General features: G+C 48.8%; 52 protein-coding genes (2 of these 52 only partly in view). 16 read left to right on the top strand and 36 right to left on the bottom strand.

Annotated elements, in window-relative coordinates; genetic code table 11:
- The 4 genes in view from XMM383_RS05295 to XMM383_RS05280 are tightly spaced (at most 10 nt apart) and all read right to left on the bottom strand, a layout consistent with a single transcriptional unit that may run on beyond the window.
- Positions 1-638, bottom strand: partial view of an NnrS family protein gene (locus tag XMM383_RS05295; protein ID WP_217363591.1) — the 5' portion only. The gene continues 571 nt to the left of window position 1, outside the view; only the first 638 of its 1,209 coding nucleotides appear in the window; it begins with the start codon at positions 636-638; its stop codon lies beyond the left edge, outside the window.
- 10 nt (positions 639-648) lie between these two features.
- A complete protein-coding gene (locus tag XMM383_RS05290) occupies positions 649-3,735 on the bottom strand; it encodes an efflux RND transporter permease subunit (RefSeq protein WP_173494637.1) in 3,087 nt (1,028 codons plus the stop codon).
- Positions 3,732-5,036 carry an efflux RND transporter periplasmic adaptor subunit gene (locus XMM383_RS05285; protein ID WP_173484098.1) on the bottom strand — a complete coding sequence of 435 codons (1,305 nt, stop codon included), beginning with the start codon at positions 5,034-5,036 and terminating at the stop codon, positions 3,732-3,734. Before XMM383_RS05285 ends, XMM383_RS05290 begins: the two co-directional genes overlap by 4 nt.
- Positions 5,037-5,040: 4 nt before the next feature.
- Positions 5,041-5,523, bottom strand: coding sequence for a cytochrome b (locus tag XMM383_RS05280; protein WP_173494636.1), 483 nt, complete (start codon positions 5,521-5,523; stop codon positions 5,041-5,043).
- Positions 5,524-5,611: 88 nt separating this feature from the next.
- Between XMM383_RS05280 and XMM383_RS05275 the strand changes: the two genes are divergently transcribed.
- The gene (locus XMM383_RS05275; protein WP_173481759.1) at positions 5,612-6,196 is read left to right on the top strand and encodes a TetR/AcrR family transcriptional regulator; all 585 of its coding nucleotides are present in this window, start codon (positions 5,612-5,614) and stop codon (positions 6,194-6,196) included.
- A gap of 68 nt (positions 6,197-6,264) precedes the next feature.
- On the opposite strand, the gene XMM383_RS05270 is transcribed toward XMM383_RS05275, so the two are convergent.
- Positions 6,265-6,681, bottom strand: coding sequence for a MarR family winged helix-turn-helix transcriptional regulator (locus XMM383_RS05270; RefSeq protein ID WP_254442855.1), 417 nt, complete (start codon positions 6,679-6,681; stop codon positions 6,265-6,267).
- A gap of 180 nt (positions 6,682-6,861) precedes the next feature.
- Between XMM383_RS05270 and XMM383_RS05265 the strand changes: the two genes are divergently transcribed.
- Both XMM383_RS05265 and XMM383_RS05260 read left to right on the top strand, forming a co-directional pair.
- Complete coding sequence (locus XMM383_RS05265) at positions 6,862-8,781, top strand: FAD-dependent monooxygenase (protein ID WP_173481758.1); 1,920 nt, start codon at positions 6,862-6,864, stop codon at positions 8,779-8,781.
- Positions 8,782-8,930: 149 nt separating this feature from the next.
- Positions 8,931-10,871, top strand: coding sequence for an acetoacetate--CoA ligase (locus tag XMM383_RS05260; RefSeq protein ID WP_173494635.1), 1,941 nt, complete (start codon positions 8,931-8,933; stop codon positions 10,869-10,871).
- A gap of 22 nt (positions 10,872-10,893) precedes the next feature.
- Here the strand turns inward: XMM383_RS05260 and ybaK are convergent, their stop codons facing one another.
- From ybaK to trxA, 5 genes are all read right to left on the bottom strand, one after another.
- Positions 10,894-11,373 (bottom strand): Cys-tRNA(Pro) deacylase, encoded by a 480-nt coding sequence (gene ybaK, locus XMM383_RS05255; RefSeq protein WP_173481756.1) that lies wholly within the window; start codon positions 11,371-11,373, stop codon positions 10,894-10,896.
- Between the two features lie 15 nt (positions 11,374-11,388).
- The gene (locus XMM383_RS05250; protein ID WP_371731531.1) at positions 11,389-12,123 is read right to left on the bottom strand and encodes an NAD(P)H-flavin reductase; all 735 of its coding nucleotides are present in this window, start codon (positions 12,121-12,123) and stop codon (positions 11,389-11,391) included.
- A gap of 77 nt (positions 12,124-12,200) precedes the next feature.
- Positions 12,201-13,679: a 4-hydroxy-3-polyprenylbenzoate decarboxylase gene (gene ubiD / locus XMM383_RS05245; RefSeq protein WP_173494634.1), complete on the bottom strand. Its 1,479-nt coding sequence runs from the start codon at positions 13,677-13,679 to the stop codon at positions 12,201-12,203.
- Between the two features lie 83 nt (positions 13,680-13,762).
- Positions 13,763-15,022: a transcription termination factor Rho gene (rho, locus tag XMM383_RS05240; protein WP_173481811.1), complete on the bottom strand. Its 1,260-nt coding sequence runs from the start codon at positions 15,020-15,022 to the stop codon at positions 13,763-13,765.
- A 180-nt stretch (positions 15,023-15,202) separates the two neighbouring features.
- Complete coding sequence (trxA, locus tag XMM383_RS05235) at positions 15,203-15,529, bottom strand: thioredoxin TrxA (protein WP_173481753.1); 327 nt, start codon at positions 15,527-15,529, stop codon at positions 15,203-15,205.
- A 137-nt stretch (positions 15,530-15,666) separates the two neighbouring features.
- Here trxA and XMM383_RS05230 point away from each other — a divergent pair, with 137 nt between their 5' ends.
- On the top strand, positions 15,667-16,623 hold the full coding sequence (locus XMM383_RS05230; protein ID WP_254443081.1) for a hypothetical protein: 957 nt from the start codon (positions 15,667-15,669) through the stop codon (positions 16,621-16,623).
- A gap of 39 nt (positions 16,624-16,662) precedes the next feature.
- On the opposite strand, the gene zapE is transcribed toward XMM383_RS05230, so the two are convergent.
- From zapE to yrfG, 7 genes are all read right to left on the bottom strand, one after another.
- On the bottom strand, positions 16,663-18,057 hold the full coding sequence (zapE, locus tag XMM383_RS05225; protein ID WP_217362096.1) for a cell division protein ZapE: 1,395 nt from the start codon (positions 18,055-18,057) through the stop codon (positions 16,663-16,665).
- Positions 18,058-18,257: 200 nt separating this feature from the next.
- Positions 18,258-18,740 carry an Ivy family c-type lysozyme inhibitor gene (locus XMM383_RS05220; RefSeq protein WP_173481750.1) on the bottom strand — a complete coding sequence of 161 codons (483 nt, stop codon included), beginning with the start codon at positions 18,738-18,740 and terminating at the stop codon, positions 18,258-18,260.
- A 34-nt stretch (positions 18,741-18,774) separates the two neighbouring features.
- Positions 18,775-19,056 (bottom strand): hypothetical protein, encoded by a 282-nt coding sequence (locus XMM383_RS05215; protein WP_173481749.1) that lies wholly within the window; start codon positions 19,054-19,056, stop codon positions 18,775-18,777.
- A gap of 175 nt (positions 19,057-19,231) precedes the next feature.
- Complete coding sequence (locus XMM383_RS05210) at positions 19,232-20,779, bottom strand: phosphoenolpyruvate carboxykinase (protein ID WP_173481748.1); 1,548 nt, start codon at positions 20,777-20,779, stop codon at positions 19,232-19,234.
- A gap of 186 nt (positions 20,780-20,965) precedes the next feature.
- Entirely contained in the window at positions 20,966-21,844 is an 879-nt protein-coding gene (gene hslO / locus XMM383_RS05205; protein ID WP_173481747.1) for an Hsp33 family molecular chaperone HslO, read from the bottom strand.
- Between the two features lie 67 nt (positions 21,845-21,911).
- The gene (hslR, locus tag XMM383_RS05200; protein ID WP_173481746.1) at positions 21,912-22,292 is read right to left on the bottom strand and encodes a ribosome-associated heat shock protein Hsp15; all 381 of its coding nucleotides are present in this window, start codon (positions 22,290-22,292) and stop codon (positions 21,912-21,914) included.
- Positions 22,289-22,951: a GMP/IMP nucleotidase gene (gene yrfG / locus XMM383_RS05195; protein WP_173482561.1), complete on the bottom strand. Its 663-nt coding sequence runs from the start codon at positions 22,949-22,951 to the stop codon at positions 22,289-22,291. Before yrfG ends, hslR begins: the two co-directional genes overlap by 4 nt.
- A gap of 40 nt (positions 22,952-22,991) precedes the next feature.
- Between yrfG and nudE the strand changes: the two genes are divergently transcribed.
- The gene (gene nudE, locus XMM383_RS05190; protein WP_173481744.1) at positions 22,992-23,537 is read left to right on the top strand and encodes an ADP compounds hydrolase NudE; all 546 of its coding nucleotides are present in this window, start codon (positions 22,992-22,994) and stop codon (positions 23,535-23,537) included.
- Here the strand turns inward: nudE and XMM383_RS05185 are convergent, their stop codons facing one another.
- Positions 23,538-23,822: a hypothetical protein gene (locus XMM383_RS05185; RefSeq protein WP_173481743.1), complete on the bottom strand. Its 285-nt coding sequence runs from the start codon at positions 23,820-23,822 to the stop codon at positions 23,538-23,540.
- Between the two features lie 214 nt (positions 23,823-24,036).
- Between XMM383_RS05185 and XMM383_RS05180 the strand changes: the two genes are divergently transcribed.
- Positions 24,037-24,621: a superoxide dismutase gene (locus XMM383_RS05180; RefSeq protein ID WP_173481742.1), complete on the top strand. Its 585-nt coding sequence runs from the start codon at positions 24,037-24,039 to the stop codon at positions 24,619-24,621.
- A gap of 48 nt (positions 24,622-24,669) precedes the next feature.
- Here XMM383_RS05180 and XMM383_RS05175 read toward each other — a convergent pair whose 3' ends face one another.
- Entirely contained in the window at positions 24,670-25,278 is a 609-nt protein-coding gene (locus tag XMM383_RS05175) for an arylesterase (RefSeq protein WP_254443080.1), read from the bottom strand.
- Between the two features lie 94 nt (positions 25,279-25,372).
- On the opposite strand from XMM383_RS05175, the gene XMM383_RS05170 reads away from it, so the two are divergent.
- The 3 genes from XMM383_RS05170 (at position 25,373) to XMM383_RS11780 (ending at position 28,758) form a co-directional block, all read left to right on the top strand.
- The gene (locus XMM383_RS05170; protein WP_173484107.1) at positions 25,373-26,056 is read left to right on the top strand and encodes an ABC transporter ATP-binding protein; all 684 of its coding nucleotides are present in this window, start codon (positions 25,373-25,375) and stop codon (positions 26,054-26,056) included.
- Positions 26,053-28,530, top strand: coding sequence for an ABC transporter permease (locus tag XMM383_RS05165; protein ID WP_173494633.1), 2,478 nt, complete (start codon positions 26,053-26,055; stop codon positions 28,528-28,530). Before XMM383_RS05170 ends, XMM383_RS05165 begins: the two co-directional genes overlap by 4 nt.
- Before the next feature lie 105 nt (positions 28,531-28,635).
- Positions 28,636-28,758 (top strand): hypothetical protein, encoded by a 123-nt coding sequence (locus tag XMM383_RS11780; protein WP_256368141.1) that lies wholly within the window; start codon positions 28,636-28,638, stop codon positions 28,756-28,758.
- A 60-nt stretch (positions 28,759-28,818) separates the two neighbouring features.
- On the opposite strand, the gene rpiA is transcribed toward XMM383_RS11780, so the two are convergent.
- Complete coding sequence (gene rpiA / locus XMM383_RS05160; protein ID WP_173482564.1) at positions 28,819-29,490, bottom strand: ribose-5-phosphate isomerase RpiA; 672 nt, start codon at positions 29,488-29,490, stop codon at positions 28,819-28,821.
- 127 nt (positions 29,491-29,617) lie between these two features.
- On the opposite strand from rpiA, the gene ilvA reads away from it, so the two are divergent.
- On the top strand, positions 29,618-31,132 hold the full coding sequence (gene ilvA, locus XMM383_RS05155; protein ID WP_173481738.1) for a threonine ammonia-lyase, biosynthetic: 1,515 nt from the start codon (positions 29,618-29,620) through the stop codon (positions 31,130-31,132).
- A 10-nt stretch (positions 31,133-31,142) separates the two neighbouring features.
- Here the strand turns inward: ilvA and XMM383_RS05150 are convergent, their stop codons facing one another.
- The 3 genes from XMM383_RS05150 to XMM383_RS05140 all read right to left on the bottom strand — a co-directional run bounded on the left by XMM383_RS05150 (position 31,143) and on the right by XMM383_RS05140 (position 35,350).
- A complete protein-coding gene (locus tag XMM383_RS05150) occupies positions 31,143-31,652 on the bottom strand; it encodes a hypothetical protein (protein WP_173481737.1) in 510 nt (169 codons plus the stop codon).
- Between the two features lie 69 nt (positions 31,653-31,721).
- Positions 31,722-33,083, bottom strand: a complete 1,362-nt coding sequence (locus tag XMM383_RS05145; protein WP_173481736.1) for a sigma-54 dependent transcriptional regulator — start codon at positions 33,081-33,083, stop codon at positions 31,722-31,724.
- Complete coding sequence (locus XMM383_RS05140) at positions 33,080-35,350, bottom strand: ATP-binding protein (protein WP_173481735.1); 2,271 nt, start codon at positions 35,348-35,350, stop codon at positions 33,080-33,082. The genes XMM383_RS05145 and XMM383_RS05140 overlap by 4 nt, the downstream gene beginning before the upstream one ends.
- Before the next feature lie 165 nt (positions 35,351-35,515).
- Between XMM383_RS05140 and gshA the strand changes: the two genes are divergently transcribed.
- The gene (gshA, locus tag XMM383_RS05135) at positions 35,516-37,081 is read left to right on the top strand and encodes a glutamate--cysteine ligase (RefSeq protein WP_173481734.1); all 1,566 of its coding nucleotides are present in this window, start codon (positions 35,516-35,518) and stop codon (positions 37,079-37,081) included.
- 72 nt (positions 37,082-37,153) lie between these two features.
- Complete coding sequence (rsd, locus tag XMM383_RS05130; protein WP_173481733.1) at positions 37,154-37,621, top strand: sigma D regulator; 468 nt, start codon at positions 37,154-37,156, stop codon at positions 37,619-37,621.
- A gap of 63 nt (positions 37,622-37,684) precedes the next feature.
- On the opposite strand, the gene XMM383_RS05125 is transcribed toward rsd, so the two are convergent.
- Together XMM383_RS05125 and XMM383_RS05120 are read right to left on the bottom strand one after the other, a co-directional pair.
- Positions 37,685-38,377: an FKBP-type peptidyl-prolyl cis-trans isomerase gene (locus XMM383_RS05125; RefSeq protein ID WP_173482565.1), complete on the bottom strand. Its 693-nt coding sequence runs from the start codon at positions 38,375-38,377 to the stop codon at positions 37,685-37,687.
- Between the two features lie 93 nt (positions 38,378-38,470).
- Entirely contained in the window at positions 38,471-38,938 is a 468-nt protein-coding gene (locus tag XMM383_RS05120; protein WP_173481731.1) for a TIGR02444 family protein, read from the bottom strand.
- Between the two features lie 67 nt (positions 38,939-39,005).
- On the opposite strand from XMM383_RS05120, the gene XMM383_RS05115 reads away from it, so the two are divergent.
- Entirely contained in the window at positions 39,006-40,913 is a 1,908-nt protein-coding gene (locus XMM383_RS05115; protein WP_173494632.1) for an ATP-binding cassette domain-containing protein, read from the top strand.
- 1 nt (position 40,914) lies between these two features.
- Here XMM383_RS05115 and XMM383_RS05110 read toward each other — a convergent pair whose 3' ends face one another.
- The 9 genes from XMM383_RS05110 to XMM383_RS05070 all read right to left on the bottom strand — a co-directional run bounded on the left by XMM383_RS05110 (position 40,915) and on the right by XMM383_RS05070 (position 50,588).
- A complete protein-coding gene (locus tag XMM383_RS05110) occupies positions 40,915-43,041 on the bottom strand; it encodes a bifunctional (p)ppGpp synthetase/guanosine-3',5'-bis(diphosphate) 3'-pyrophosphohydrolase (protein WP_173494631.1) in 2,127 nt (708 codons plus the stop codon).
- Between the two features lie 63 nt (positions 43,042-43,104).
- Entirely contained in the window at positions 43,105-43,317 is a 213-nt protein-coding gene (gene rpoZ / locus XMM383_RS05105; RefSeq protein WP_173481728.1) for a DNA-directed RNA polymerase subunit omega, read from the bottom strand.
- Positions 43,318-43,382: 65 nt separating this feature from the next.
- Positions 43,383-44,000, bottom strand: a complete 618-nt coding sequence (gene gmk / locus XMM383_RS05100; RefSeq protein WP_173494630.1) for a guanylate kinase — start codon at positions 43,998-44,000, stop codon at positions 43,383-43,385.
- 65 nt (positions 44,001-44,065) lie between these two features.
- Positions 44,066-44,989: an AraC family transcriptional regulator gene (locus XMM383_RS05095; protein WP_173482567.1), complete on the bottom strand. Its 924-nt coding sequence runs from the start codon at positions 44,987-44,989 to the stop codon at positions 44,066-44,068.
- 33 nt (positions 44,990-45,022) lie between these two features.
- Positions 45,023-46,414, bottom strand: coding sequence for a D-arabinitol 4-dehydrogenase (gene dalD, locus XMM383_RS05090; protein ID WP_173482568.1), 1,392 nt, complete (start codon positions 46,412-46,414; stop codon positions 45,023-45,025).
- Positions 46,415-46,423: 9 nt separating this feature from the next.
- Positions 46,424-47,437 carry an ABC transporter ATP-binding protein gene (locus XMM383_RS05085; RefSeq protein WP_173482569.1) on the bottom strand — a complete coding sequence of 338 codons (1,014 nt, stop codon included), beginning with the start codon at positions 47,435-47,437 and terminating at the stop codon, positions 46,424-46,426.
- Between the two features lie 19 nt (positions 47,438-47,456).
- A complete protein-coding gene (locus XMM383_RS05080) occupies positions 47,457-48,290 on the bottom strand; it encodes a carbohydrate ABC transporter permease (protein WP_173482570.1) in 834 nt (277 codons plus the stop codon).
- A 1-nt stretch (position 48,291) separates the two neighbouring features.
- Entirely contained in the window at positions 48,292-49,170 is an 879-nt protein-coding gene (locus XMM383_RS05075) for a carbohydrate ABC transporter permease (protein ID WP_173482571.1), read from the bottom strand.
- Positions 49,171-49,271: 101 nt separating this feature from the next.
- Complete coding sequence (locus XMM383_RS05070; protein WP_173482572.1) at positions 49,272-50,588, bottom strand: sugar ABC transporter substrate-binding protein; 1,317 nt, start codon at positions 50,586-50,588, stop codon at positions 49,272-49,274.
- A gap of 272 nt (positions 50,589-50,860) precedes the next feature.
- Here XMM383_RS05070 and xylB point away from each other — a divergent pair, with 272 nt between their 5' ends.
- The 3 genes from xylB (at position 50,861) to XMM383_RS05055 (ending at position 54,205) form a co-directional block, all read left to right on the top strand.
- Entirely contained in the window at positions 50,861-52,315 is a 1,455-nt protein-coding gene (gene xylB / locus XMM383_RS05065; RefSeq protein ID WP_173482573.1) for a xylulokinase, read from the top strand.
- Between the two features lie 66 nt (positions 52,316-52,381).
- Positions 52,382-53,434, top strand: a complete 1,053-nt coding sequence (locus XMM383_RS05060; protein WP_173482574.1) for an aldo/keto reductase — start codon at positions 52,382-52,384, stop codon at positions 53,432-53,434.
- Positions 53,435-53,476: 42 nt separating this feature from the next.
- Positions 53,477-54,205 (top strand): SDR family oxidoreductase, encoded by a 729-nt coding sequence (locus XMM383_RS05055; RefSeq protein ID WP_173481725.1) that lies wholly within the window; start codon positions 53,477-53,479, stop codon positions 54,203-54,205.
- Between the two features lie 80 nt (positions 54,206-54,285).
- Here the strand turns inward: XMM383_RS05055 and XMM383_RS05050 are convergent, their stop codons facing one another.
- Positions 54,286-57,366, bottom strand: a complete 3,081-nt coding sequence (locus tag XMM383_RS05050; RefSeq protein ID WP_173494629.1) for an efflux RND transporter permease subunit — start codon at positions 57,364-57,366, stop codon at positions 54,286-54,288.
- A 1-nt stretch (position 57,367) separates the two neighbouring features.
- Positions 57,368-57,671, bottom strand: the final stretch of a protein-coding gene (locus XMM383_RS05045; protein ID WP_173494628.1) for an efflux RND transporter periplasmic adaptor subunit. Its footprint extends 695 nt past the window's final position; 304 of the gene's 999 nt are visible here — the last part of the coding sequence; its start codon lies off the right edge, out of view — the gene reads right to left on this strand; its stop codon occupies positions 57,368-57,370.

Genomic DNA, 57,671 nt, shown 5'->3' with positions numbered 1-57,671 from the left:
GTTCCGTTGGCTGTGAACATGGGAAAGACTCGCCCCCCCATTATGCTCATTACTAGCGCTGCAAGGATGACCATGGCGTGCGAAATAGTGGTGATATCAACGATAGAGTCACTCGACAATGAAAAATGAAAGACAGTATTCATCATCGCCATCACAAGTAGGATAGGTACAAAAAAGAGATTCCTCCACATCTTGGCTTGCAGGATCGGGCGCGCTAAAAAGACCGCGCAGGCTGGCAAGAAGAGAAGATCTATGACGATAGTGTAATCACGAAAAAAGACGGGTTGAAAGGCAAGTGTTATACGACCTAGAAGCCATGTCAGTACAAGGGCAGCTAACCACCATCCTTCAATGCATTTACGTTTTGTCCAGGTTTGAACTGCTGTTAGAAGAAACCCAACCATGATTGCTGGAAAAAAACCGAATAGCATTTCATGTAGGTGCCACGCATAGGCACCGCCATAGAATTTAAACTCAATTAAGCCCAGAAAACTGAGTGCCCAAGCAGGTATGCTTAAGGCAGCAAACGCAGCTCCAAGCAAAAAGAATGGCCTGAATGCTGCATTTAGAAAAGCTGGGTGATGCTTTTTCGTGTTGTTTTCTTCAGTAATGGATCCATCAATTTGTAATAGCGCCACAAATAGCCTCTTAGTTTGTCGATGACTTAGATTTTAGGTCATTAACAATTGCATACAGTGAAGGAACAACAATCATGACCAATACTGTCGAAGCAAGTAAACCGAACACAACAGAAATCACCAATGGTTTAAGGGTTTGTGCTTGAGTCGATGTTTCCGTGAGTAATGGCGCCATTCCCATTATGGTAGTTGAAACTGAAACAAAAATAGGGCGAAATCTAGAGCGAACAGCTTCACTAGCGGCATCTATTACCGTCTTGGTATCAGATGCTCTCTCCTTTATGACGCCGATTAACAATATAGCGTTGTTTACAACGATACCCGAGAGCGATGCAGCACCAACAAGGGATGGCATGGATATGTTGTAACCCATCAAATAGTGACCCCATACGACGCCAAGAAATGCCATCGGGATAGTTAGAAGCACTATTAAGGGTTCAACATAGCTTCTAAATTGGAATGAAAGAATGAGATATACCCCTACTATTCCAATCAAGAAGCCACGAAGAATAGAGGCAACAGTTTCAGCCGAATTCGCTGCTTGTCCAGCAATCTCAAAAGTAATACCCGAGTAATTTGATTGGATATTTGGAAGCAAGGTTTTCTTTACGTCAGCTGTAATGGCATCTGCATTGGCTATGCGGCCATCCACATCTGCTTGAATTGTTACAGATCTTTTGCCATTTCGTTGCGTAACTGAACTCCACTCTCTAGTTTCATAAAGCTTTACAACATTAGGTAAGAGAACAGTTGAACCATCATTCAATAGTAGTTCAAACGCCAACAGATCGTCGATGTCTTGTGTGCTGTTATCTGCAAACTTCACTTCAATCGCGTATTGGAGTTCACCAACGCGAATATCATCAAGGGTTTCGCCAAGAAACGCTCCGCGCAACTGATTAGCAATAGCTAATGGCGTTAATCCTAATGCTTGTCCGTCAGAGGTTATCTGCATACCAAGTTGAGGCTTGCCAACATTTAAATCATGTTTGGCGTTTAATACACCATTGTACTTCTCTACTTCACTTAATAGCTCTTGCGAAGCCTTCGAAAGCAAATTCAAATCCTCATGGAAAAGTCTTAGCTCTACGGCTATACCCTGCGGACCAATACCAGGCTCTGTAATAATTAGGGATGTGATGCCTGGTAATACCCCAATTTCACGTTTCCATATTTCAATGAGTTCATCGAGCGTTGTAGCTCGAATCTCTGCAGATAATAGATCCGCTGAAACCGTAGCCACATGACTTCCGCTCTCTCCAACAGATAAATTTCTTCCGAATCGAGTTATCACACGTTTCACAAGGTCCTGTTGTTGCGGTTGTTTAGACTTTAGCTCGATATTCACACGCGCAAGGGCTTCTTCCACCTGGCGGACAGCTTCCTCAGTTCTACCGAGCGATACCCCCATGGGTAGTAAAATTCGTGCTTCAATTACATCACCATCAATTTCAGGCATTGCTTCCCGCTTCACTACGCCTGAACCTAGGGCTCCAATAGTAAGGATCAATAATCCAACAGCGACTCCAACAACTAGCCAGCGATGATCAATAGCCCAGTCTGCTAGCCTGCCAACGCCCCGCTCTTTAAATGAATTAAAGATCTCTTCGAAGCGGACTTTGAATTTGTTGGGCGAATAATTCGATTTAGTTAGGCTTTGTTTTAGGTGGTGAGGAAGTATGAAAAAAGCCTCAACTAGGCTTGCTGTTAACGCAGCTAAAAGAACGACTGGAAGTACCTCAAGTACAGCGCCAAGCTCACCTGCTAAAAATGATAACGGCAAAAATACAGAAACAGTTGTAAGGAATGAAGAGACTACACCTGGAGCAACCGCTACAACGCCCTGAACTACTGAATTCAAAGTCACGTTACCATGAGAATGCACTGCTATGGAGTCGGATAATACAATCGAATCATCCATAACAATCCCTATAGCCATAAGTAACGCAACTACGGTGATCATATTTAAACTTTCACCAGTCAATGACATCCATGCAAAGGCGCCTAGAAACGCTACAGGCAATCCCATTGCTGCCCATGCTGCATAAGCTGGTCGGAAGAATAGGCTCATTACGAGTACAACAAGGACTAGACCAACGACGCCGTTTTGAACCAGCATTGTTAATCGATCTCGTATAATTGAAGTTACATCCTGAACGACTTCAAGGTGAATCGAGCCAATACCTCTGCTTTGCTCGGCTTTCACCGTATTTGTTAGGTCGTCGAGAGATCTTAAAGCGTCAGCATCCAGGGGTTTGTGTACTTCAAGTAGGATGACAGGAACGCCATCTAAATAGGCTGCGTTACTCGCTGGCTCATAATGCTCCTCTACGCTAGCGATATCACTCAGATTGATCACAGCACCATTGGTTAAGGTGATAATGGGTAGGTTGAATAGGGCATTCTTAGATAGCGCTTCGGAGTCAAATCTGATGTTGTATTCACCGCTTTCTCCTTCAAGCGTACCAGCTGGAAGATTGATGCTTTGTTGCTTAAGTGCATTAGCAATAGAGGAAGTTGTTAAACCGTACTCTTTTAAAACACGAGGATCAGCCTGTATTGACCAGGTTCTTTCCCCAACACCAGAACGAATAACTTTCGCTACAGTATCGAGTGAAGCTAACTTGTCTTGTAGAATCTTTGAGTAGTGATCAAGTTGTTCCAGTGGTAGCTCACCAGATACAGCGACAGAAGCCACAAGATCTGTGCGATGAAGTTCACGAATAATGGGAGCTTCCGCTAATAATGGAAATGAATCAATTGCCGAGATTTCAGTTCTTAGATTGCTGACAAATCTAACGGCATCCCCACTTGGCTGCATTGTCGCTACAGCGTGGGCTAAATTGTTTTGTGCTGTACAGACAAATTCACTCAGTGATTCAACCGATTGAACGGCATCCCATAGGGGTTCACATATTTTCTTTTCAACATCGGAAGGTGTTGCGCCACGATAAACAACAGATACTTCCGCTTCGACAGGGCGAAAGTCTGGAAATGTCTCTCGTAGAAGTGTCGGTGCTGAAAACGATCCAACGGCTATAAACACTAAAAGAAGTAAGTTGGCTGCAGTGGGATGGGATGTAAACCATCGAATCATTTCGCTACCTCAATCCCAGTAAACTTTTGTCCTGGTATCGCAGTTATCAGAGAGTCGAGTATCAATTTGTCACCCGAATTGAGCCCGCTCATAATTTTCACTTGGTTCTCTTGCATGAGACCAAGCTGGACTTCTCGAAACTCAATTTCATTCTCTTCATTTAGCAATAGAACTTGATCTTGGTGGATCGCAGATAATGGAATCGTAATTACACTTGAGGGCTGAATCGTTCTAAATACCAACTCAATGGGTTGATTTGGTAACAGCGGGAAGTTCTGAGCTGCTGAATGGCTCGAATATGGATCATCTACCCTTACTACGATTTGAAGTGTTCTTGCTCGGTTATCTAACTCAGAGCGAACAGATATCACCTCTGCCTTCCAAGATTCGCTTATGCTTCCAACTGTTCGCACTTCAGCAGAAACCAGTTTGTTTAATGTATCTGTTACAAATTCATTATTAAGTGTGGAAGGTGGCGTATTTATACCGATTAAATCTCTGAACTTATCAATGTTTACTTGTGCAGTAACATCGGCTGATTTAATGCCTATCCCTTCAATTAAAGGCTGTCCAACATTAACAGCTTGATAGTCTTCAACAAGTAGTTTAGAGATCCTAAGTGGGTAAGGCGCAATAATATCTGTTCTAGCTAAATCTCTATGTGCACGGTCTAGTGAGATACTTAACGCCTGCTTTTGAGCTAACAGCTTCTGCTTCTTAGGTTCTACAAGTAACAAGCCATTTTTAATATCTGTAACTATCTTCTCCGAAGTCAGAGTGGCCCTTTGGACATCATCCAATTGCTTACGTGTTGCGGATCCGCTGGCATATAGTTTTTGGATTCGATCTAGATCTGCTTTTGCATAGGTAAGCTGTCGCTGTTCTAAATCTAAGATCCGCTGAGTGTTTTCTGACTCGGCATTCAGAAGTGAAAGCTCATACTCAATTCCAGACAACTCTGCACTAATTTGAGAAATAGCAAGCTCATAGTCCAAAGGATCTATCTTGAGAATGACATCACCAGCGTCAACCCAAAGCCCTTCAACGATTGAGTCATTTGATCGGTAAATTTCCCCTTTAACCTGTGCAACAGCCGACCATTTGTCGCTTGCCTCAATTGTTCCCGAAATCGACATCTCTGAGAATGCTTCCTCGGGCTGAACAACTAGGTATTTAACCGCTTTGAGTTCTATTAACGATGCACTCTTTTCTGGTGGTTTGACACCGTTGAGTAGTAATGCAGTTCCAGCAATTCCCACAACAATAGGAATTCCAAACTTTAAGTAACGAGTCCACTGCATCTTGTTACTTCCTTGCAAGAAACATTCGATTCAATAAACCATCTTTCATTATGAAATGATGGTAAAGGGCAGCTAAAACATGCCCAAGAACTGTTATTAAAAGTAATACTTTGAAAAGGTTATGTGCATAGGCCGCAGCTTCAATATTGAAGAACCATGCCACTCCGCCGCTAAGTACCATCATGAGTAAAATTGCATAGAGAAGCTTATGCGCTATGTTCGATAATCTGTTGCCCAGTAAGTCTTTTGTTTCATGGGTGTTTATTGACCTCAAACGCAATCGTATGAGTACAATCACTGCTATAAAAATACCGCCAGCTACGTGTGATAGCACCAGCGGATCAAATGAAACAGACTTGCCTGATTGGATGAATTCCCAAGCGTTTACAATAGAGTCATGAAGCACGTATTGAGCTATAACTAGGGCTACTGTAATCCAATGGAGTACGATTTGAGTTTTGCTATACCAGCGTAATTGATTGGACATTGTTTGGGTCCTTTAACTATTAATTAGATAGTTCTAATGTTATGTTAGTATTTAATTACTTACAAGAGAAAACGTTTTGCTAAAAAGAATGTCCGCAACAAAGCGCAAAGATGAACTTATCAATGCGCTTCTAGAGTTGGCTTATGAAATCGGTCCAGACCGCCTTACTACCAGTGATATCGCAGCGCGAATTGGAGTCACGCAGGGAACGGTTTTCCGCCATTTCAAAAATAAAGATGAGTTGTGGGTAGCAGCAATTCGCAAAGTTACTGATGGTCTGAAGAGCGCATGGACTGAAAACTTACTCCTGTCCAAAGAGGTGGATGCTAAACAGCGAGTTGCTCGATTAGTCCGTTGCCAGCTTGAACTTATTCAGAATACACCCGCATTGCCCTTGATCCTCTTTTCACGTGAGTTAAACACTGAGAATGAAGAGCTGCGAACGATTATCAGAGAAACACTGTTTGTGTTTGATAGCCATCTCACATCCTTGATTGAAGAGGCACTCATTGGTCGTGACCAATCGGAAATTACAGTGCCTGATATAGCCAAATATTTAACATCGTTAATACAGGGGCAGGCGGTACGATGGGGATTGAGTGATAAAAGCTTCGATTTAGTAACTAGTGGCAATCAATTATCCCTCAAATTGATTGATGTCTTACTGAGCTAGCCCATCAAATGTGAGCGGCGGCTATGTGCCGTTATCGGACCCTCATTAATAGGCTCGAACCGTCAATACTAAGAGACAACCTTTTGCGCCAACTTAATAAAAAGCTCCCGTTCATCGTCGCTTAAATTGGCTACCACTTGATCCTGCAACGCCTTAACCACTGGGGTGATCTCCTCCAGAGCCTTACGCCCTTCTTTGGTTAGCGTCACCAATTTAGCGCGTCGATCTTTGGGGTTTGATTTACGCTCTACCCAACCACGTTTTTCGAGTCGATCAATCACGCCTCCAATCGTCGCTTTGTCGTAGTGAATCGACTGCGCGATCTGTGACTGCTCCATCTCGCCATGCAACTCTATTGCCTGCATTGAGGCAAATTGCACCGACGTGACATCGGCACCGATACGCTTCATCTCATCTTGAAACACCTGATTCGACTGCTGACTTAAGCGACGTATCAGGTGACCAGGCATCTCGTAGTAGGACAACTCGTTCTCCAACACTTTTTACTGTTTGTTCCATCCTATTTGAAAAGAACTAGTTTGTATACTTACTAGTTTACAACCACATAAAACTTTGGTTACACTATGAGCACAAATAGTAAGCATACTTACTAACAAGGTTCTCTGAGCCGCACTAAGAGACAGAAGATAATAAGGAGTCTAGTGATGCAATATTACGAAGATGGTTTCCGTGGTGGTAACCCAGATCGCAAAAATGCTGCACCTAACCGTCGCGAATTCGCACCTAATGCCATTCTTCCTGAAAAAGTCGATGTACTGATTGCAGGTACAGGCCCTGCAGGCCTCTGTCTGGCGGCTCAGCTCTCTCAGTTCCCCGAGATCAGCACGATGATCGTTGAACCAAGCCCAATGAATATCCAAAAAGGTAAAGCCGATGGTATCAACACGCGTACCATGGAGATGTTCCAAGCCTTTGGTTTTGCCGATGCCGTTAAGCGTGAAGCTTACTGGGTAAACCAGACCAACTTCTGGATGCCAGACCCAGAAAATCCAAAGAATATCCAACGCATTGGCCGTGTACAGGATGTTGCTGATGACTCATCTGAAATGCCTCACATCATTGTTAACCAGTCACGCATCCACCAGTGGTTCCTTGAGGTGATGGATAACTCACCGACGCGTATGCAACCAGATTACAACTGGTCGGTAGAGACGTTGGAAGTAAACCCATCTCTTGATGAATACCCAGTGACAGTGACTCTGGTGAACACCGGTGTAAACAAAGGCCAGAAGAAGATTGTTCGCGCTAACTACGTGGTCGGCTGTGACGGTGCACGATCTAACGTTCGTACCGCCATTGGTGGCGAGCTGCACGGCGATGCTGCTCACCAGGCTTGGGGTGTAATGGACATCCTAGCTAACACAGATTTCCCTGATGTTCGCCAGAAATGTTTGATCACCTCTGCCACTGAGGGCAACGTACTGATCCTTCCTCGTGAAGGTGGTTACATGTTCCGTATGTACGTGGAGCTGGATAAACTAAAAGAAGATGAGCGCGTTGCCAACCGCAAGTTCACATCGGATGACACGATCGCAGCGGCTAACCGCATCATGCACCCATACAGCATCGATGTGAAAGAGGTTGTTTGGTGGTCTGTTTACGAGATTGGTCACCGCATGACGGACCGTTTCGATGATGTGACTGATGAAGAGCGTGCAACTCGCAACCCTCGCGTATTCACTGCGGGCGATGCCTGTCACACGCACAGCCCGAAAGCGGGTCAGGGTATGAACGTATCAATGCAAGATACCTTCAACCTAGGCTGGAAGTTAGTCCACGTACTGACTGGTCAATCAGACGCATCTCTACTACACACTTACTCTAAAGAGCGTTGGACAGAAGCGAAACGTCTTGTTGAGACCGACCACGAGTGGGCGCGCATCATGTCGGCACCTCCTGGTACGTCTGAACTGGATAAAGGCGATGAGCCTCGTTTCGTTCGTGCCTTCAAAGAGAATCTGGAGTTCACCGGCGGTCTGGCCGTTAAATATGATGAATCAATTCTAACCGGTGCACAAACTTACCAAGCACTAGCAACAGGAGAAGAGATTGGACGTCGTTTCCACTCAGCGCCGGTTCTACGCCTATCAGATGCTAAGCACATGCAACTTGGTCACGCAGCTCAGGCCGATGCTCGTTGGAGAATCTACGCATTTGCAGGCAAAAACGACACCAGCTCAAGCTCTGCCATTCATACGCTAGCGGACTGGTTAGAGAACGACAGCAACTCACCGGTTGTTAAGTACACCAAGTCAGGTGCTGACATCGATTCAGTCATTGATGTTCGCGCTGTATTCCAGCAGACATTCTACGACTTGGATTACGATAAAATGCCTTCTCTACTGATTCCTAAGAAGGGCAAGCTGGGTATCCAGGATCATGAGAAAGTCTTCTGTGTTGATCATAAAGGTAATGGCGACATCTTCGATATGCGCGGTATCGATCGTGAGCAAGGCTGTATGATCGTCGTTCGTCCAGACCAGTACATCGCACACGTACTGCCACTATCGGCAACCGACGAATTGGCCGACTTCTTCTCCAACATCTTTGTTGAGCAGAACTAAGTTCAGATCCAAGGATCAAAGGCACCTCAGGGTGCCTTTTTTATTGCGCACATCAACGGTTTCGCGAAGTGAATTCCGCTGTTTTTCCGCTTGAGTGAATGAACGCCTTAACTTAAGGTTCTTATAGTGTCTTAACCCTAGGTAACCTCATGTCTAAACTGCTATGGCAGCCAAGTAATCAACGCATTGCAGCTGCACGCTTAACCGAATTCCAAAACCGCGTGAACGACCATTGCTCACTGGCACTGTCGACTTATGATGATCTGTGGCAGTGGAGTATCGATCAGCCCGATCAGTTTTGGGGCTCGGTGTGCCAGTTTCTCGATATTGAGTTCAGTCAGCCAGCACAAGAGGTTCTACAAACCGGGATTGGAATTCGTGACGCCCGTTGGTTTGAAGGGGCCAAGCTCAACTTTGCCAAGCATCTATTAAAACGTCGCGATGACAGCATTGCGATCATTTTTCGGGGTGAGAATGGCAAACGCAGAACGCTGACCTATGCAGAGCTCTTTCAGCAGGTTGCATCGGTACAGGGCTACCTGAAAAAGATGAATATCGGCGCCGGCGATCGTGTTGCAGGTTACCTACCCAATGCGCCAGAGGCGATCATTGCGATGTTGGCCACCACAGCACTGGGAGCGGTTTGGACCTCCTGCTCACCTGACTTTGGTGTCAATGGCATCGTCGACCGGTTTGGGCAAGTTGAACCGAAACTGATCTTTACGGTAGATGGCTACCACTACGCAGGCAAACAGATTAACAACCTCGACAAACTACCGGAGATCGTTGATCGCATTCCCAGTGTAGAAGGGGTCGTGGTCTACCCGTTTCTGAATGATTCACCCGATCTAACGGGGATCAAGGGAGCACAGCCTTGGTCAGAGGCACTGGACGACCAAGCCGGCGACATCGATTTTGTTGAACTCCCTTTTGATCACCCGCTCTACATCCTCTACTCATCGGGCACGACAGGAGTTCCTAAATGCATCGTGCATGGCGCTGGCGGAACACTGCTCCAGCACATGAAAGAGCTAGCCCTACATACAGACTTAGGCCCTGACAGCCGGTTAATGTACTTCACAACCTGCGGTTGGATGATGTGGAACTGGATGGCATCTGGTTTAGCAGTTGGTGCTTCACTCGTTCTGTTTGATGGCTCCCCTTTCCACCCGACTGCCTCGGCACTGTGGGACATCGTGGAGCAAGAGGAGATCACTGCCTTCGGCACCAGCGCCAAGTACATAGCCGCGATTCAGAATGCCGGTTACTTACCCAATCAGCACCACAGCTTTGCTCAGCTTAGATCGATACTCTCGACCGGATCGCCACTCTCACCGGAAAGTTTCGAGTTTATCTATGACTCAGTTAAACAAGACCTTCATCTGGCCTCTATCTCAGGCGGAACCGACATCGTCTCATGCTTTGCGTTGGGTGTGCCGACCCTCCCCGTCTACTCAGGCGAGTTACAGGCCAGAGGCTTAGGTATGGCCGTTGATATTTATGACGATGAAGGCAACTCTTTGCTCGAGGAGAAGGGTGAATTGGTGTGTACAGCCCCCTTCCCTAGCCGCCCCATCGGTTTTTGGAATGATCCGCAGGGTGAACGTTACAAAGCAGCCTACTTTGAACGCTTCGATAACATCTGGGCGCACGGTGATTACGCTGAACTGACAAAACGAAAGGGCGTGATCATCCACGGTCGCTCTGACGCGGTATTGAATCCAGGCGGTGTCCGAATCGGTACAGCCGAGATCTACCGTCAAGTCGAAAAGGTCGCGGGAATCACCGATAGCATCTGCGTCGGGTTACCCAAAGAGGATGATGTCGTGGTAGCGCTCTATGTCGTGCTCGCAGACGGCCTGGAACTCACCGACGACCTAGTGGCCGAGATAAAACGCACCATCCGCAACAACACCACGCCGAGACATGTACCCGGTATCATCAAAGCGGTTACGGACATCCCGAGAACCAAAAGCGGAAAAATCGTTGAGATAGCAGTACGCAACGTGCTGGTTGGCGAGCCGGTTAAAAATAGAGAGTCACTGGCTAATCCAGAGGCGTTAGAGCTGTTTGAAGGGTTAGGAGTTTAGGAATTAAAACGACCCAAACTAATTAATTTTTAAACTTAGCAATCGCTGCAAACTGACCTTGTGTGACTCTCAACAGGTCAGTTGGTGCCAACTCAATCTCAAGTCCACGTCTGCCAGCGCTGACATACAAAGTCTTCAAAGACTCGGCACTCTGATCAATTAAGGTAGCAAAAACTCGCTTCTGCCCCAGTGGACTGATCCCTCCAACCAAGTAGCCGGTTAAGCGCTGAGCAACCTGAGGATCCGCCATCGATACTTTTTTCTGTTTTAGCGCTTTGGCTGCGGCTTTGAGATCCAACGTTGCTGCTACTGGTATGACTGCGACCGCTAGCGCATTTGGGCCTCGGTCAGTCTCAAGCATCAAAGTTTTAAAAACCTGACCTGGGTCGAGGGCTAACTTATCTGCAGCTTCGAGGCCGTAAGCGGCCCCGGGTGCATGTTCATACTGATGCGTATTGAAGGATATTTTTGCCTTTTTGGCAGCATCAATAGCAGGGGTCATAGGTGAATTTAATGATTAAGGACGCGGAGCGTAGGCAAACACGTCAGATTTCATCTGACTCTGAGTAAAGCCCTGCTCTTCTAAAGCATCCAACAGTGCATACACCATTGCCGGCGATCCGCATGCGAACACCTCTGCTTTTGTCAGGTCGTCAACATCTTCCACAATGGCCGCTGGTAGTAAGCCCGTACGTCCACTCCAACCCGGGCTCTTATCTGGTTCACTAACGACAGGAATAAAGTGAATGTTGGCGTGGTGCTCTGCCCAGCTCTTCGGCAACGCTTCGAGGTACATATCCTCTTCAACCCGGGCACCCCAATAGACATGGATCGGATTTTTGCGCGCTCTGGCGATCAGGTGCTCAACAATGCTTTTCACCTGTGAAAAACCGGTACTTGCGGCAGCAAAGATGATGGGCTGATCGTCATTGAGCTCATCTAGATTGATGGTGCAGTCGCCCATCGCCAACTCCACTTCAACGCTCGGTTGATGCAGCAGATGTTGGACAATCGAATCGTTAAACTCACTGTCAGGCATATGGCGAATGTGAAGTTCTAATTCACGACCTGCCTCGGGTGCCGAGGCAATAGAGAATGAAGCTTTTTTCCCGTCTGGCAGGCAGATATCTAGATACTGTCCCGCTTTAAATTCAGCGCCCGCTTGCTCAGACTCAGGAAGCAAAAGGCGGATACGGTAAACATCCCTATTTAACAGATCAGCCGATAAAATCGTCGTAACTTTCCTTGCCACGTTCACTCTCCAAATAACAGTCCACGCGATGCGTGAATTAACAATTTACTCTAGTCAGGTAACTAAATAGTGGGGACTTAGTCGTCGATTCCAAGATCAGCCCAGATATCATCTACTCGACGTTTCACCGACTCATCCATGGTAATGGGCTCTCCCCATTCACGATCCGTTTCGCCCTGCCACTTATTGGTCGCATCCAATCCCATTTTGGAACCCAACCCAGACACAGGGGATGCAAAGTCCAAATAGTCGATCGGGGTATTCTCAATCATCACCGTATCCCGAGCCGGATCCATACGCGTAGTAATGGCCCAGATGACATCCTGCCAGTCACGAGTGTTCACGTCTTCATCCACAACGACAACAAATTTGGTGTACATGAATTGACGCAAGAAGGACCATACACCCAGCATCACACGCTTAGCATGACCCGGGTACTGCTTCTTCATACTGACGACCGCCATGCGGTAAGAGCATCCTTCTGGTGGCAAGTAAAAATCGACAATTTCTGGGAACTGCTTCTGCAGAATCGGTACAAACACCTCGTTCAATGCAACGCCCAGAACAGCCGGTTCATCCGGTGGACGGCCCGTGTAAGTACTGTGATAGATCGCATCAGCACGTTTCGTGATGCGTTCCACCGTAAAGACGGGAAAACTGTCGACCTCGTTGTAGTAGCCGGTGTGGTCACCAAACGGACCTTCGTCCGCCATTTCGTCAGGGTAGATGTAACCCTCTAATACGATTTCTGCACTAGCAGGCACTTGCAGGTCGCTACCAATACAGGACGTCACTTCCGTTTTCCCACCCCGTAACAGTCCAGCAAAAGCGTACTCGGACAGAGTATCGGGAACCGGTGTCACAGCGCCCAGAATGGTCGCCGGATCCGCACCCAAAGCCACCGCAACCGGGAACGGCTCGCCTGGATGCTGTTGCTTCCACTCAAGAAAATCCAACGCACCACCGCGATGCGACAGCCAGCGCATGATCAGTTTGTTCTTAGCAATTTTCTGCTGACGGTAGATACCTAGGTTTTGACGCTTTTTGTTTGGGCCGCGAGTAATGACCAATGGCCAGGTCACCAAAGGACCAGCATCACCTGGCCAGCAGGTTTGAATCGGAATCAGATCCAAATCGACAGCATCACCCTCAAGTACCACTTCCTGACAGGGCGCCTTTTTGACTACCTTAGGCCCCATATTCAGCACTTGTTTGTAGAGCGGTATTTTGTCCAGTGCATCTTTAAAGCCCTTGGGTGGTTCAGGCTCTTTAAGTTGCGCCAGCAATTTACCGACATCGCGCAGTGCCGAAACGGACTCTTCCCCCATGCCCAGTGCAACGCGATCAGGTGTACCAAACAGGTTGCCTAATACCGGCATGTCATAACCAACCGGGTTTTCAAACAGCAGTGCTGGACCACCGGCTTTTAACGTGCGGTCACAGATTTCTGTCATCTCTAAATTGGGGTCGACAGGATGCGTTATTCGCTTAAGCTCACCACGAGCTTCCAGCTGGCTAATAAAATCACGCAGATCTCTGTACTTAGGTGTCGCCATACAATCCTCGGCAAAAACAAAAAAGGGCGAGTGGTAAATGCTCGCCCTGTTTCAATACTAAGCCAAATAAACGCTCAGATTGATTACTTACGCTTCATCGAAAGGAAGAACTCTTCGTTGGTCTTGAAGTCCTTCAGTTTATCGATGACAAATTCAGTTGCGGCCGCATCTTCCATTGGATCCAACAGCTTACGCAGAATCCACATACGTTGGAGCTCTTCTTCTGTTGTAAGAAGATCTTCACGACGCGTACCTGAACGACGAATGTTGATCGCAGGGAAGACACGCTTCTCAGCAACGCGACGATCCAGGTGAACTTCGGCGTTACCAGTACCTTTGAACTCCTCAAAGATGACTTCATCCATCTTAGAGCCCGTATCAACCAGAGCCGTAGCAATGATCGTCAAGCTACCACCCTCTTCGATGTTACGTGCCGCACCAAAGAAACGCTTAGGACGCTCAAGTGCATGCGCATCGACACCACCGGTCAGTACTTTACCCGAAGAAGGCACAACCGTGTTGTAGGCACGGGCTAGACGGGTAATCGAATCAAGTAGAATGACAACGTCTTTCTTGTGCTCGGTTAGACGCTTCGCTTTCTCTAGCACCATTTCAGCCACTTGTACGTGGCGTGATGGCGGCTCATCAAACGTTGAAGCTACCACTTCACCACGCACCGTACGCTGCATGTCGGTTACCTCTTCCGGACGTTCATCAATCAGAAGAACAATCAGGTAACACTCTGGGTTGTTACGTGTGATGCTATTAGCAATGTTCTGTAGCATCAGTGTCTTACCGGCTTTAGGTGGAGAAACCACCAATGCACGCTGACCTTTACCAACCGGAGTCACTAGGTCTAAGACACGAGCGGTAATATCTTCTGTACTACCGTTACCGATCTCCATACGCAGACGCTTTTGAGCGAAGAGTGGCGTAAGGTTCTCAAACAGAATTTTGTTCTTGGCATTTTCAGGCTTGTCGTAGTTGATCTCAGCCACTTTAAGCAGTGCGAAGTAACGCTCACTGTCTTTCGGTGGGCGGATCTTTCCGGCAATGGTGTCACCCGTGCGCAGATTGAAACGACGAATCTGGCTTGGCGATACATAAATATCATCAGGTCCAGCTAGGTAAGAGGAGTCCGCTGAACGAAGGAAGCCGAAGCCATCCTGTAGGATTTCAAGAACACCGTCACCGTAAATATCTTCACCACTGCGGGCGTGCTTCTTAAGGATCGAGAAGATGACATCTTGTTTACGAGAACGAGCAAGGTTATCTAGGCCCATTTCTGCTGCGATATCGAGCAGTTCAGGCATGCTTTTTAGTTTGAGTTCGGTAAGGTTCATTTTTTCGTTATGAATAGTGTCGTGCACGACGAGAGCCGCGAGACAGGAATGATTGAAATTAGAAGAAGATTATTTGGGTTGGTCAGAAATCAACCAACGGAGTTAATATATAACCAGTTGGTGGTGCTGTCTAGCCAATAGACAAAGAAAAGGCGGGATATCCCGCCTTTTACCTAATATTTAGATGTTTGCGTCAACAAACGCCGTTAGCTGCGACTTAGACAGTGCGCCAACTTTGGTTGCTTCAACGTTGCCGCCTTTGAAGATCATCAGTGTTGGAATACCACGAATACCAAACTTAGGAGCGGTTTCAGCGTTTTCGTCGATGTTCAACTTACACACTTTCAAACGACCCGCGTACTCAGTCGCAACTTCTTCTAGGACCGGTGCAATCATCTTACAAGGGCCACACCACTCTGCCCAGTAATCAACCAGTACTGGACCTTCAGCCTTTAGGACGTCCTCTTCGAAACTTGCGTCAGTTACGTTTAGGATGTTTTCGCTCATCTGTTCTTATCTCCAATGCGTTTTACGCGAAGCGGTTGCAAGACTTGTCTTAACAAGACATCAACCTTAAATTGCAAAATAACTTGCGCAATAATAGCATCTGCTCACCAATAATGGGAATGATGTCGAGAACTGTGATGAATCCACTAATGAAACACCTGCGTGAAGTCACAGAGGACAGTGTTCGCGTTACCCTGACCCTGTTCAAAATACTCATCCCAGCCATCGTCATTGTACGCCTATTGGAGCTAATCGGTGCAGCCGACTTCTTAGCCGACACACTCAGTGCACCTATGGAGTGGCTAGGTCTACCAGCCATTGCCGGCATTGTATGGGCCACCACGCTGCTCACCAACATCTACGCAGGCTTAATTGTCCTATTCACCTACTCACAAGCCTGGACACTTGAGCAGATTACGTTGATGGGCATCCTGATGCTGGGTGCGCACAACTTGATTGTTGAGATCGCCATCACCTATCGAGGGGGTTGCCGATTATTGCCGATGATTCTAATTCGCATCGGCGGCGCACTCGGGCTTGCGATCTGTATGCACTGGGTCTACCAAGATATGCCCAGCATGCAGCAGCTGGTTAGCTTCGATTTTGCCCCAGAGATTGGTGACAACAGTTGGACCGCGTGGCTAAGTGCACAACTCGAGATGCTATTTTGGACCGTTGTCGTCATTTTTGGTTTGGTAGCCGTTCTAAGAATTGCCAAAGTGACGGGTTTAGAGCGCGCCATCGAATATCTACTTAGACCGATTCTCAAACTGATTGGTATTAAACGAGAAGCCCTACCGATGAGCTTAATAGGGATGACACTGGGATTAGCCTATGGTGGCGGATTACTGATTCGTGAAGCAGAGCGAGGCACCATCAGTGGACGCGATATTTTTGCCTCTTTTGCCCTTCTTGGCCTGTGTCACAGCCTGATTGAAGATACCCTACTGATCGCACTAACCGGTGCAGAACTGCACGGCATACTCTGGGCTAGATTGGCTTTTGCACTGATTATCATTGCCCTACTAACGCGGCTACTACCTCTGATATCAGATCAAACCTTCTATCGATTCTTCATGAGAAAGCAGGAGTAATATTAAAAACTGAGAGGCGGCTTTGAGTCGTTGAAGTTTTTACCGCCCCCAATCCTTACCACTCATTTCGACCAACCGAGACGCGGCTCGTCGAAAAGAGAAGGCTAGATCATTGGCGGCCGATAATTTTGCCAGTGACGCGCCATTTAGACCCGTTGCCGACCACTCCATATCTTCACCCTCTTTGGAACGAATCATGGTCGTCGCAAAGGAGCTTGAGTTGCCCCCTTTTTCACTAACAAACAACTCTTCATTGCCATCGCTGCGTTCAATTTGCGCTGAGAAATCGACAAACAGTTCATCGAGTGGGACGTTGGCTGCCAGCACCAAGCGGGTGCGAGATTCATAACACAGGTCAATGAGGGTCAAAAATCGTCGCCCTTCGTCAAGGTGATTGACGTCTAATTGCGGAACACCGTCGATGATGAGGACCGGAAATCGGTCGCAAAGGGAAATATAATCGGACGCGCCAAGCGGCTGGTGACACAACTCGGAAAAATCAAACCAGGCGCACCGGTCATTATGTCGTTTGACCTGGACGGTGCGGCCGAAGCGTACGTCAATGACCTCGTCCTCAGTTCCCGATACAGTGCCACCAAATATATCTTTAAGCTGCGACTGAATGTTGTTATTGCCATGTACATCCTTGTTTGACCAAAAATAGGAATGACCATCTGCTCGAGTTTCGAGTCGATAATCTCTGGCGGAATCCTCCATGGAGATAATGTCGAACCTGTCTTTTAACATGTCTATGAATGGCAAAAAGAGGGATCGGTTAATGCCTCCCTCATACAATGTATCCGGGGAGCGGTTTGAGGTGGCGACCACTACGACATTCCTATCCAATAATAATGAAAACAGTCGCTTCAAAATCATGGCATCGGCAACATCGGTTACTTGAAATTCATCAAAACAGAGGAGTTGAGCTTCCTGTGCCAATTGTTGTGCAACAACAGGCATCACATCATCTAGTGGGTGCTTCTGTTTGAAGACAAATAGGCGATGGTGCACGTCTAGCATGAATTCATGAAAGTGGACGCGGCGCTTGGTAATAGAAGCCTTAACCGACGCGTAAAAGAGGTCCATTAGAAAGCTCTTGCCGACTCCGACCGGACCATGAATATAGATACCGCGCGGTGGTGGACTAAAAGACCACAAATTGAGTTTCTTTCGAAGAGAGAACTGAGCGGAGACCAAAGATCGTCCAAGTGGAAGCGGGCTGTTGCTAGTAGTACTGCTCGCTATCGATTTATCAGAACCCACAGGGACTGGCGGTAGCAAGGCAAGCGAATCATGCAGAGCATCGAGTTTTGCGGCTAGTGTGACTTGTGCCTCATCTCGTTGCACCTCCCCCGCATCCACCATTCGTTCATAGGTCTCAGTCACGGGGCCTATCGATAGGGGTTGCTGGGTGACGAAATGTTGTGCTGCCATATTCTTCCTAACCGTACTCATCATGAATCTGATCAGTAATACGGTATGGTAGGCAATATATGATCAAGTCTTTCATTGAAACCACTCATCGCGTTTCTCCTGTTTGTTAGATAGTTAAAATTTACCCCCAAGCCTCAGTAATATGAAATTAGATCTGTTTATCGGTCTGATAACCTTTTGGCTATAGTTGATAACGAGAGTTATTTGAGCTCAGCTCTGCAAAGGTCTGCAAACTGAGGCAGAACATAAATTGGCTTGTCCCCATCATAGAACTTCAGCTTTACGCCGAATTGGCGAGTCACTTCGTCGAAACTAGTCATCACCCCATGAACTAGAGGGCATGTTTTGGAGACGACAAACGTAAATTTGCTACCCCAACAGTTGTGAGGCTCACACAGACTATAAATTTCAAAAACGAAACCGCCCTCCTCTACGTACTCAACTGGATGCTCCACGGCACCGTTGTCCAGGTATTCAGCCAACCACTGATCTACACCAACCTCGCCTTCAAACAGACCGTTCCATTTCATCCGATAGTCCGGTTTGTCGATCACGTCTGTGAGATAGTCAGGCATTGGTTGTTTTAATACATCGGAGAAATCGTCACGCGTTGGGTTTTCTTCGGCTTGAACTGGAACCGCTAGCATTAACACGCTCAACACAGCTGCTATTTGATTGTTCATAGAAGAGCCCCTCTGTCCTGAGTGGATATCAGTCTCATTTATTTTTTTTGTTTCTGCTGCCCACTTGTTCACCTGCTTTGAAAGCTGCAAGTATTCCTGACAACCCCTTCTTATTTTTTGCCTCGCGAACCGCATCGATTTCAGATTGGTTCAAAGTTATGGCTGGTTTTTTGGACGTGAATTTTATGGAAACAATGAAGCCTACAGCGAAGAAGATGAACAACCCACCAAAGTGCCAAGCTTCAGAAAAACCAAGCCAACGAAGTATTTGGTATACAGGTCCGAGCCAGTCTGCGATTAAGTCCTCATCTAACATCGTTCAGACCCTCCTTTAAACCCTTGATATTTTTTTCTATTGAATCACAGATTAACTTACACCGCCAAAGCCAGGTGTTTCTTACATGGAGTACCCAAGGTTTAAGTTCGAAATTAGTTTTCACAGCAATAAAAAAGGCGACCTTAGGTCGCCTCTCTATACTGCTTGCAGCCTCTTAAATTTGAGGGCCTGCAGCAATGATCTTCTCATCAACACCTTCAAATTTTTCGAAGTTGTTAACGAACTGTGCGGTCAGATCGGCACAAGCAGCATCATAATCGGCGCCGTTTGCCCAAGTATCACGTGGCACAAGTAGGTTGTCATCAACACCCTGAACGGTCACAGGCACTTCTAGGTTTAGACCAGGGATGTGCTTAGTTTCCACATCTTTAAGGTGTCCGTGTTGGATCGCTGAGATAATGCCGCGAGTCGTTGGGATGCTGAAACGCTCACCTGTACCGTAGCTACCGCCGGTCCAACCGGTATTCACTAGGTAAACTTTAGAGCCGTACTCTTCGATACGCTTGATCAGTAGTTCTGCGTACTCGCTTGGTGGACGCGGGAAGAATGGTGCACCAAAACAGGTTGAGAAGGTCGACTTGATGCCGCCGCCTGAACCCATCTCTGTAGAGCCAACCAACGCTGTGTAGCCAGATAGGAAGTGGTACGCCGCTGCCTCTTTGCTCAGGATAGAGACAGGAGGCAGTACGCCGGTTAGGTCACAGGTTAGGAATACGATGTTATCTGGCTCGTCACCCATATTAGTCGCCGAACGCTTCTCAACATGGCTCAACGGGTAGGCACAACGACCGTTCTCTGTCAGGCTGACATCGTTGTAATCCGCTTCACGACACTCGTCTAGAACAACGTTCTCGACGATTGCACCAAAACGGATTGCATCCCAGATGATCGGTTCGTTTTTCTGGCTAAGGTTGATTGTCTTAGCGTAACAACCGCCTTCTAGGTTGAAGACACCGCCTTTCGCCCAACCGTGCTCATCATCACCGATTAGGTAACGGCTTGGGTCTGCAGAAAGGGTTGTTTTACCAGTACCTGAAAGACCGAAGAAGAGCGTCGTTGAGCCATCTTCACCAATGTTCGCTGAACAGTGCATTGGTAGCACGTCTTTTTCAGGTAGAAGGAAGTTCTGTACAGAGAACATCGCTTTCTTCATTTCTCCCGCGTAACGCATACCGGCGATCAACACTTTACGTTGTGCGAAGTTCAGAATGACACAGCCATCAGAGTTGGTGCCATCACGCTCTGGCTCACACTCGAAACCAGCAGCGTTAAGAATTTGCCACTCTTCTTTACCCTTAGGGTTGTAGTCGCTTGGACGGATGAAGAGATTTTGACCAAAAAGATTTTGCCATGCAGTTTCAGTGGTCATACGCACTGCAAGGTAGTGACTTGGATCAGAACCGACATGCACTTCAGAAGTGAAAGACTCTTGCTCAGAAATGTACGCTTCAACACGCGCCCATAATGCATCAAACTTGTCTGCGTCGAATGGACGGTTGATTGGCCCCCAAGAGATGGCATCGGATGTGCTTGGCTCTTGGACGATGAAACGATCCATTGGTGAACGACCTGTACGCTTACCGGTAGTAACGACAAGTGCACCTGTGTTTGCTAGTACGCCTTCATTGCGTGCGATAGCAGCCTCAACCAACGCGGCAGGCGTCAGGTTAAGGTGATTCTCTGCGATTGACTCTTTAGTCATCAACTGATCCCTTGGGCTTTAACCCATTTGTACCTAAAAGTTACCGTCCTCAAAGAGGGCGGAACGCGGAAAATAATTTAAATAATATTATTGGTGGTTGGTTTGAAAGGTCGTGGCCAACTCTTTTTGTAGGTGCGCGATTATCTCATAGCCGGGGGCTCTAACAAACCCCCAGATCGATAACCTTTAGTGTAACGAGTCACTCTCGTTCAATGCCCCATCGTTGTGGAACAGTGCTTTAATGTCTTGCGCATCAAAATCATAGCTGCGATTACAGAAATGACAAGTTGTTGATACGACACCGTTATGCTCTTCAGCAAGGCTCAGAAGCTCCTCTTCGGTCATCGTTTGCAGAGCGGCTGCACTGCGTTGACGTGAACAGTCACACGAGAAGCTTAACGGCTCAGGATCTGTGATACGTGCGCTCTCTTGGTGGAATAGACGATACAACAGTGTCTCGTTATCCAACTCGAGTAGCTCATCGTTTTGCAGGGTTTGCGCCAGAGTAGAGATGTGATTCCAATCCTCATCACCATTGCCAGCAGCCGGTAACACTTGCAGCATCATGCCAGCGGCACGCTGACCATCGGTGGTCAGAATCAGTTGCGTGGGTAGCTGCTCTGATTGGCGGAAATAGCCTTCGATACACTCGGCAACGCTCGCCCCTTCAAGCGGTACAATGCCTTGGTAACGCTGACCCTGTTCAGGCTCCATGGTCAGCGCCATGCGACCATTAACAAAGGAGTGATCGAAACGCTCGCCGTGCTTTAGAGTCTCTTCGTCAAAACGAGCAATCGCACGGACCTGGCCTTTATCGTTGCACTCAGCAAGAAGCAGACGCAGTCCACTGTCGCCCTGTGCTTGAAGTGACAAACGACCTTCGATCTTCAAGTTTGAACTGAGTAGCACAACCGCCGCCAACATCTCGCCCAACAGGTGGCGAATCTCATCCGGGTAGTCACCATAAGCAATCGCTTGCTGGAAACTCTCTTCAAGACCGACAACAACGCCTCGCACGTCGGCATTATCAAACAGGACGCGTTGAATTTGATCAGGTGTGCTCATCAGAAGACCTATAATAATTTAACAATTGGGGCGCGATTTTACGCGGAATTGGTGCAGGTTTCAGCTATCAATCTCGTAAATAACCTTTAACCCGCAACAACTCACGACGGCTCTTTTTATCCGGTCGTGCATCAGGCCCTGAGCCCAACTGCTTACGCATCGCAGCGTTCTCTTCGCGCTTATTGATACTGGCTTGAGTCTCAACGTAGAGTTTTTGAGCTTCTGGCGCGCCACGACGTTGATCAGAGAGTGCAACGATCTCGATCTCTTTCTCGTCGTAGCCCTGACGAATCTTAAGCTTGGCACCAATCTCAACCGCTTTACTGCACTTTGCTCTTTGCCCGTTGTAGTGCACCTTACCGCCTTCAATCATCTCTTTGGCAATGCCTCGGGTCTTGTAGAACCGGGCAGCCCAAAGCCACTTATCTAGACGGATACCGCTACTCATTCGTTTACCATTACCTCATTAAAATCATTGATCGACATAAAGTCACAATCACTCATGTCGCGTGGGGGCATCTGCAGATCAGGCTGATCAATCGTTAGCAGATGCTTGATGCCGAAATCATGTGCGGATTGTAGAACCGGTAGACTGTCATCCACCATCAATGTACGTTCAGGGTCGAAGGGTTCATGCTTCATCAGAGCCTCCCAAAAGGCTTGCGACTCTTTCGGATAGCCATAGTCGTGTGAACTGATCACACCCTGCACCTCATCCGCTAAATTGGTACGAGAGAACTTTAAATCAACCCCTGCCCGATGCGAATTGGTGACAATCAGCACACGTCGACCACTCTGTTTAAGCCAAGCTAGAAACTCGGGCACAGAGTGGCGGTAGCCAATCCTATCGGCCACCTCGTGTTTTAGCTCAGCAATCGGTAGCTGAAAGCGCTCACTCCAGTAGTCAAAGCAGTACCAGTTTAATGTCCCCTGCTCTTCCATAATGTTCGACAGGATATATTTCTTAGCCTCTTCAACATCGATTTGGTGAATCTCTGCGTAACGAGCAGGCAGAAACTCAAGCCAGAAGTGTGAATCGAAGTGAAGATCCAACAGGGTGCCGTCCATATCTAAGAAGACGGTGTCTATCTCTTGCCATTGAAGCATAATCGGGGAACACTCTAGGAAACGTTATTTGGATACCAGTATGCCGATCAAACCGGAAATTTTGAAGGTCACTAAGCCAGAGAAGAGTGCGCTGTTTCATGTCGAGCAGGTCGACCTTCGCTTCAGCAATGGTGAGGAGCGTCGATTTGAACGCCTGGCATCCAAGGGCCGAGGCGCCGTCATGGTGCTTGCCATCGATGCCCAACAGAACATCGTTCTGATTCGAGAGTATGCGACCGGCTTTGATGATTATGTCTTAACACTACCCAAAGGGGTGATCGATCCTGGCGAAGATGCACTACAGGCAGCCAATCGTGAGCTTCAAGAGGAGGCGGGTTTTGCTGCCAATCAACTTCAGGTTATCCGGAATATGAGCGCGGTGCCCAACTACATGGGCAACTCACTGACGCTGGTTGTGGCACAAGATCTTTATGAGAGTCGCTTAGAGGGGGATGAGCCAGAGCCTCTGGAAGTTGTGAAATACCCACTGGCGGATATCGAGACACTGGCGATGCAGAGTGATTTTCATGAAGGGCGAGCCATTGCCGCACTGTTTCTGGTCAAGCAATGGCTTGCCGAGCAGTAGTTACTGATCCGCAGACTTACAGGCCAACGTACCAGCTGCAATAACGCGATCCACGCGCTCAGAAAAACCAGCATCAGACCGATCACTACGCAGAATGCGACCGACTTCCAAGTCGTCAAAGCGCTCGTGGACATAATCGGTTAGACAGCTGCAGCGCGCTTCAGAGGCACCTGACACCAGACAACCGTTCATAAACGGTTCGTAGGTTTTGGATCCAAAGTAGTTAACACGAACAATGTAGATGGCGCCCATAACAACAGCGATCCACAACAGAACCTTTGACATGCTTTAAGCCTTGTAAATGATCAAGATGGCCGCATTGTAATCAGAGGTGAACATAATTTCAGCTATCTTTAGTTGCAGATACGAAACAACCGAGTGATCTAAAGACATTACTTTTTGTGCCATTAATAGTCGGGCGAAAGGTGATATGATCGCATCCACTAACTTACCGCCAGGGTTTTTATGCCCTGACTAACTGAAATGATTGGAGCATAAAATGAGCTTTGAACTTCCAGCACTGCCATACGCAAAAGATGCACTAGAACCACACATCTCTGCTGAAACTCTAGAATTCCACCACGGCAAACACCACAACACTTACGTGGTTAAGCTAAACGGCCTAGTACCAGGTACTGAGTTTGAAGGTAAATCTCTAGAAGAGATCATCAAAACGGCACCAGCTGGCGGCGTATTCAACAACGCAGCACAGGTATGGAACCACACCTTCTACTGGAACTGCCTATCACCAAACGGTGGCGGTGAGCCAACAGGCGCTATTGCTGACGCGATCAACGCTCAGTGGGGCTCTTTCGACAAGTTCAAAGAAGAGCTAAACGACAAAGCGGTTAACAACTTCGGTTCTTCATGGACTTGGTTGGTTAAAAACGCTGACGGTTCTTTAGAGATCGTAAACACTAGCAACGCAGGCACGCCAATGACTAACGGTCAAACAGCGATCCTGACTGTAGACCTTTGGGAACACGCTTACTACATCGATTACCGCAACGTACGTCCAGACTACCTAAACGGTTACTGGTCACTTGTGAACTGGGACTTTGCAAACGCAAACCTAGCGGCTTAATCAGTAGCCCGTCATTGAAAAGAGAGCTTCGGCTCTCTTTTTTATTGTCTACTGCACGCCTATTTCCGGTCCCACAACACTCATCACGGTCTCAAGAATGATCGGCTGAGCGACCGCTTTAGGGTGTAGGCCATCTGACTGCATCAGATCCCAATCGGTCGCCACGCCCTCTAACAGGAATGGCACGAGTGGTGCATCAAATGTTTCAGCCAGCTGGGGGAATAGATTAAAAAAAGCGCGGGTGTATCGTGGACCATAGTTGGGCGGTAGCTGAATACCAATCACAATCAGCTTTGCACCTGACTCAGTAATCTTACTGGCCAAAGCTTCAAGATTGGTTTGAATAATATTCAGAGGAGTACCGCGTAAACCGTCATTGGCTCCTAACTCAAGCAGGACCCATTTAGGTTCGTGTAGCTCTAACAGATCGGGAAGTCGCGCCAGCCCCCCGGCTGTGGTTTCACCACTGACACTGGCATTTAATAACGTCAGACCGGAACTTTCCAAACGCTGTTCCATCAACTCTACCCAACCTTCACCCGGGGTTAATCCATAACCGGCCGAGAGGCTATCTCCCAACACCATAATATCCGCTGCCTTAACCGGCAGCGCTAACCAAAAAGCGATGAATAAGTGCAGTATGAAATTCTTTAACAAAACGACCTCGAACCTTTAAAAGCGACGTAACAAACCCAAAATTAATAATAGTCGTAAGGGTATTAGAAGACTATTGGATCATTAAGAGGACACCATGACTAGCCGCTCCGTTCTACTTGAAGCAAAACAGCTGGGAAAACAGTTTAAGACCGGAAGCGGAACACTGGATCTGTTCGTCAATCTCAACCTAACCATTAATGCCGGGGAGACGATAGCGATCATCGGTAAATCTGGCGCCGGTAAATCGACGCTACTCAGTCTGCTTGCGGGGTTGGATACGGCCACCTCTGGGACAGTCGAATTTGAAGGCAAGCCTTTAGAGTCACTGTCGGATGCAGAACGAGCAAAACTCAGAGCCGATAAAATTGCCTTTATTTTCCAATCCTTTCACCTGCTGCCCGAGCTAACAGCACAGGACAACGTCGCACTACCCCTTGAGATTCGCCAGCAACCCAACGCGGAGTCGACAGCGTCAGAATGGCTACAAAACGTCGGGCTGGGTGATCGAACTGATCACTACCCTTCACAACTGTCCGGTGGCGAACAGCAACGCGTGGCGATAGCGCGTGCTTTTGCAGGCAACCCTGCCCTGCTCTTTGCCGATGAGCCTACCGGCAACCTCGATGAAGCGACAGGTCAACAGATCGTTGAACAACTCTTCTCATTGAACGAACAACAGGGCACAACGCTGATATTGATCACTCACGACCTTGAGCTAGCGAAACGCTGTCAGCGTCGAATTCAACTGAGTAATGGGGCTATCGAGGAGCTATCATGAGTTCTGCCATCCCCCGTATTGCAAGGCGTCAGCTGTGGGTCCAACTGCGGACCATTGAGTGGCGAGTATTAATCCTTGCGGCTCTACTCGCTGTGACACTGACCAGCTTTTTATCGATCGTCAGTGATCGTTTAGAGAGTGGCCTCCTCAGAGAGAGTGCCTCAGTGCTAGGGGCCGATCTAGTCGTTCGATCCAGTCGACCCATTAATGAACAACGCACGGACCTAGCTGAAGAGCTGGGGCTAACCACCACCCGAGTGATTCAATTTCCCACCATGGTCGGTGCTGGTGACAACCTCATCCTAAGCTCAGCCAAAGTAATCTCTGATCCCTACCCGCTCAGGGGAGAGGTGATTACTGATCCACCTATGCAAGTAGCGGTACCTGAGCCGGGAACCGCATGGGCTGAAGAGCGCATTATTGATCAACTAGGCCTGTCGATTGGCGACACTCTGCAGTTCGGTTACGCCGATCTAGTGCTTACCGCCAGGTTAAAGCAGTCCCCCGATAGAGGCAGCGGTTTCAACACACTCAACCCACATCTTCTGGTCAATCAGCAAGATCTTGAGAAGAGCGCGGTACTGGGTCCTGGCTCTAGAGCCGAGTTCCGTCTACTGATCAGTGGTGACAATGATCAGCTTAAAACCTTCGAAGCACGACTAAAACCGACGCTGGAGAACCACGAGCGGATACTGTCACTGATCAATGATCAACCGGTCACCGGTAACGCTCTCGCTAACGGCCTCTCCTATGTTCGTTTGAGTTCACTGACGACCCTACTGCTTGCATCACTGACCATTCTGTTGGCACTGCGTCGTTTCGGACATGCCCAGCAGAGTCGCAGCGCGCTCTTCTTAAGCATGGGGTTAACACCCAACGCCTTAGTAAGGCTCTATTTTTGGCAACTTGGCATAGCCGCAACCGTTATCGCAGTGATTGGCGGGATGGCTGGCGCTCTTCTCGCTGGCCTAGCCGATATCTGGCTATCCGGTCTGCTTCCACAAGCGCTCCCTAACGCGCAGTGGAGTAGCTACATAATAGGCCCTGCGTTGGGGTATGCGATGCTACTTCTACTCGGCATGCCTCCCGCACTGGAGCAGGCCAAGGTCCCAGTTGCACAGTTACTACGAAGCGACCAGACGAACACGACTCAAAAAGCGAGCTGGGGGCTCTACCTCATCAGTCTGGTACTGCTAAGCGCTGTCTTACTGCTATTTTTGGCGGCGCCTGCCGCTGCTGCGGTTTTACTGATCATGCTGGGTATCAGCGGCCTGCTGTTCGGTTGGTTGGCCCAACTGATTTTGCATAGCCTCGGGCGTTTTTTAGCTAACCGCCTTGCCCTTGGGCGTTTGCTCACCATGCGTTTGCGCCAGCAACGTAAATGGCACCGATTACAAGCGGGTGTCATGGTTCTGTTACTGATGTTGTTGAGCGTTATCTGGGTGGCTCGTCAGGACTTAGTCAAAGAGTGGCAAGCGCAATTCCCTGAAGACGTGCCGAACTACTTCTTAATCAATATCCAGGAGTGGCAAAAGCCAGGGGTCGATCAGTTTTTGGCAGATCGCGACATTGATACCGAACTCTATCCCATGATACGCGGGCGATTAGTGGACCTTAACGATGCACCGATCAGACCTCAGCTAAACGAAGAGCAGTTAAAGGATAACTCTCTACGCCGTGAGTTAAACCTGACCTGGCGCCAGCAACCACCGGTGCATAACCAGATCATCCAAGGTGAGTGGTGGGATTCAGACTCTAGCGAGCACCAGATCTCAATCGAGCGGGACATGCTGGAGGATCTAGGGCTTAAACTGGGTGACAAGCTCGGCTTTGACGTCGGTGGCCAACCCGTCAGTGGTGTCATCACCAGTGTGCGTGAAGTGAAGTGGGAATCTTTCCAACCCAACTTCTACGTCATTTTCTCGCCAGCAGCACTGCAATCTTATCCGGGCACATGGATCACCAGCTTTAAACTGGCCGAGGAGCGCAAAGCACAAGCGAACGAACTGCTTCGCGAATTCCCGTCGTTAACCTTGATCGATATCGATCAACTGATGAAACAGCTCGCTGGCTGGTTAGAAAGACTCGCTGAAAGCTCGGCCTTTGTGTTGATTATGACGCTGGCGACTGGCCTTATTCTGGTCACTATCACCCTGCTCCAAGCATTAGAACAGCGTAAAACTGAGGTGGCACTGCTGCAAACATTAGGGGCAAGAGCGACTGAGACCAAACAGCTTGATCTCTTGGAGTTTGGTCTTTTGGGTCTGGTGTGTGGCTCACTCGCTGTGTTCAGTGCAGAGATCACCTTGGCAGCCATGAATCAGTTTTTGTTGAAGATACCGCTCTCTGCTCACTGGGAGCTGTGGCTCACTCTGCCAATACTGGCCAGTTTCGCGTTTATTGCGATAGCCAGTCTGCTGCGTGCTCCACTTAAGATAGAGCAGTGCTATGCCATTCTTAAATCCAATGGGTAATAACAACGGCTAATTCCACTATTGGAGTAGTGTTATTTTTCATTAAAGATGTGTAGAATTCGCTCAAATTTTGATCTACATCAACAAATTTGAGGGTTTAAAACCATGGCACACGACGAAAACTTCCGTGACAAATCTGGCTGGGGCTGGATCGCAATCAACCTAGTTGCTCTTGCTTGGATCACTATGCCAGTCAGCATCGCATTGACTCAGGTTGTTCAGTGGTAAGCCACTCAACCAACAAAAAAGGAGCCTAATGGCTCCTTTTTTTGGCTGTACTTTTCCGACTTAGACAGTCAGTGTCTCAACACCCTCTGGCGTTGCCATCAGGACAAGGTCTGCAGGGCGCAGCGCAAACAGACCATTGGTGACAACACCCACCAAGTCGTTCAACTCTCGCTCTAGCCCTTTTGGATTGAGGATCTCCATATCGTGAACATCCAAGATGATGTTGCCATTATCGGTCACAAAGCCCTGGCGGTATTCAGGCTGCACACCCAGCTTCGCTAACTCACGAGCTACGTAAGAACGAGCCATCGGAATCACCTCTACCGGCAGAGGGAAAGCGCCCAATACATCAACCTGCTTAGACTGATCGACAATACAGACAAACTCTTTGGATGCTGCTGCGACAATCTTCTCGCGAGTCAACGCACCGCCGCCACCTTTGACTAGGTTTAGGTGTGGATCGAACTCATCGGCGCCATCGACGTAGACCTCAATACCTGAGACTGAGTTCAAATCAACCACTTCAATGCCATGTGAGCGCAGACGCTCGGCAGAAGCTTCCGAGCTGGCCACGGCCGATTCAAATGCACCTTTGTGTGCTGCCAATGCATCAATAAAGCAGTTAGCCGTAGAGCCGGTTCCGATACCAATCACCGAATCCGCTTTTAATTTTGGCAATACATAATCCAGTGCCGCTTGTGCGACCGCCTGTTTCATTTCGTCTTGAGTCATCAATCCATCTCTAAACAGTCAATTTTCGGGTGTTTTAGCAGCCATTTGCCTGGCTATCTAGACGCAATAGCAGTGAGTCTATACCATTTGCATCCATATTTCTTAAGCAAAACAGCTCTTGATCACTATGCAGCGATACATACGAAAAATTCTTGAAGCGCGTGTTTATGACGTAGCCGTCGAAACCGCACTGGATGACGCACCCGGTTTGTCCGAGCGCACAGGCAACAAAGTCCTACTAAAACGTGAGGATGAACAACCTGTCTACTCGTTCAAAATTCGTGGTGCCTACAACCGTATGGCTCAGCTGACCGATGAAGAGAAGGCGCGCGGTGTAATTACTGCATCCGCCGGTAACCACGCTCAAGGCGTTGCAAATGCGGCTAAGTACCTTGGTATCAAAGCGACCATTGTCATGCCCAAAACCACGCCAGACGTGAAAGTCACCAACGTGCGTCGCTTGGGAGGAAAAGCGGTTCTGCACGGTGATGCCTTTGACGATGCGCGCCAGCATGCTGCAAAACTGGAGCAAGAGAAAGGCTTAACTTACATCCCGCCCTACGATGATCCCGATGTCATTGCAGGACAGGGTACCGTTGCGATGGAGATGTTGCGCCAGCATACTGGCCCCATCGAGGCGATCTTTGTACCGGTCGGCGGTGGCGGCTTGATTGCCGGTGTTGCTGCTTACGTTAAATACCTTCGTCCCGAGACCAAGATCATTGGCGTTGAATCGGATGAGTCCGCGTGTCTTGCACTGGCTATGGAGAAGGGTCGTCGTGCCACACTGCCACAAGTTGGCATCTTTGCGGACGGTGTCGCCGTAGCTCAGATCGGTAAGCACACTTGGGAAATCTGTAAAGATCATGTCGATGAAGTGATCACCGTCAGCGTGGATGAGATCTGTGCGGCCATTAAAGATATCTTTGACGATACCCGTGCGGTGTCAGAACCCGCAGGTGCCCTAGCGGTTGCCGGCCTCAAACGCTATGTCGAGCGCGAGCAGTGCACCGGCAAAAATCTAATCGCCATCAACTCAGGGGCCAACGTAAACTTTGATCGTCTGCGTCATGTTGCTGAGCGTTCAGAGATCGGTGAAAAACGTGAGTTATTAATAGCGGCCAAAATCCCAGAGCGACCAGGTGCCTTTAAGCAGTTCTGTAAAACGCTGGGGAATCGCAACATCACTGAGTTCAACTACCGCTATAGCGACAGCGATGCGGCCGTGGTGTTTGCCGGTGTTCAAATCCGAAAAAACAACGATGGTCGCGAAGAGTTACTGGCCGAACTTAACGACGCATTAGATGAAGTGACAGACCTTACCGATAACGAGGTGGCAAAAAGTCATATTCGCTATATGGTTGGCGGTCACAAGCCTGATGCCTGTGGTGACGAAGCGCTCTTCCGCTTTGAATTTCCAGAGCGTCCAGGCGCGTTGATGAAGTTCCTAAATACTCTGGGTGGGCGTTGGAATATCTCAATGTTCCACTACCGCAACCACGGCGCTGCCTATGGACGCGTTTTAGTGGGTATGGAAGTGCCTAAGAAAGAGCGTTCTGAAGTGCGTAAGTATTTAGACGAGTTGGGCTACACCTGGTTTGAAGAGACCACCAACCCAGCCTACCAGCTCTTCCTAGGTTAACCGAAAAACATCAGTGGTGTTCTGGGGTCTCGGGTGAGACGTCGAACACCTCTTTAGTTAGCGCTTTCATTCCGTATACCAGCAACGAAATAGTTCCCCAGGTCAGACCCAGTACGACACCAGCATCGACAATGCCGCGCCAAGGTTGCGGGATAGAGTGCACCACAATGATCAACACAATGATAAATGTGGTCAGTGAATAGCTGACGATTTTGCGCTTCTTAGTGGTATGGAAGAACCCCATGCAAAAGAGCGGTGCGAGTACCAAACGCGCAGGCGTCACATGGTGACGAAGGTAGCGAGCTCGCGCTGCTGCACGAGGTGAAAAGTTTTGCTGGAAGCCTCGATATCCCTCTGCAAATCCCATAAAAACCAACGAGAAAGCCAGTGCCACCCAATGGCCAAAACTCAATTCAGCAAACGGAAGTTCCAAAGCCATGGGGGCTAAGCGATAGATTGCACTGCTCAACAGAGCAACAACGCCAACAATACCCCAAACAGCTGCAATTGAACCCAACATAGAGAGTCGCCTTATATTCAAACAAGCGGGCAAGTATAACGAATAGTCAGGTCCTGACAACCGGGTGCGTTATTTGTAGTCCGCTTTATCAAGACCGTACTTACGCATTTTGTCAGAGAGGGTTTTTCTAGGTAGACCCAAAGCGGCCAGCGTCTCTTTGATTGAGCCGGCATGACGAGCCAATTCGGTTTGAATCAACGTTTTCTCAAAGTATTCAACGCGATCAGGTAGGCTCATAGTGGTGTTCTGATTACTCTCCAACTCGCCCGCTTCCCCACAATTGAGCTCACCGAGCAGCACAAAACGCTCCGCCACATTGCGCAGCTCACGCACGTTACCTGGCCAATCATAGGCGACAAGTTGCTGAATCTGCTCCGGTGTTAGCGGTTCGACTTCACGGCCAAACTGACCTGAGGCGACCAGAGCAAAGTGTTTAAACAGCAAAGGGATATCTTCGCGGCGTTCCCTAAGGGCGGGTAGATCGACTCGAACGACATTGAGTCGATAGTAGAGATCCTCTCGGAAATCGCCCTGGTCGGCCGCTTCACGCAGGTCCACTTTAGAGGCGGCGATGACTCTTAAGTCCAGTGAAATAGGGTCGTTCGAACCTAAACGCTCAATGACACGCTCTTCCAACACACGCAGCAGTTTAATCTGCAAAGAGATCGACATGCTTTCGATCTCGTCTAAGAACAGTGTTCCACCTTGAGCATGCTCTAACTTACCAATTCGACGATTTTTGGCGTCGGTAAAGGCGCCCGCCTCATGGCCAAAGAGTTCACTCTCAATTAGGTTTTCAGGAACCGCCCCACAGTTAATGGCGACAAAGTTGGCCCCGCGACGGCTGCTGTTTTCATGGATATAGCGAGCTAGCAGATCTTTACCCGCTCCGGTCTCACCGTGAATCAAAATATCCGCAGGGGTATCAGCAACCGCTCGAACAATATTACGCAGCTGTTGAATGCGCGGACTGGCGCCAATTAAACGAGGGCCTGCCGCGTTGTGAGTGGCTAGTTCCTCTTTAAGCGCTCGGTTTTCGAGAGTTAACGAGCGCTTTTCGATCGCACGACGTACGACATCAATCAGCAGCTCAGAGGCAAAGGGTTTTTCAATGAAATCGTAGGCGCCATCACGGATCGCCGTTACCGCCATAGAGATGTCGCCATGACCGGTAATAATGATGACCGGAATATCAGAATCGATGGCTTTGATCTTAGCCTGTAGCTCTAAACCGGTCATACCCGGCATGTTGATATCGGTGACGACAATCCCCGACCAACCTGAACTGATGATACCCAACGCCTTTTCAGCACGATCACAGGTCACCACAGAGTAACCTTCAAGCTCCAGCGTTTGCCCAGCCGAATCCAAGATGTAGGCGTCATCATCTACCAGTAATACTTGAATCTCGTCAGCTCTAGACTCTGTCACTCGGACTCCTTAGTTGCTTGTGCACTGGGTGGTTGAGCCCTATTTAGAAGAATACGAAACTCGGCGCCACCCTCGGGTAAGTTGTGGGCGCTAAGCATACCACCAAGCGACTCGACAATCCGCTGCGAAATAGAGAGACCAAGCCCCAAACCAAGCCCCTGCTCTTTTGTGGTAAAAAATGGTGTAAAGATCTGCTCTAACGCCTCATCACTTAAACCGGGTCCGGTATCGCATACAGAGATGGCGATCTGCTCCCCGAGAAACTCTGTACGAACCTGAATCTGCTTATCTTCACTCTGCTCCATCGCTTGAGCAGCGTTGTTGATCAGATTCACCATCACCTGCTCCATACGCAGAAGATCCGCTTTCAACCAAATTTGATCCGAGTTATCGGGCCAGGTGATCTCAACATTTTGACGCTCTAACTGCCCGTAAAGGATAGACATAGCCCCATCGCGCAGATCACGCAGCGACACACTACTCTGTTGCGGATCTTGCTTACGCGAGAACTCTTTCAGGGGGTGCAGTATGTTGGCCATTCGCTGCGTCAGATTGGCAATCTGCTGCAGATTGCTCGTGACTCGTTCTGCATTATTCAGTGTCTGAAACTTCAAGGCGTTATCGGCGTAATTGCGAATTGCCGTCAGTGGTTGATTCAACTCGTGGTTTATACCGGCTGACATCTGACCAATGGTCGCCAACTTAGCCGCCTGTACCAACTCGTTCTGAGTTAACTGGTGATTTTCGATCTCGGACAATAGCTTTTTGTTGGCGGCCTGAAGGTCCTGAGTACGCTCTGCAACACGACGTTCAAGCTCATTTTGTGCACGCTGTAAGGCCTGTAAATGCTCGCGACGTTCGGTGATATCAACCAAGGTGACAATCAGGTGATAACGGCCACTCTGCTCCATGTTACTGAGGGTCAGTTCAACCGGGATAACGCTACCATTAGCGTTGAGGCAATCCACCTCCAGCTTCAGATGCTGTTCACGGGTTGCGACCTCTAACTCAATATAGCGCTTCAGTAGTAACTGATCCTGCGGCGACAGTAGCTCATGAAACGGCTTGCCGATGATCTGATCCAAGCGATACCCCAGCAGTCTCTCCAGCACCGGATTAAAGTACTCAATCTTACCTTCTGTATCGATCAGAGAGAGGCCAACCTGAGTATTATTAATCACGCCTTCAATGCGCGCTTCCTGCTCTTTTCGAACTCGGCTTTCACGCTCAGTATAGCGCTGACGCTCAATGCGAATGCGGCGTCGCTGAAAGGCCACAAGACTGGCCAGAACGATCAACACACCCAGTATCGTGGTAATCAACTGCACCACCAATACGCGATCTTCAACCGTTTGCAGATTGGCGAGATGGCGAACGGTCAGACCAGTGTTAGAGATCTGGTCCGCCAACAGCAGATACTGTCGTGTGTCGAGCTCGGCCGATGCTGCAGGGTTGTCACTCTCATTGTGCAGCACAGTAATGATCTCAAACTGCTCATCCTCCACACTGCGTTTAGCAATATTCAAAGAATTAAGCGGCTGATCACCGTATCGAAGACTTTCGGCTATCCGCTTCATCTGCTCATCTGACAGCGGGCTGAGTGTCTTAAACATCCAATCTGGCTCGGTACTGATAACGATAACGCCATCCTCATCTGACACCATCACTTCGGTGGCCGGGTTGTTCCAGCGCTCTTCGATCTGATCCAAGTCGATCTTAACGACGACAACCCCAATGATTTCACCATTGCGGTGCATCGGGTGACTGAAGTAGTAGCCCCGTTTATTCGTCGTACTGCCCAAAGCAAAATAGCGCCCCGACTGCCCTTTCATGGCATCGGTGAAATAGGGCCTAAATGAGAAGTTCCGCCCAATAAAACTGGTCTCTTTAAACCAGTTGCTGGAGGCTCTGGTGTAGCCCGCACTGTCCATCACATAGATATCCAATGCATTGACCAGATCAACGGCTCGTTGCAGATAGAGATTCGCCTGCCCAACACGCTCCTCTTCGGCGCCAGTGACCGCATCAGCCAGTAATTCATGATCGGCTAACAGTTCGGGCAAGCTACGAAAACGATCCAGTCTCTGCTCCACTGACACTCGGTAACGATCAAGCTCACTGGAGGCCTGCTGATGCAGCTCCTCTAATGCCTGTTGACGGGTAAACAGGGTCAAGTAGATCAAAGAGACGACAAACAGCGTAAGCACACCTAAAATCACTTCGGGTCGGAAAGGTAAGAACTGTTTGGGCGTATAACGCTCGGGCATCGACTATCCTGTATAGGCGTTTTAAATAAACAGATATCGATTTTTCCACCTTGCAGGGCATCCCACAACCCCGATGTTGAATATGAAATTAAATCGTCTGCAATCCTCGTGGTTTCTGAAGGCTCTCTGATATACTTCGCCAACCAAGAGTAAGGAAGCTTCAAGGTGTTACAAGCAGTTAAAGAGAATCTGGATCGCCTCGTTGCAAGCGGTCATCAACATCTGTTGCGTGAGCTAGGTCACGGCATCGAGAAAGAGGCACTTCGAATCGACAGTGCCGGTCATATTGCCAAGACAGACCACCCCGCCGCGCTGGGTTCTACGCTGACCCATGGACAGATCACGACCGACTACTCTGAAGCTCTGATGGAGTTCATTACCGGAGTCAGCACCGATGTGCGCGACTCACTCAAAGAGCTGACCGAACTGCATCAATTCACCTACTCTTTACTAGGTCATGAATCGCTCTGGTGTGCCAGCATGCCCTGTGCGATCAAATCGGTAGATGACATACGCATTGCCGAATACGGCAGCTCCAACATTGGACAACTGAAGTACATCTATCGTGTGGGCCTTGAGCATCGTTACGGAAAGATGATGCAGACCATCGCAGGCATTCACTACAACTTCTCGATTTCGGAAGCCTTCTGGCCAGCGTGGAAACAGGTGTGCGACTCGGAACTTAGCGACCAAGATTTCGCCTCCGATCGTTACTTTGCTCTGATTCGTAACTTCCGTCGTTACAGCTGGTTGCTGCTCTACCTGTTCGGTGCATCACCGGCTGTCAGCAAAGATTTCTTGCACTCTGTAGAGCACCACCTAGAGCCTCTCGACGATGATACCTATTACCTCCCCTACGCAACGTCACTGCGTATGAGTGATCTGGGCTATTCAAACAGAGCCCAAGAGGGGCTGAACGTCTGCTTCAACCATCTTGATACCTACTCAGACTCTCTTCAGGCTGCGATACACCAACCGCACCAACCCTATGAAGCGATTGGTATTAAAGTCGATGGCCAGTATCGCCAGCTCAACTCCAATGTGTTGCAGATTGAGAATGAGTACTACAGTGACATTCGTCCGAAACGCGTTGCCTTCAGCGGTGAAAAACCTGTCCACGCACTGATGGAACGAGGGGTTCAGTACATCGAAGTACGTAACACCGATATCAACCCACTGCTGCCGATTGGTATCGATCTGCAGCAGAGCCTCTTTATGGACGCCTTCCTGTTAACCTGTTTATTTGCAGGTGAGCAACTACTTACTAGCACTGAATGCGCTATGGTAGCTCACAACAAAGACAAGATTGTCTCTGAAGGGCGTCGCCCAGGTCTGATGCTTGAGACTCTTGAGGGCGAAGTGTCACGTGAGCAGTTTGCTCGCGACATCCTCGATCAGGTGACTCTGGTCGCTGAATTACTCGATCAGATCCACGGCGGAAATGCCTATCAACAAGCGGTTCAGAAACAGTATGAACTGGTAGCTGATCCGCAGCTGACTCCTTCAGCTAAAATTATTAGCGAGCTGAAATCGAGCTCACTCACCTTCCAACAGTGGACGCTCAAAATGGGACAGGTGCACCGCGAGACCCTGTCACGCGAACCGCTTGATCCAGCTGTTAAACATCGACTAACTGAAGAGGCTGAACAGTCACTGGCCAAACAGCGCGATGCTGAATCACAAGATGAAGCACCCTTTGATGAATTCCTTCAGCACTACCTAGCCTCCTAAGTGGAACTTAGTTATCACTTGCCAGCACTCTATCGATCGGCATAGACTGAAATCTCAGTTGGAGGTTTTGTTATGTTAGAGAACTGCAAAGATGCTCGTGAACGCTGGGGCGGTGTCAGCACCATTATTGACCATTGGCTGGATGAACGTGCCGCGTTAATTCGAATTCTAATGGAAATTCCCCATACTCAAGTGGGCGAAGAGTTGGATGCGCGACTGGGTGAATTTTGCCAACTCTTGGTAGACTACCTCTCATCAGGACACTTTGAAGTTTACCAACAGCTGGTAGCAGAGGGAGAAGCCTTCAGCGATTCACAACTAGCAGAGGCTCAAGCACTCCTTCCCAAGATTCAGATTTCAACCGATCTTGCGCTCGATTTTAACGACCGTTTCTCTGATCTGCCTGCAGCGACCGTTGAAGATATCCGCTACTTCAGCGAACAGGTCTCTAAACTGGGCGAAGCCTTGGCTGATCGATTTGAGTTAGAGGATCAGATGATCGCCATGCTGCATGAGACACATCGCGAAGCCGTTAGCTAAATTTGCGGGACACTGAAACAAAAAAGGCTGCCCAAATGGCAGCCTCTTTTATATATGAGCAATTTACTCAGCCGGATTGATCGCAAGCAGTTCAACTTCGAACACTAGCGTCGCGTTTGGTCCGATCATACCGCCAGCACCGCCAGGGCCGTAAGCCAGATCAGATGGGATCACTAGACGTCCTTTACCACCCTCTTTAATCATCTGCAGACCTTCAGTCCACCCTTTGATAACGCCAGACAGCGGGAAGGTCACTGGTTCGCCACGACCGTAAGAGCTATCGAACTCTTGGCCATTGATCAGCATACCTTTGTAGTGCACTTTGACGTTATCTTCTGCTGTTGGTGTAGGGCCTGCGCCCTCTTCCAAAATCTCTACCTGAAGACCCGTATCAGTAGTGACAACACCTTCACGCTTAGCATTCTCTGCCATGAAGTCTTGGCCATTTTTCAGGTTAGCATCCGCTAGTGCTTGCTCTTTCGCCTGTTCAGCTTCTAGCTTTTTCGCTTGGAATGCCATCATCACATCAGACAGCTCCTGCATGGTCATCAACGGCTTGTTGCCTTCGAACATGTCCTTAACACCCTGACTCAGTAGATCGTAGTCAAGAGAGTCGAAATCAGCCATTAGACGCTCACCAAGTACCAAGCCCATGCCGTAACTCAACTTTTGATCATCGGTCGTAAGTTCAGTCGCCTGAGAAGGTGTCGCTAGCATTGCAGAAGATAGAGCAAGCGCTAATACCGCTTTTTTCATTGGAAAATCCTTATTCGTGTTATCAATGAGACCAGTGTCTCTGAATGAGATGAAAGAAACATTAAAACCTATACACCGCAGGATTAAAACCCATTAGGTTTGCGGTTTCAGGCGTTGAAGAACGGCATCCTTATCCTGATCAATATCACTGACGCCGGCTGAGACTCTGTCCAAATTAGATTGCGCTGTTATCAGGTTCATCGCTTTAGGCTTGGGCGCAAGCCACTGATGAAGCATCGCTATCTCGACGCGCTCCATGTTCAGCTCCACCCCTTTTAAATGCTGATACAGGGCTTCAAGTTCGGGGTAGTCATTAAGCTGAGGTTTTAACGACATACGCTGCGACCGAATCGGCAAAATTTTTTGATGCCACGCCTCAATAGCGTCGGGAACCGAATCAGGCCATTCGATCTGCTCAGAAGCCGACCAGAGCGCGGCCAACATTAAATTGACTCGCCCACCTTTCGACTGAATCGATAGCATCGGCTTAGCGACTGACGGGTAGATCTCTAGGGCGAAAGACCACAAAGGGTTGTCGAGTTTTAATCCTGAAGGAACCACGATATCTCCAAATATAAGGAATCTAACAGAGAGGATTACGGCCCTTGCTGTGATAGACTTGCCGCCCATGATACGACTTGAACAGCTCAGTTTACAACGTGGCGCCCAGCGCCTAATTGACCACGCCGACCTAAACATCCATTTTGGTTGGAAGGTCGCCCTTATTGGTGCCAATGGCGTCGGTAAATCGAGTCTATTTAAGCTAATTCTGGGTGAGTTATCTCAGGACACTGGGGAGCTACACAAACCCGCTCCAGGCAAGATTGCGCATATGGCCCAAGAGGTCTCCAGCAGTGATCGTTGCGCGTTGGATTATGTGCTCGATGGTGATAAAGAGCTGCGCCAGCTGCAGAGCAAACTGGCCATTGCCGAGCAGGAACATAGCCCAGAGTTAGGTGAGCTTTACGCACAACTGGATGCCATTGATGGCTACCGTGCCGAATCCCGCGCCCACACTCTACTCAATGGTTTAGGCTTTGCACCTAATGACGCTAGCAAACCCGTTCAGAGTTTTTCGGGTGGTTGGCGCATTCGTCTTAACCTTGCTCAGGCATTGATGTGCCGATCTGAACTGCTACTACTGGATGAACCGACCAACCACTTAGATTTGGATGCCACCATCTGGCTAGAGCAGTGGTTGAATCAATACCCAGGCACCCTGATTCTGATTTCGCACGACCGCGCCTTTGTCGATGCAACCGCTAACCAAGTCGTACACCTCTATCAGCAACAGCTCACCCTGTATAAAGGCAACTACTCCGCTTTTGAACGCATGCGCGCTGAACGACTCGCGCAACAACAAGCCGCTTACGACAAGCAGCAGGCACAAATAGCACACATCGAAAGCTTTGTGCGTCGATTTAAAGCCAAGGCGAGCAAAGCCAAACAGGCGCAGAGCCGCATTAAAGAGCTAGAGCGCATGGAGATGATCTCCGCGGCACACATCGATTCACCGTTTAGTTTTCGATTCGACTGTTCCGACAAACTCTCATCGCCCCTGCTGAATCTCTACAACACGGAACTGGGTTACAGCGAACAGAGTAAAATTCTTAACGGTGTATCACTTAGTCTTGTACCCGGTCAGCGAATTGGCCTACTGGGTAGAAACGGCGCTGGTAAATCGACCCTAGTCAAAAGCTTGGTCGGAGATCTACCTCTAATCAGTGGCGAGCGCTCCTGTGGTGAGCATCTAAAGATTGGCTACTTCGCACAGCATCAGCTCGAAGCACTGGATATGAACGCCTCGGTTCTGTTGCATCTGCAGCGTATTGCTCCTAAGGCAACCGAAGCTCAACTGCGTTCGTTTGCCGGTTCTTTTGGTTTCAGTGGCGATGATGCACTGGATCCGATTGGACGTTTCTCTGGCGGTGAAAAGGCTCGCCTTGCATTAGCATTGATCGCTTGGCACAAACCCAATCTGCTGCTGCTCGATGAGCCCACCAACCACCTGGATCTGGAAGTTCGTCACGCACTGACTCTAGCCCTTCAGGACTTTGAAGGCTCGATTATCTTGGTGTCCCACGATCGCCATCTACTGGCGAACACCGTCGATCAGTTTCTTCTGGTCGCCGAGGGCAAAGTGACCGAGTTTGACGGTGACCTCGATGATTACCACAAATGGCTAGCGACCCAACGGCAAGAGGACTCTTCACCGGTCATCGCATCGGAAGGCCACTCACAAAGCGCCGCCGATCGGAAAGAGCAGAAACGCATCGAGGCTGAAAAACGCTCTAAATTACGCCCTTTGCGAAAAGCGCTTGAGAAGCTTGATGCGAAAATGGAGAAGCTCAATCAATCGTTGGAAGCCCTAGAGTCACAGCTTGCCGACACGGATCTGTATACGGATCAACGCAAAGATGAGTTAAAGGCCCTACTAAGCCAGCAGGCCGAAGCTAAAAGCGAATTAGAGGGTGTTGAGCTGGAGTGGCTTGAAACTCAAGAGCAGCTCGAAGAGCTTGAACAAGAGCACGCCTAGGCTAAATTCGACTCACTCGGGTCACTTGCTTAATAGCACGCAGCTTTTTCATAACCCGCGCCAGATGAACACGGTTGGTCACTGTCAGTTCAATGGTAACGGCATTCATCTGACCATCTTTCTCGCCTGACAGTAGCTGATTGACGTTCCCGCCTACTGAAGAGACCGCCATCGCCAGCTGTGCGATGATGCCTCGTTGTGATTCAACCTGAACTTCTAAAACGGTGGTGTACTCATCCTCACCTGTTTCGCCCCACTCGATGTAGATGTTGCGATTGGTGGTCTCGTCACGCTTACCGTTGAGGTTGCGACAGTCAGAGCGGTGCACCACCAAGCCACGTCCTGCCGAGATATTACCGACAATATTGTCGCCAGGAATGGGGTAACAACAGCGAGCAAAGTGCATGACCATGCCTTCTGCACCCCGAATCGAGATCGGTTTACCGTCTGTACCAATAAGTGATTCTGGTTCGTCAGATTCACCATCCGTCGGTTGTAGACGCTGAGCGATGACGTAAGCCATTCGATTACCCAATCCGATATCTTCTAACAGATCATCGAGAGTCTCGAAGTTCAAATCTTGTAACAGCTTGTCCAGCTTATTCTGATCAAGCTGTTGATCACTGATCTCATATTGAGCCAAGTACTGGTTCAACAGGCGACGACCCAACTCGATCGACTCATGCTGTTTTTGGTTCTTCAAGAAGTGGCGAATCGCTGTCCTTGCTTTACCGGTCACAACAAAGTTGAGCCAAGCCATATTGGGTTGGGCACGTGGGGTTGTGATGATCTCAACGGTCTGACCGGTTTTCAGCGGCTCTGACAGCGGCGATAGATGTCGATCAACACGACAGGAGATACAGGAGTTACCCACGTCGGTATGAACCGCATAAGCAAAGTCGACCGGGGTTGCCCCTTTCGGTAGCTCAAGAATGCGTCCCTTCGGAGTGAAGACATAGACCTCATCTGGGAACAGCTCTTTCTTAACGCTGTCGATGAACTCCATCGAGTCACCGGCAGCCTGCTGCATTTCAAGCAGGCCTTGTAGCCATTTGCGCGCACGGTTGTAAGAGCCTTCGGCACTGCTGCCATCGCCACTCTGTTTGTAGTGGCTGTGTTCGGCAATACCCTGCGCAGCGACGGCATCCATCTCATGGGTTCTGATCTGTACCTCAATAGTAATATCGCGTGCACCAAACAGATCGGTATGCAGCGATTGGTAGCCATTTGCTTTTGGGATAGCAATGTAATCTTTGAAGCGCCCCGGTACGGGTTTAAACAGGTTATGTACTGCGCCTAAAATTCGGTAACAGTTATCAACAGATGTCGTAACAATACGAAAAGCGAACACATCCATGATGCTGGCAAAACTGCGATTTTCGCTCTTCATTTTGCGATAGATTGAGTAGAGGTGTTTCTCACGGCCGGTCACTTCACCGACTAACTCCTCCTGTTTCAAGCGGCGATTAATGGCCTCCTGAATCTCAGAGATAATATCTTTACGCTGCCCCCGCGCTTGCACCACCGCACGGCGAATGTACTTAGCACGCATCGGGTGGAAAGATTTAAACGCTAAATCCTCTAGCTCTACCTGAACATCACGCATACCCAAACGGGCTGCAATCGGTGCGTAGATATCCAGAGTCTCTTTAGCGATACGACGCTGTTTATCTGGGCGCATAGCACCCAACTTACGCATATTGTGAAGACGATCCGCTAGCTTAACGATGATGACGCGAATATCTTCTGCCATCGCTAAGACCATCTTCTGGAAGTTTTCTGCCTGCGCTTCCGCTTTGCTCTCGAACTCAAGATGCGTCAGTTTAGAGACACCATCAACAACTCGTGCAACGGTTTCACCAAACTGGCCAGAGATACCGTCAAAATCGATCTCAGTATCTTCGATGACATCGTGCAACATGGCTGCTATTAGACAGTCGCGATCCATGTGCATCTCAGCAAGAACACTGGCAACGGCTAGGGGATGGGTAACGTAGGGCTCACCACTTTTACGACGCTGACCATCATGGGCCTGTTCCGCGTAAAAATAAGCACGCCTTACCTTTCGGATCTCATCGGAGTCCAAATATTCGGTAAGGCGTTCAGATAGAGCGTCTATAGTGGGCATCAGTTATCGCTTAACAAACAATATGATAAGGATGATGCCCCACTTTGAAGAGAGTTGGAAGAGTTAGTCTAGAACTGGCTCGTCAAGGACAGCGCGAGTTGTATGACCTTCAGCGATTTCACGAAGAGCAACAACCGTTGGTTTGTCATTTTCCCATTCAACTTTAGGATCTTGACCACCAGTAGCGATCTGACGCGCACGTTTAGACGCAACCATTACAAGTTCAAAACGGTTATCAAGATTGTCTAGGCAATCTTCTACAGTAACACGTGCCATGAGTAACCTCTTTAAAGAGTAGTAACAAATTCGAACCGGCGATTGTACAGAGTTTAGGCAGCTCTCTACAAGAGTTCAGCGAGTAAACTTTGCTGCGCCTGCTGTTGAACCACCATTTCTAAACGATTTGCGGTAAATATTGCGGCCAATTGATCCAGTGCAGTGTCGAATTGGTCGTTAATCACCAAGTAGTCAAAGTCGCCGTAGTGGCTCATCTCAGATTCAGCTTGCGCCATACGACCGGCAATCACCTCGTCGCTGTCGGTGCCGCGACCGGTCAAACGACGCAGAAGCTCCTCACGACTCGGGGGCAAAATGAATATAGAGCGCGCTTCGGGCATCTTTTGACGAACGATTTCAGCACCCTGCCAGTCGATCTCGAGAATCACATCGATACCCTGAGCCAGTTGCGACTCCACCCAGCCTTTGGATGTACCGTATTTATTGGTGAAGACTTCAGCGTACTCGAGAAACTGTCCCGCTTCGATCAGACGATCAAATTCCGTTAGATCAACGAAGTTGTAGGCAACACCATCTTCCTCGCCAGGACGAGCAGCACGGGTAGTGTGAGATACCGACACACGAATGCGCTCGTCACGCTCCAACAGTGCTTTAACGAGACTGGTTTTACCGGCACCGGAGGGTGCAGAAATGATGTAGAGGAAGCCCTGAGCTGCTTGCATAACAAAAACCCTGATTACTGAGTCGCGAATAATATAACAACTCAGCGCGTCTGTTTAGGGATAGATCAGTAACGCAGCTTACCGTTTTTACGGAATTCACTCGGCGTCATGCCGCGCACTTCCATAAACCTACGGTTAAAGTTTGCGACGTTGTTAAAGCCGACGCTGTAACAGATAGTAGAGATGTACTGATCCGTATCGAGCAGTAGCTGACTGGCCTTGTTGATACGCATGCGCGTGACAAAGTCAGTAAAGGTATTGCCTGTAGCTTTACGGAAATAGCGAGAGAATCGGCTCTCACTCATACCAAACTTTTCAGCGACTTCCGCCATGTTGAAGTTGGTTGAGTAGTGCTCTGAGACATAGCCAACAATTTCACTGATCTCATCGAGATGGTGTTGATCATCTCGACTCTGCAACTGTACAGACGAGAGCAGTCGGTAGTTTTCATGCTTAGCCAAAACAGCCATTAACTCAATGAAATTGGCCAGACGATCCATACCTGAGCTGACTTTTATGCGATCCATCATCGCCTCAACTTGAGCGCTGATACCGTAGAATTCGACACCGTTAGCCGCACGATCCAAGAAATTCATTAAAGAACGCATTTCGGGAATCAATTCAGCACTGCGCACAAGAGGCTCGCGACGGAACTGCAATACCTTGTCACGCACTTCAACATGATCTTGGCCGTTAGGGTATTCCGTGGAGATCCAGTTATGAGGCAGGTGAGGCCCGGTCAGGACAAGCTGACCCGGCTGGAAGTGACCAATGTAATCACCGACAAAAACTTTGCCCTTGGTTTCGGTGATCAAATGAAGTTCATACTCTTCATGAAAGTGCCAACGAATCAACTGGTGAGGTGCACCATGCTCCAAAAAGCGAATAAAGCCCTCATCAATCTGCTCCTCATAACCGAGGTCAGGATGACGGTGAAAATCACTCTCTTTTTCTGGCGGTCTAATGACCTTCAAATCATTTGTTTGCATATGCACCTCGATGCTGACTCCGTCAGCTTATTATCAACGCCCCTCCCGACGTTCAATAAATTCATTCACCTGTTGGTAAGCGCTTCTCATTGCGGCCAACAAAATCTCATTGCCTGCCAACTCATTGAATAGCAGGCGCTCAGCAACAAAAGCATTTACCGGATCTTCTGCACCAACAATCGCGTCAGCCACTGCAGCATCCATTAGCTGATCTTCGTAAGTGTAAGGGATATCCCCTCGACGCTCACGAATCAAGAAAGCTAAAAATAGAGCCGGAAGAATAGAGACCGATTTTAGATCTAATCCACGCTCTAAACCATCTCGAATGGTTGGCAGAATGAAACCGGGGATCTTCGAAAAACCGTCCATGGCAACTCGTGCGTTGGTATCTTGAATGTTCGGATTAGAGAATCTATCCAACACCACATCACGATATTTTGCCAAATCCAACGGGCAGTCTGGCAACGCTGGAATGACATTGTCGGTTACATAATTATAACCCAACTGACAGATCTCTTTATCCTGCGTACCTTCATGGATATAGTCCATACCGGCTAATGTACCCGCCCAAGCGATACAGCTATGCGTCGCGTTTAGACAGCGTATTTTAGCCTCTTCGTAGGGGCCTACGTCCTCAACCATCTCTACGCCGACTTTTTCCCAAGCGGGACGCCCTGCAATAAAGTGATCTTCAATAACCCATTGAATAAATGACTCACCCATCAGAGCAGATTTGTCATCTATACCCGTCGCAGCTTTGACACGCTCTACCACATCAGCGGTTGGGCGCGGTGTAATTCGATCCACCATCGCATTGGGCGCTGAGGTATTGTTTTCGACCCAAGCTTTTAGCTCTGTCTCGTTACGCAGATCTAAAAACTGTAGGAAACCTTTCATGAAGCGATCACCATTCGAACGAAGGTTGTCGCAGTTCATTAGAGTAACAGGACCTGCACCCGCCGCTAAACGAGCCTTTAACAAACGCGCCAAAGCGCCGTAAAGCGTAACAACTGTCTCACCTTTAAGGTCAGTGACCAGGTCTGCATAGCTTTGATCCAGCTGATCTTGTGAGTCTAGGTAGTATCCCGCTTCAGTAACGGTAAATGAGATGATCTTTGTCTTCTCATCCACAGCGACCTCTGTCAGACCATTGAGCTCAGCATCGAATGGAATGATCTGTTTAATCGCCTCAATACGCTTATAGTCACGCTCACCCTGAGGCGTCACTGTCTCAAGCGTGTAAGCACCTGACGAGGCTTGAAGGGCTGCAATCGTATCGGCCATGTCAGGACGAATATTACCCCCGGCTAGAACCCAAGATTGATCACCCAGATCATGTAACCACTGCAAATAGAGCGCTTGGTGGGCTCGATGAAAAGAGCCCAAGCCTAAATGCAGGTTAATATTAGGTTGTGTATTACTCATACCGAGACCTCAGCGAATCGCCTCACCCTTCGCATCAAATTGATGCAGGTGAGAAGCGTCGTAATTGATTGAGACAGAGTCACGAACTTTGATGCTTGGCTGCTCATACTGGCGAACAATCAATTTCTCGCCACTACCTTCAAGGCAAACATGAATCAGTGTTTCGTTACCCAGGGCTTCGATCAATTCAACCTGACCGGAAATAGCACCTTGTCCCGCATCCACAATAGAGAAATGCTCTGGGCGCACACCCACATCGACCGCATCGGCAGAGATACCGCTGAAGTAACTCGCAGAGAGTAGGTTCATCTGAGGCTGACCAATAAATTGAGCAACAAACTTGTTTGCAGGTGCTTCGTATAGTTCCATCGGCGTACCGACCTGCTCAATCACACCACCCTGAAGGACAACCACTCGATCAGCCAGTGTCATTGCTTCGACCTGATCGTGTGTTACGTAGATGCTAGTCGCGTTCAAATCACGGTGTAGCTCTGCAATCTCTACACGTGTTTGACCACGAAGAGCAGCATCAAGGTTTGATAGCGGCTCATCGAACAGGAATACTTTTGGCGAACGAACAATCGCACGACCGATCGCGACACGCTGACGCTGACCACCTGAAAGTTCCTTAGGAGTGCGCTTCAAGTAGGGCGTTAGGTTCAGCGTCTCTGCAGCCTTAGCGACCTTTTGATCAATAATCGACTGTTCTTCACCTTTGATACGCAGAGCGAACGACATATTCTCTTCAACCGTCATGTGTGGGTAGAGAGCGTATGACTGGAAAACCATCGCCAAATCACGCTTAGATGGAGCCTGGTGAGTGATCTCATTGCCATCTAACACTAGATCGCCATCGTTGATCTCTTCTAGACCGGCAATCATGCGAAGCAGCGTGGATTTACCACAACCGGATGGACCTACGAATACAATGAATTCGCCTTTGTTGATGGTAAGGTTAACCCCTTTGATCGCGTGTACATCGCCGTAGTACTTATCGACGTTTTTTAATTCTAAATATGACATGTGTAAAAACTCCAAATACTTACTTCACGGCGCCGAAAGTCAGGCCTTGAACCAACTGTTTCTGTGAGAACCAACCGATCACAACGATTGGTGCAATAGCCATTAGGGACGCTGCAGAGAGCTTCGCCCAAAACAGGCCTTCAGGGCTTGAGTAACTGACCATCATGGTTGCCAACGTACCAGCATCTGCTGCCCCGAGGTTTAGCGCCCAAAATGCTTCATTCCACGCCAGTACCAGACATAAGAGGCCAGTAGAGGCTAGACCACCAATACCCAGTGGAAGCAACACATGGCGAAACTCCTGCCAAACCGAAGCACCGTCCATACGCGCAGCTTCTAAGATTTCGTGTGGAATATCTTTAAAGTAGGTGTAGAGCATCCAAACCATAATAGGCAGGTTCATCATGGTGAAGATGATGACCAAAGCCGTCTTGGTATCTAACAGACCGAGTTGTTGGAAGATGACATAGATCGGAAGCAACGCACCGACTGCAGGCATAAACTTAGTTGATAGCATCCACAACAACAGACCATTAGTGCCCTTGGTAGGCGAAAACGCCATACTGTAAGCAGCAGGTGCAGCAATCAGTAGACCTAAGACAGTTGAAACAACCGAAGTGACCACAGAGTTCCAGGCAAACTGGACGTAGTCAGAGCGCTCGTTAACGACATGGAAGTTCTCCAGTGTCGGCTCAAAGGCCCAAAGACTAGGAACAGCGATAGCCTGCAGCTCTGTTTTGAACGCTGTAAAGCCCATAAATATAAGTGGAAAGAAGAGCAGCAACGCAATACCCCAAGCTGCTGCCGTTCTAGCAATAAGGGCTGGAGTCCATTTAGATTTTTTAGTACTCATCTTACTTCTCCAGATTTTTGCCGATGATACGGATCAAAAAGATCGCAACGATATTCGCTAGGATGATGGCAAAGACCGCGCCAGCTGATGCAACACCAATATCGAATGCCTGCAAAGCCTCATTGAAAATCAAGTAAGCAAGGTTGGTACTCTGTGTACCTGGACCACCGTTCGTGGTTGTGAAGATCTCTGCAAAGACAGACAGTAAGAAGATCACTTCAATCATGATGACAACAGAGATCGGACGAGCTAAGTGAGGTAGATACATGTAACGGAATTTCTGCCAGTAATTGGCACCGTCCATTTCAGCTGCTTCAAGCTGCTCGCGATCCATCGATTGCAGTGAGGTCATAAAAATCAAACAGGCAAAAGGGAGCCACTGCCAGCTGATCATTATGATGACTGAAAAAAGTGGCAGATCTTGAAGCCAGTTGATCGGGGTTAGCCCAAAAAATGTCCAAACTTGAGCCAACACACCATAAATAGGGTTCATCATCATGTGTTTCCACAAAAGTGCATTGACGGTTGGCATGACAAAGAACGGAGAAATAAGTAGCAGACGAACAATACCTCGCCCGGGGAATGTTTCATTGATGAGAAGCGCTATCGCTAATCCACCAATCACAGTAATAGCAACTGTCGAAGCAAGCAGAACCAAGGTATTGATAATGGCATCACTGAATGCAGGGTTGGTGATCATGAACTCGTAGTTCATCCACCCAGCAAAACCGGTGCTATCTGGTTGCATCAAGTTATAGAAAATCGACGAAAAATAGATCGTCAAAGCCAGTGGCACGACCATCCAGATCAACAGTGTGATCACAGCTGGACTTAGTAGTAACCGAGGCATTAAGCGACTGCTTCGAGATTGCGAAGACATAATAAATTACCGTAAATAGATCAGAAAAAGTGCCCCCAGCTAAAGATTAGCTGGGGGCTTTTTAGGGTAAAAGAATACTGAAACCCTAAATTACAGCTTGCTTAGTAGTAGCGAGCTTTACGCATTTCGCGGTCAGCGTAAGCCTGTGCTGCAGCCAACGCCTCTTCTACACTTTTCTCACCTGCAAGAGCAGCAGCGAACTGCTGACCAGCCGCTGTACCGATAGCCTGGAACTCAGGAATCGCAGCAAATTGAACACCTGTGTATGGTGTTTTCTCGAAGGTAGAGTCGTATGGATTTGCGCTGTTGATAGCATCCATCTCAGCGCTTGCGAAGTTAGCAGCTGCCTGGAATTTCTCGTTAGCGTAAGTCGATGCACGAGTACCAGTTGGAACACGGCCCCAACCGTTAGTCTCACCAACTAGGTTGATGTAGTCAGCAGATGTAGACCACTCTAGGAACTTCATTGCAGCATCTTTCTTCTCAGAAGAGGCTGGGATACCTAGAGCCCAAGCCCATAGCCAGTTTGCACCACGTTTAGTTTTCTGAACTGGAGCCTGTGCATAAGCAATTGAGTCAGCTACTTTTGACTGGGCTGGATCAGATACGAAAGATGCAGCGATTGTTGCGTCAACCCAAGAGCCACACTTACCTTCGTTCATTAGAGCAAGGATTTCGTTGAAGCTGTTAGCTGTTGAACCTGGAGGGCCGTACTTAGTCATTAGGTCGACATAGAAGTTAATAGCAGCATTCCACTCAGCAGAGTCTAGCTGTGGCTTCCAGTTCTCATCAAACCAACGCGCACCGAAAGTGTTAGCAATCGTTGTGATGAATGCAGCATTGTCACCCCAACCTGGCTTACCACGAAGACAAGTACCGTACACACCATTTTCTGGGTCATGCATTGCAGCGATTGCCTGCTCCATATCTGCCCAAGTTGGGTTGTATGGAAGAGTGATACCTGCTTTATCTAGTAGGTCTTTACGGTACATAACCATAGACGACTCACCGTAGAACGGAGCAGCGTATAGGTTACCTTCGTGAGATAGACCACCGCGCATCGCTGGTAGGATATCGTCTACGTTGTACTCAGCAGAGAAATTTAGAGGCTCTAGCCACCCTTTCTCACCCCAGATAGGCGCTTCATACATACCAATAGTCATGATATCGAACTGACCACCTTTAGTTGCGATGTCAGTCGTAACACGTTGACGAAGAACACCCTCTTCAAGAGTTACCCACTTAACTTTGATACCAGTCTCTTCTTCGAACTTAGGCGTTAGCTTCTGCATCTCGATCATGTGACCGTTGTTTACAGTAGCGATTACTAGCTCAGTGCCGCCGTGTGATCCAGCGAACGCTTGAGTTGATAGCATTACGGCACCTGCAACGGCAGCCGAGAGCATTTTTACTTTCATGACGTACTCCTGTCGATTTTTTTCTTGTTTTGACACTAAATGTACTTTTATTCGCAAATTCGAATATAACCCTTAGCATCTGATCAACACAGTAGCATTAGATTTTTTCAAACACTTATACAAAAAAACTCAATGATTGTATTTTATTGCAATTCTATTTCGCATATGCGTTAACCAGTGCAATATAGTTTATAAATACGTCAAATAATGCAAAGTTTCGACGTTGAATATAGCCAATGCATTTTTTGGAATAAAAATAGTAGGTAGTTGAAATGTATTTAGGACTCGACCTAGGAACCTCTGGGGTTAAAGCCCTGTTAATGGATGACTCACAGCAGGTTGTGGGCAGCGAAACTGCTTCGATCACTGTCTCAAGACCTCACCCGGGTTGGTCAGAACAGGACCCTGCCGACTGGATTGCGGCCTGTGAAGAAGCGATTACTAAACTGAAAAGTCATCACCCAGAAGAGCTTGCTGCAACGCGTGCTATATCATTTTCAGGCCAGATGCACGGTGCCACACTGCTGGATGCTGAGGGCGAAGTACTTCGTCCATCTATTCTTTGGAACGACACTCGCAGCTACAAAGAGGCCGCTGAACTAGATGCCATGCCGGAGTTCCGAGCAATATCCGGTAATATCGTCTTCCCAGGTTTTACGGCACCCAAACTCGTATGGGTAGCAAAAAATGAACCCGAGATTTTTAACAAAGTAGCCAAGGTCCTTTTACCCAAAGACTACATTGCCTATTGGTTAAGTGGCGAATACATTTCTGAAATGTCCGATGCGGCCGGAACAAGCTGGCTAGATGTTAAGAATCGCTGTTGGTCAGAAGAGCTTTTATCATTGAGTGGAATGACGCTTGATCAGATGCCTCGTCTTGTTGAGGGATCTGAAGCGGCAGGAAGGTTACGTACTGAGTTAGCCAGCAGATGGGGTTTGAGCAACGACGTAATCATTGGCGGCGGTGCAGGTGACAACGCAGCTTCGGCTATCGGCATGGGCGTTATTGATGAGGGCCAAGCCTTCCTCTCATTAGGCACTTCCGGCGTCCTATTTGCAGCGACCAATGGTTTTAAACCACTTCCAGAGAGCGCTGTTCATGCCTTCTGTCATGCCATCCCAAATACTTGGCACCAGATGGGGGTCATACTCTCTGCTACCGACGCACTGAATTGGTATGCCAGGCTAACGGGCAAGTCAGCAATAGAACTTGATGCCGCACTGGAGGCCGAGCCTAAGGGGCCTGCTAGCGTCACTTTTCTGCCCTATCTTTCGGGTGAACGAACGCCCCATAACGATGCGCAGGTAAGGGGGATGTTCATCGGCTTAGATCACAGTTCTGACCAGAAGCTACTGACTCAAGCCGTTATGGAAGGGGTCGCTTTTGCTATTCGCGATAATCTTGAAGCTCTTATTGCTGCAGGCTCATGCGTCAACGAGATCATTGCGGTAGGAGGCGGCTCAGGGTCAACGTTTTGGTTACAGACGCTGGCTAATATTCTGAACAGAACTCTGCTGCTTCCATCCGATGGGGATTTTGGTGCCGCCTACGGTGCGGCACGTCTAGCAATGCTGGCTCACCGGAAAGCTAGCCCTGAATCACTACTGACTCAACCTAAGATTGAAGCTCGCATTGAGCCAGATGCAACTCTGTTGAATCAATATGAAGCAGCCTATCAACGTTACCGCTCTCTTTACCCAGCAATTAAGTCACTGAATCTATAAAGAGTATGTTAGCGTAAAGCTTGGCTTTACCAATCTAGAATTAACGAAAACTTAGAAGGGGTTAGCATGCAGTTCAGCCGTTTAGGAACCAGTGGATTAAGCGTTTCAAGAATCTGTTTGGGCACAATGACCTGGGGTAAGCAGAACACCCAAGCGGAGGCCGACGAACAGATCGAACACGCCTTATCAGTTGGTATTAACTTTTTTGATACAGCCGAAATGTACGCAGTGCCGCCAACAGCAGAGACCTACGGTAAAACAGAAGAGATCATTGGTAACTGGCTTGCTCGAAACCCATCCCGTCGCAGCGAGATGATCATTGCCACCAAAATCGCAGGTATCGGGTTACCTTGGGTAAGAAGCGGCGGCCCAATTACAGGCAAGGCAGTGATTGAGGCGGTCGATAATTCATTGAAGCGCCTGCAGACTGACTACATCGATCTCTATCAACTACACTGGCCAAACAGAACTTCACCTCACTTTGGCAAGCATACTCCGAACTTCTTCAAGTTTAGCGACATTAAAGCGGCTGAACATGAAGCTCAAATGTTGGATATCCTTAAAGGTTTAGCGCAATGCATAAGTGACGGAAAAATCCGTCATTTCGGCCTCTCAGATGATACTACCTGGGGCATCAACACCTATCTAAAACTGAGCCGACAGCATGACCTACCCAAACCGGTCTCGATTCAGAATGAGTTTAGTCTGTTGCATGCGAAAGATTGGCCCTACTTGATCGAGAACTGCGTTCACGAAGAGATCGCCTATCTTCCTTGGTCACCGTTGGCATCAGGATTACTCTCTGGCAAATACGCTGATGGAGCAATGCCGAAAGGAAGCCGCTGGAGCATCTCAAACCCCGCTGCCCTGCATCGGAATACACCCCAGGCTCATGAAGCTGTTGCAGAGTACGTCAAGTTAGCCAAACAGTTTGGTTACACCCCGTCACAGCTTGCACTCGCATGGTGTGATCAGGTTGATGGCGTAACCTCTACCATTATTGGGGCGACCTCAATGGATCAACTAAAAGAGGACATCGCCGCTTTTGATATGCTACTGTCTGAAGAGCTACAAACTGAGTTAGCGGCTGTCTTTAAGCGCTACCCTCAACCCTTTTAAGAGGCGGCTATCCTGATAGCCGATGCAAAATAAGAGATTGATATGAGCGAACAATTAAAAGGCAAAATTGCCGCGGTTACAGGCTCTGCGTCAGGCATTGGTTTCGCCAGTGCCAAAGCGATGCTGGATGAAGGTGCCACAGTTATCTTTATCGATCGAAACGAGTCTGCGCTGTCTGATATCTGCAGTCGTCTTGGGGATAAGGCTCTACCACTGGTCATTGACCTGCTCGATCCGGAACAGTGCAAAGAGATGGTGCCACGCATTCTGGAGATGACTGGGCATCTGGATATCTTTCACGCCAACGCTGGGCTCTATGTCGGCGGAGATCTCATGGAGTCTGACGCTGACCAGATTGATCGAATGCTGAATTTAAATATCAATGTGGTGATGAAAAACGTACAAGCTGTGTTAGCGCATATGATTGAGCGAGAGACCGGTGACATTTTGGTGACCAGCTCGCTAGCAGCCCACTACCCGACGCCATGGGAACCTATTTATGCCTCATCAAAATGGGCGATCGACTGTTTTGTTCAGACGACTCGACGTCAGATGTTTAAGCACGGCATTCGTATTGGATCGGTATCACCTGGGCCTGTGGCAACGGGATTACTCTCGGACTGGCCGGAAGGTAAATTAAAAGAGGCTCGTGCCAATGGCAGCCTAATCGAGCCAGAAGAGATCGCAGAGGCGTTGCTGTTTATGTTGACTAGGCCACGTCATATGACTGTGCGTGACATGGTCATCATTCCAACGAATTTTGATCTCTGATGGGCGAGTAATTTTCGCTTCGCACCGAGTGCTAGCTCCTAAGGCAGGTTTCATACCTTGGAGCTAGCGTTAAAACTACTTCAGCTTTCAGAAATTCGCTTAACCGCTCTTCGCATCGACAGACGATAAAGAAGCGGAATCACAAACAGCGTTAGCACAGACGAGAAGCCCAAGCCCCATACGATCGAGGTGGCGACTGGGCCCCAGATCAGTGACTTACCACCCAGACCCGCTGCAAGCGAAAATAGACCCGCCATGGTGGTCAGGGTAGTAATCAATACCGGAATGACCCGTCGACGCGAAGCATAAAGCGTCGCATGCATCAGGCTCATGCCATTGCCAATTCGGTCATTGGCGGCCGATATCAGTACGATCGCGGCATTCACGGCAATACCGGCTAAGGCCACGACACCGTACATAGTGTAGAGACTGAGCGGGTTTTGCGTCACGATCAAGCCCAATACAACACCGGTAAACGCCAGTGGCACTGTCGCCAAGATCATTAATGGCTGCCAGTAACTGCGGAACTGCGTGCCCAATATTAGGTACATCAAGCCGACGCCGACCAAGAAGAGAATCGCAATCGAATCCATACTCTCTTGGATATCATCCAACTCACCCGAGAAGTCGAGATCGATGGCAGGATATTGCGCTTCGTACTCCTTCCAGCGCTCTAGCAAGAAGGCGTTGGCTTGTACGGTATCCATACCGCCAGAGCGAAGGTCAGCCTCTAAGGTGATTGCACGACGGAAGTTGTAGTGACGAATGTTACCCAACGACTGTTTACGCTCCTCTATTACCAACTCCGACAGAGGAATAGCACCGCCCGCGGGAACAGGAATACGGTAGCTAAGCAGACGCTCAAGAGAGGGTAGCGACTCAGGATTAGCACGAACACGAACATCCAGGCGTTCACCGGCATCTCGCATACTCGCGACAACTTCACCGTCGACCAATAGGCGCAGGGTGCGACGAACATCCGCAGGGTTCAAACCTGTACGATTGATCGCATCACTGTCTAACTCCAGACTCAACTCATAACGACCACGAGCCGCATCGTCTTCAACATCCACGAAATCTTCGTGACTGTTCAGAATTTCAATCAGAATGTTGGTAGCGTCGCGAATCTCTTGGTAATCATCACCACGTACCTTGACCGAGATCGGTTTAGAGGCAGGCGGACCACCCGATAGGCGCAAGAATGAGATGCGAATCGGACCGGCAATGTCACCCAAATCTTCACGCACCGCATCGGTCATCTCTTCAACTGTGCGCAGTTCAGGTGTTTTAGGGTTTAGACCGACAAGAATCTGGCCGTACTGCTCGCCAATACGCGGCTCTGTCTCGGTAAACATCTGACCGGCATAGCTTGCGATGGCGCGCACTTCCCCGTCACGCACATTTTGACGGACACGCTCTTCCACACGTGAGACCACCTCCATCGTTTTCGCGACAGGCGTCGCTGCCGGCATTTCAACGTTCACATAGAATAGGCGGACAGGATCGGCCGCAAAGAAATCCATCTTAATGTAGCCGTTGCCTAGGGCACCGACCGCGCCTATCAGTGGCAATACGGCGACAATCAGTGAGAGAACCGGACGGCGCAGCGCTTTGATCAACAGACGAACATAGGTGATCTGCACGCGGTGGGTCATGGTTTCACGCAGACGCTGAATTCGACTCGGTTTATCAAACCCAACCTTAGCCGCCAAAATGTGGGCAGGCAGCATCCAAAAGGCTTCAATCAGACTGATCGCTAGGGCGATCGACACCACCATAGGAATAACCTTCATGAACTTGCCCAAAATACCGGGCAGTAGCATCAGCGGTAAAAAAGCGGCGATGGTGGTCAGTACCGCCGCTGTGACGGGAGCCGCTACCTCTTTCAACGAACCCTGAACGGCGGCAATCCCAGTAAATCCTCGCTGTAGCCGATAGTAGATCGATTCGACCACAACGACGGCGTCATCAACCAACATACCCAATACAATCACCACACCCAACAGCACGGTGACGTTCAACGTTTCGCCCAGTCCCGCCAGTACCCAGAAGGTGGCTGCCAAAATAAAGGGGATGCCGATCGCTGTGAGCAGTGCGATGCGTGTACCTAAGAAGAGCCAAGCCACAACCAACACCAGGATCAGACCGATCAGTGCATTGTTCTCCATGATTTGGATCGACTTGCGCGTCGCAATGGTCTGATCATCAATCAAGACCATCTCGACACCGGTCTCAACCGATAGAGCATTTCGCTCATCCATGTAGGTCTGAACACGCTCAACCAATTCCAGGGTGTTGGCACCCTCTTTCTTCATTACCGCCAACAGCACAGCCGGTTTATCATCGACACGTACTAAGAAACTAGAATCTTCACGAGCGCGCTCGACACTGGCGACACGTGACAGTGGCACTTCTCCCGATGCCCCCAATACCGGTCGATTGGCCAGATAGCTTGGGTCAGCGGCCGTACCGACAACACGCACCAACCAGTTACGATCGCCTTGTACCAAGTTACCAGCCGCCTCATCTTGGAAGAAGGCAGTAACGGTGTTGGCAACCTGTTGTGGGGTAATGCCTAGGGCTTCCAGTTCAGAGACATCCAGATTGACCTGCAGTTCTGGGTCAGGCAGTGCCACAGGGTCGATGCGAGAAACGCCTTTAAGCTGGGACAGATCTTTGTCGATACGAGTCGCTTGCAGACGCAGGTTCTCGTCATCCGCCAAGCTGGTCACCGCCACCGTTGCGGCAGGGAAGGCATTGGAGCTGGTGATCTCCAGAATCAGTGAATCTAACGCAGCATCCGGCAGTTCAGATTCAGTGTTTTGTATTTCACGACGCAGATCGGCTAAGCGTTTATCGAAGGTACGATCATCGATGTCCTCAAAGCGCACTAGGATGCTAGAGATCCCTTCGCGTGAATTACTCGAAACAAACTTTACATCGGCCAGTGAACGTAACGCATCTTCAAGCGGATCCGTCACCTTACTCTCGACATCAAGTGCCGTAGCACCCGGTAGCGGTGTGGTGACGATGATCCAGTTGAAGTTGATGGTTGGATCTTGCTGACGGGGCAGTCCTTGATAACTCAACAGACCGACCGCCAGTACTAGCAAGAAGGTCAGGTTAGCTAGCACATGGTTAGTAATGAAGCGTTGCCACATATCAGCGCACCTCTACCGCTTCGCCCTCGACTGCGAGCAATCGACCCTCGGTAATGACCTGTGACCCCTTGGGAAGATCAACCGCCGCAGGCTGACCCTCTATGGCACTGTCGACTACGAAGAATTGTGCGACACCCTGCTTTTCAAGCAACAGACCAAGCTTCCATTCGCCATCCACTTTACGGCGAACCAACAGTTCAGAGGAGACGTGCGGTTGATTGGCGGTCCAGGTTAAACGACCCGTTGCACCAATCTCGGGCGTCGCTTCAGTAAAAATAAAACGGTAGGTCTGCGTGCGTTCGCGA

The sequence above is a fragment of the Marinobacterium sp. xm-m-383 genome (genome assembly GCF_013283255.1).
Classification (GTDB): Bacteria; Pseudomonadota; Gammaproteobacteria; order Pseudomonadales; family Balneatricaceae; genus Marinobacterium_E.
The sequence above is the reverse complement of the archived record's forward strand: the minus strand, read 5'-3'. Positions and strand labels throughout refer to the sequence as shown.

Coding starts and splice junctions, on each gene's coding strand:
- XMM383_RS05290 (WP_173494637.1), bottom strand. CDS start 3,735: ATGATTCGATGGTTTACATCCCATCCCACTGCAGCCAACTTACTTCTT.
- XMM383_RS05285 (WP_173484098.1), bottom strand. CDS start 5,036: ATGCAGTGGACTCGTTACTTAAAGTTTGGAATTCCTATTGTTGTGGGA.
- XMM383_RS05280 (WP_173494636.1), bottom strand. CDS start 5,523: ATGTCCAATCAATTACGCTGGTATAGCAAAACTCAAATCGTACTCCAT.
- XMM383_RS05275 (WP_173481759.1), top strand. CDS start 5,612: ATGTCCGCAACAAAGCGCAAAGATGAACTTATCAATGCGCTTCTAGAG.
- XMM383_RS05265 (WP_173481758.1), top strand. CDS start 6,862: ATGCAATATTACGAAGATGGTTTCCGTGGTGGTAACCCAGATCGCAAA.
- XMM383_RS05260 (WP_173494635.1), top strand. CDS start 8,931: ATGTCTAAACTGCTATGGCAGCCAAGTAATCAACGCATTGCAGCTGCA.
- ybaK (WP_173481756.1), bottom strand. CDS start 11,373: ATGACCCCTGCTATTGATGCTGCCAAAAAGGCAAAAATATCCTTCAAT.
- ubiD (WP_173494634.1), bottom strand. CDS start 13,679: ATGGCGACACCTAAGTACAGAGATCTGCGTGATTTTATTAGCCAGCTG.
- rho (WP_173481811.1), bottom strand. CDS start 15,022: ATGAACCTTACCGAACTCAAACTAAAAAGCATGCCTGAACTGCTCGAT.
- trxA (WP_173481753.1), bottom strand. CDS start 15,529: ATGAGCGAAAACATCCTAAACGTAACTGACGCAAGTTTCGAAGAGGAC.
- XMM383_RS05230 (WP_254443081.1), top strand. CDS start 15,667: ATGAATCCACTAATGAAACACCTGCGTGAAGTCACAGAGGACAGTGTT.
- zapE (WP_217362096.1), bottom strand. CDS start 18,057: ATGGCAGCACAACATTTCGTCACCCAGCAACCCCTATCGATAGGCCCC.
- XMM383_RS05220 (WP_173481750.1), bottom strand. CDS start 18,740: ATGAACAATCAAATAGCAGCTGTGTTGAGCGTGTTAATGCTAGCGGTT.
- XMM383_RS05215 (WP_173481749.1), bottom strand. CDS start 19,056: ATGTTAGATGAGGACTTAATCGCAGACTGGCTCGGACCTGTATACCAA.
- XMM383_RS05210 (WP_173481748.1), bottom strand. CDS start 20,779: ATGACTAAAGAGTCAATCGCAGAGAATCACCTTAACCTGACGCCTGCC.
- hslO (WP_173481747.1), bottom strand. CDS start 21,844: ATGAGCACACCTGATCAAATTCAACGCGTCCTGTTTGATAATGCCGAC.
- hslR (WP_173481746.1), bottom strand. CDS start 22,292: ATGAGTAGCGGTATCCGTCTAGATAAGTGGCTTTGGGCTGCCCGGTTC.
- yrfG (WP_173482561.1), bottom strand. CDS start 22,951: ATGCTTCAATGGCAAGAGATAGACACCGTCTTCTTAGATATGGACGGC.
- nudE (WP_173481744.1), top strand. CDS start 22,992: ATGCCGATCAAACCGGAAATTTTGAAGGTCACTAAGCCAGAGAAGAGT.
- XMM383_RS05185 (WP_173481743.1), bottom strand. CDS start 23,822: ATGTCAAAGGTTCTGTTGTGGATCGCTGTTGTTATGGGCGCCATCTAC.
- XMM383_RS05180 (WP_173481742.1), top strand. CDS start 24,037: ATGAGCTTTGAACTTCCAGCACTGCCATACGCAAAAGATGCACTAGAA.
- XMM383_RS05170 (WP_173484107.1), top strand. CDS start 25,373: ATGACTAGCCGCTCCGTTCTACTTGAAGCAAAACAGCTGGGAAAACAG.
- XMM383_RS05165 (WP_173494633.1), top strand. CDS start 26,053: ATGAGTTCTGCCATCCCCCGTATTGCAAGGCGTCAGCTGTGGGTCCAA.
- XMM383_RS11780 (WP_256368141.1), top strand. CDS start 28,636: ATGGCACACGACGAAAACTTCCGTGACAAATCTGGCTGGGGCTGGATC.
- rpiA (WP_173482564.1), bottom strand. CDS start 29,490: ATGACTCAAGACGAAATGAAACAGGCGGTCGCACAAGCGGCACTGGAT.
- ilvA (WP_173481738.1), top strand. CDS start 29,618: ATGCAGCGATACATACGAAAAATTCTTGAAGCGCGTGTTTATGACGTA.
- XMM383_RS05150 (WP_173481737.1), bottom strand. CDS start 31,652: ATGTTGGGTTCAATTGCAGCTGTTTGGGGTATTGTTGGCGTTGTTGCT.
- XMM383_RS05140 (WP_173481735.1), bottom strand. CDS start 35,350: ATGCCCGAGCGTTATACGCCCAAACAGTTCTTACCTTTCCGACCCGAA.
- rsd (WP_173481733.1), top strand. CDS start 37,154: ATGTTAGAGAACTGCAAAGATGCTCGTGAACGCTGGGGCGGTGTCAGC.
- XMM383_RS05125 (WP_173482565.1), bottom strand. CDS start 38,377: ATGAAAAAAGCGGTATTAGCGCTTGCTCTATCTTCTGCAATGCTAGCG.
- XMM383_RS05115 (WP_173494632.1), top strand. CDS start 39,006: ATGATACGACTTGAACAGCTCAGTTTACAACGTGGCGCCCAGCGCCTA.
- XMM383_RS05110 (WP_173494631.1), bottom strand. CDS start 43,041: ATGCCCACTATAGACGCTCTATCTGAACGCCTTACCGAATATTTGGAC.
- rpoZ (WP_173481728.1), bottom strand. CDS start 43,317: ATGGCACGTGTTACTGTAGAAGATTGCCTAGACAATCTTGATAACCGT.
- gmk (WP_173494630.1), bottom strand. CDS start 44,000: ATGCAAGCAGCTCAGGGCTTCCTCTACATCATTTCTGCACCCTCCGGT.
- XMM383_RS05095 (WP_173482567.1), bottom strand. CDS start 44,989: ATGCAAACAAATGATTTGAAGGTCATTAGACCGCCAGAAAAAGAGAGT.
- dalD (WP_173482568.1), bottom strand. CDS start 46,414: ATGAGTAATACACAACCTAATATTAACCTGCATTTAGGCTTGGGCTCT.
- XMM383_RS05085 (WP_173482569.1), bottom strand. CDS start 47,437: ATGTCATATTTAGAATTAAAAAACGTCGATAAGTACTACGGCGATGTA.
- XMM383_RS05080 (WP_173482570.1), bottom strand. CDS start 48,290: ATGAGTACTAAAAAATCTAAATGGACTCCAGCCCTTATTGCTAGAACG.
- XMM383_RS05075 (WP_173482571.1), bottom strand. CDS start 49,170: ATGTCTTCGCAATCTCGAAGCAGTCGCTTAATGCCTCGGTTACTACTA.
- XMM383_RS05070 (WP_173482572.1), bottom strand. CDS start 50,588: ATGAAAGTAAAAATGCTCTCGGCTGCCGTTGCAGGTGCCGTAATGCTA.
- xylB (WP_173482573.1), top strand. CDS start 50,861: ATGTATTTAGGACTCGACCTAGGAACCTCTGGGGTTAAAGCCCTGTTA.
- XMM383_RS05060 (WP_173482574.1), top strand. CDS start 52,382: ATGCAGTTCAGCCGTTTAGGAACCAGTGGATTAAGCGTTTCAAGAATC.
- XMM383_RS05055 (WP_173481725.1), top strand. CDS start 53,477: ATGAGCGAACAATTAAAAGGCAAAATTGCCGCGGTTACAGGCTCTGCG.
- XMM383_RS05050 (WP_173494629.1), bottom strand. CDS start 57,366: ATGTGGCAACGCTTCATTACTAACCATGTGCTAGCTAACCTGACCTTC.